The 55,501-nt window shown below is 69.6% G+C and carries 48 protein-coding genes and 3 tRNA genes (2 of these 51 running past the window's edge); 25 read left to right on the forward strand and 26 right to left on the reverse strand.

Annotated features, from left to right (window positions below):
* The 6 genes from ACVTJA_RS02820 to ACVTJA_RS02845 form a co-directional block, all read left to right on the forward strand.
* Positions 1–747: the 3' end of a potassium transporter Kup gene (locus tag ACVTJA_RS02820; RefSeq protein WP_465833573.1), read on the forward strand. It extends 1,176 nt beyond the left edge of the window; 747 of the gene's 1,923 nt are visible here — the last part of the coding sequence; its start codon lies off the left edge, out of view; its stop codon occupies positions 745–747.
* 64 nt (positions 748–811) lie between these two features.
* Positions 812–884: transfer RNA gene (locus ACVTJA_RS02825), tRNA-Ser, on the forward strand.
* A 53-nt stretch (positions 885–937) separates the two neighbouring features.
* Positions 938–1,010 (forward strand) — tRNA-Asp (locus tag ACVTJA_RS02830).
* A 58-nt stretch (positions 1,011–1,068) separates the two neighbouring features.
* Positions 1,069–1,141, forward strand: a tRNA-Gly gene (locus ACVTJA_RS02835).
* A gap of 31 nt (positions 1,142–1,172) precedes the next feature.
* The gene (locus tag ACVTJA_RS02840; RefSeq protein ID WP_465833575.1) at positions 1,173–2,561 is read left to right on the forward strand and encodes an SDR family NAD(P)-dependent oxidoreductase; all 1,389 of its coding nucleotides are present in this window, start codon (positions 1,173–1,175) and stop codon (positions 2,559–2,561) included.
* Positions 2,562–2,940: 379 nt separating this feature from the next.
* Positions 2,941–3,966, forward strand: coding sequence for a hypothetical protein (locus ACVTJA_RS02845; protein WP_465833577.1), 1,026 nt, complete (start codon positions 2,941–2,943; stop codon positions 3,964–3,966).
* 13 nt (positions 3,967–3,979) lie between these two features.
* Here the strand turns inward: ACVTJA_RS02845 and ACVTJA_RS02850 are convergent, their stop codons facing one another.
* Both ACVTJA_RS02850 and ACVTJA_RS02855 read right to left on the reverse strand, forming a co-directional pair.
* Positions 3,980–4,561 carry a TIGR02265 family protein gene (locus tag ACVTJA_RS02850; protein ID WP_465833578.1) on the reverse strand — a complete coding sequence of 194 codons (582 nt, stop codon included), beginning with the start codon at positions 4,559–4,561 and terminating at the stop codon, positions 3,980–3,982.
* Positions 4,562–4,638: 77 nt separating this feature from the next.
* A complete protein-coding gene (locus ACVTJA_RS02855; protein WP_465833579.1) occupies positions 4,639–5,376 on the reverse strand; it encodes a metallophosphoesterase in 738 nt (245 codons plus the stop codon).
* Between the two features lie 441 nt (positions 5,377–5,817).
* Here ACVTJA_RS02855 and ACVTJA_RS02860 point away from each other — a divergent pair, with 441 nt between their 5' ends.
* Positions 5,818–7,443: a golvesin C-terminal-like domain-containing protein gene (locus ACVTJA_RS02860; RefSeq protein ID WP_465833581.1), complete on the forward strand. Its 1,626-nt coding sequence runs from the start codon at positions 5,818–5,820 to the stop codon at positions 7,441–7,443.
* A 7-nt stretch (positions 7,444–7,450) separates the two neighbouring features.
* A complete protein-coding gene (locus tag ACVTJA_RS02865) occupies positions 7,451–8,551 on the forward strand; it encodes a TolB family protein (RefSeq protein WP_465840758.1) in 1,101 nt (366 codons plus the stop codon).
* 63 nt (positions 8,552–8,614) lie between these two features.
* Here ACVTJA_RS02865 and ACVTJA_RS02870 read toward each other — a convergent pair whose 3' ends face one another.
* From ACVTJA_RS02870 to ACVTJA_RS02885, 4 genes are all read right to left on the reverse strand, one after another.
* Positions 8,615–11,011, reverse strand: a complete 2,397-nt coding sequence (locus ACVTJA_RS02870; RefSeq protein WP_465833583.1) for a sensor histidine kinase — start codon at positions 11,009–11,011, stop codon at positions 8,615–8,617.
* 198 nt (positions 11,012–11,209) lie between these two features.
* Positions 11,210–11,659, reverse strand: coding sequence for a hypothetical protein (locus ACVTJA_RS02875; protein WP_465833585.1), 450 nt, complete (start codon positions 11,657–11,659; stop codon positions 11,210–11,212).
* Positions 11,660–11,822: 163 nt separating this feature from the next.
* Positions 11,823–12,683 carry a carboxypeptidase-like regulatory domain-containing protein gene (locus ACVTJA_RS02880; RefSeq protein WP_465833587.1) on the reverse strand — a complete coding sequence of 287 codons (861 nt, stop codon included), beginning with the start codon at positions 12,681–12,683 and terminating at the stop codon, positions 11,823–11,825.
* Positions 12,684–12,902: 219 nt separating this feature from the next.
* The gene (locus ACVTJA_RS02885) at positions 12,903–14,255 is read right to left on the reverse strand and encodes a hypothetical protein (protein WP_465833589.1); all 1,353 of its coding nucleotides are present in this window, start codon (positions 14,253–14,255) and stop codon (positions 12,903–12,905) included.
* A 253-nt stretch (positions 14,256–14,508) separates the two neighbouring features.
* Here ACVTJA_RS02885 and ACVTJA_RS02890 point away from each other — a divergent pair, with 253 nt between their 5' ends.
* Positions 14,509–15,522: a B-box zinc finger protein gene (locus tag ACVTJA_RS02890; RefSeq protein WP_465833591.1), complete on the forward strand. Its 1,014-nt coding sequence runs from the start codon at positions 14,509–14,511 to the stop codon at positions 15,520–15,522.
* An 18-nt stretch (positions 15,523–15,540) separates the two neighbouring features.
* Here ACVTJA_RS02890 and ACVTJA_RS02895 read toward each other — a convergent pair whose 3' ends face one another.
* On the reverse strand, positions 15,541–16,212 hold the full coding sequence (locus tag ACVTJA_RS02895) for a DsbA family oxidoreductase (RefSeq protein WP_465833593.1): 672 nt from the start codon (positions 16,210–16,212) through the stop codon (positions 15,541–15,543).
* Positions 16,213–16,390: 178 nt separating this feature from the next.
* Positions 16,391–17,398 carry an ATP-grasp domain-containing protein gene (locus tag ACVTJA_RS02900; protein WP_465833595.1) on the reverse strand — a complete coding sequence of 336 codons (1,008 nt, stop codon included), beginning with the start codon at positions 17,396–17,398 and terminating at the stop codon, positions 16,391–16,393.
* Between the two features lie 78 nt (positions 17,399–17,476).
* Between ACVTJA_RS02900 and ACVTJA_RS02905 the strand changes: the two genes are divergently transcribed.
* The 5 genes from ACVTJA_RS02905 (at position 17,477) to ACVTJA_RS02925 (ending at position 23,468) form a co-directional block, all read left to right on the forward strand.
* Positions 17,477–18,907, forward strand: a complete 1,431-nt coding sequence (locus tag ACVTJA_RS02905; protein ID WP_465833596.1) for a sigma 54-interacting transcriptional regulator — start codon at positions 17,477–17,479, stop codon at positions 18,905–18,907.
* Between the two features lie 448 nt (positions 18,908–19,355).
* Positions 19,356–20,099 (forward strand): TadE/TadG family type IV pilus assembly protein, encoded by a 744-nt coding sequence (locus tag ACVTJA_RS02910; protein WP_465833598.1) that lies wholly within the window; start codon positions 19,356–19,358, stop codon positions 20,097–20,099.
* Positions 20,096–21,718 (forward strand): pilus assembly protein TadG-related protein, encoded by a 1,623-nt coding sequence (locus ACVTJA_RS02915; protein WP_465833600.1) that lies wholly within the window; start codon positions 20,096–20,098, stop codon positions 21,716–21,718. Before ACVTJA_RS02910 ends, ACVTJA_RS02915 begins: the two co-directional genes overlap by 4 nt.
* A gap of 2 nt (positions 21,719–21,720) precedes the next feature.
* Positions 21,721–22,752, forward strand: coding sequence for a TadE/TadG family type IV pilus assembly protein (locus ACVTJA_RS02920; protein WP_465833602.1), 1,032 nt, complete (start codon positions 21,721–21,723; stop codon positions 22,750–22,752).
* Positions 22,752–23,468 (forward strand): hypothetical protein, encoded by a 717-nt coding sequence (locus ACVTJA_RS02925; RefSeq protein ID WP_465833603.1) that lies wholly within the window; start codon positions 22,752–22,754, stop codon positions 23,466–23,468. Before ACVTJA_RS02920 ends, ACVTJA_RS02925 begins: the two co-directional genes overlap by 1 nt.
* 82 nt (positions 23,469–23,550) lie before the next feature.
* On the opposite strand, the gene ACVTJA_RS02930 is transcribed toward ACVTJA_RS02925, so the two are convergent.
* Entirely contained in the window at positions 23,551–23,877 is a 327-nt protein-coding gene (locus ACVTJA_RS02930; RefSeq protein WP_465833605.1) for a hypothetical protein, read from the reverse strand.
* A 124-nt stretch (positions 23,878–24,001) separates the two neighbouring features.
* Between ACVTJA_RS02930 and ileS the strand changes: the two genes are divergently transcribed.
* Positions 24,002–26,902: an isoleucine--tRNA ligase gene (ileS, locus tag ACVTJA_RS02935; RefSeq protein ID WP_465833606.1), complete on the forward strand. Its 2,901-nt coding sequence runs from the start codon at positions 24,002–24,004 to the stop codon at positions 26,900–26,902.
* A gap of 56 nt (positions 26,903–26,958) precedes the next feature.
* On the opposite strand, the gene ACVTJA_RS02940 is transcribed toward ileS, so the two are convergent.
* The 3 genes from ACVTJA_RS02940 to ACVTJA_RS02950 form a co-directional block, all read right to left on the reverse strand.
* On the reverse strand, positions 26,959–28,293 hold the full coding sequence (locus ACVTJA_RS02940) for a hypothetical protein (protein WP_465833608.1): 1,335 nt from the start codon (positions 28,291–28,293) through the stop codon (positions 26,959–26,961).
* Positions 28,290–30,107, reverse strand: a complete 1,818-nt coding sequence (locus ACVTJA_RS02945) for a hypothetical protein (RefSeq protein WP_465833609.1) — start codon at positions 30,105–30,107, stop codon at positions 28,290–28,292. Before ACVTJA_RS02945 ends, ACVTJA_RS02940 begins: the two co-directional genes overlap by 4 nt.
* Before the next feature lie 331 nt (positions 30,108–30,438).
* A complete protein-coding gene (locus ACVTJA_RS02950; RefSeq protein ID WP_465833611.1) occupies positions 30,439–31,881 on the reverse strand; it encodes a hypothetical protein in 1,443 nt (480 codons plus the stop codon).
* Between the two features lie 154 nt (positions 31,882–32,035).
* Here ACVTJA_RS02950 and ACVTJA_RS02955 point away from each other — a divergent pair, with 154 nt between their 5' ends.
* Positions 32,036–32,836 (forward strand): DUF2381 family protein, encoded by an 801-nt coding sequence (locus ACVTJA_RS02955; protein ID WP_465833613.1) that lies wholly within the window; start codon positions 32,036–32,038, stop codon positions 32,834–32,836.
* An 11-nt stretch (positions 32,837–32,847) separates the two neighbouring features.
* The gene (locus tag ACVTJA_RS02960; RefSeq protein ID WP_465833615.1) at positions 32,848–33,351 is read left to right on the forward strand and encodes a hypothetical protein; all 504 of its coding nucleotides are present in this window, start codon (positions 32,848–32,850) and stop codon (positions 33,349–33,351) included.
* A gap of 3 nt (positions 33,352–33,354) precedes the next feature.
* Here the strand turns inward: ACVTJA_RS02960 and ACVTJA_RS02965 are convergent, their stop codons facing one another.
* The 7 genes from ACVTJA_RS02965 to ACVTJA_RS02995 all read right to left on the reverse strand — a co-directional run bounded on the left by ACVTJA_RS02965 (position 33,355) and on the right by ACVTJA_RS02995 (position 42,086).
* A complete protein-coding gene (locus ACVTJA_RS02965; protein WP_465833616.1) occupies positions 33,355–34,002 on the reverse strand; it encodes a pilus assembly FimT family protein in 648 nt (215 codons plus the stop codon).
* Between the two features lie 2 nt (positions 34,003–34,004).
* Positions 34,005–35,204, reverse strand: a complete 1,200-nt coding sequence (locus tag ACVTJA_RS02970) for a PilW family protein (RefSeq protein WP_465833617.1) — start codon at positions 35,202–35,204, stop codon at positions 34,005–34,007.
* On the reverse strand, positions 35,201–35,731 hold the full coding sequence (locus ACVTJA_RS02975) for a type IV pilus modification PilV family protein (RefSeq protein WP_465833619.1): 531 nt from the start codon (positions 35,729–35,731) through the stop codon (positions 35,201–35,203). The genes ACVTJA_RS02970 and ACVTJA_RS02975 overlap by 4 nt, the downstream gene beginning before the upstream one ends.
* Positions 35,728–39,924, reverse strand: coding sequence for a PilC/PilY family type IV pilus protein (locus ACVTJA_RS02980; RefSeq protein WP_465833621.1), 4,197 nt, complete (start codon positions 39,922–39,924; stop codon positions 35,728–35,730). The genes ACVTJA_RS02975 and ACVTJA_RS02980 overlap by 4 nt, the downstream gene beginning before the upstream one ends.
* Entirely contained in the window at positions 39,921–40,364 is a 444-nt protein-coding gene (locus ACVTJA_RS02985) for a c-type cytochrome (protein ID WP_465833623.1), read from the reverse strand. Before ACVTJA_RS02985 ends, ACVTJA_RS02980 begins: the two co-directional genes overlap by 4 nt.
* 24 nt (positions 40,365–40,388) lie before the next feature.
* Positions 40,389–41,096: a hypothetical protein gene (locus ACVTJA_RS02990; RefSeq protein WP_465833625.1), complete on the reverse strand. Its 708-nt coding sequence runs from the start codon at positions 41,094–41,096 to the stop codon at positions 40,389–40,391.
* A 228-nt stretch (positions 41,097–41,324) separates the two neighbouring features.
* Positions 41,325–42,086 carry a Mut7-C RNAse domain-containing protein gene (locus tag ACVTJA_RS02995; protein ID WP_465833627.1) on the reverse strand — a complete coding sequence of 254 codons (762 nt, stop codon included), beginning with the start codon at positions 42,084–42,086 and terminating at the stop codon, positions 41,325–41,327.
* A 386-nt stretch (positions 42,087–42,472) separates the two neighbouring features.
* On the opposite strand from ACVTJA_RS02995, the gene ACVTJA_RS03000 reads away from it, so the two are divergent.
* On the forward strand, positions 42,473–43,903 hold the full coding sequence (locus ACVTJA_RS03000; RefSeq protein WP_465833628.1) for an endonuclease/exonuclease/phosphatase family protein: 1,431 nt from the start codon (positions 42,473–42,475) through the stop codon (positions 43,901–43,903).
* 51 nt (positions 43,904–43,954) lie between these two features.
* Here the strand turns inward: ACVTJA_RS03000 and ACVTJA_RS03005 are convergent, their stop codons facing one another.
* On the reverse strand, positions 43,955–44,332 hold the full coding sequence (locus ACVTJA_RS03005) for a hypothetical protein (RefSeq protein ID WP_465833629.1): 378 nt from the start codon (positions 44,330–44,332) through the stop codon (positions 43,955–43,957).
* Between the two features lie 121 nt (positions 44,333–44,453).
* Between ACVTJA_RS03005 and lspA (ACVTJA_RS03010) the strand changes: the two genes are divergently transcribed.
* The 6 genes from lspA (ACVTJA_RS03010) to ACVTJA_RS03035 all read left to right on the forward strand — a co-directional run bounded on the left by lspA (ACVTJA_RS03010) (position 44,454) and on the right by ACVTJA_RS03035 (position 49,412).
* A complete protein-coding gene (gene lspA, locus ACVTJA_RS03010; RefSeq protein WP_465833631.1) occupies positions 44,454–45,077 on the forward strand; it encodes a signal peptidase II in 624 nt (207 codons plus the stop codon).
* Positions 45,078–45,110: 33 nt separating this feature from the next.
* Positions 45,111–45,725 carry a signal peptidase II gene (lspA, locus tag ACVTJA_RS03015; protein WP_465833633.1) on the forward strand — a complete coding sequence of 205 codons (615 nt, stop codon included), beginning with the start codon at positions 45,111–45,113 and terminating at the stop codon, positions 45,723–45,725.
* Between the two features lie 119 nt (positions 45,726–45,844).
* On the forward strand, positions 45,845–47,152 hold the full coding sequence (locus ACVTJA_RS03020; RefSeq protein ID WP_465833635.1) for a prolipoprotein diacylglyceryl transferase: 1,308 nt from the start codon (positions 45,845–45,847) through the stop codon (positions 47,150–47,152).
* Positions 47,153–47,194: 42 nt separating this feature from the next.
* Entirely contained in the window at positions 47,195–48,367 is a 1,173-nt protein-coding gene (locus ACVTJA_RS03025) for an MXAN_5187 C-terminal domain-containing protein (protein ID WP_465833637.1), read from the forward strand.
* A 7-nt stretch (positions 48,368–48,374) separates the two neighbouring features.
* Entirely contained in the window at positions 48,375–48,884 is a 510-nt protein-coding gene (locus ACVTJA_RS03030; RefSeq protein WP_465833639.1) for a KdsC family phosphatase, read from the forward strand.
* Positions 48,885–49,022: 138 nt separating this feature from the next.
* The gene (locus ACVTJA_RS03035) at positions 49,023–49,412 is read left to right on the forward strand and encodes a hypothetical protein (protein ID WP_465833641.1); all 390 of its coding nucleotides are present in this window, start codon (positions 49,023–49,025) and stop codon (positions 49,410–49,412) included.
* 18 nt (positions 49,413–49,430) lie between these two features.
* Here the strand turns inward: ACVTJA_RS03035 and ACVTJA_RS03040 are convergent, their stop codons facing one another.
* From ACVTJA_RS03040 to ACVTJA_RS03050, 3 genes are read right to left on the reverse strand one after another with little or no spacing between them, the layout of a single operon-like run.
* On the reverse strand, positions 49,431–50,153 hold the full coding sequence (locus ACVTJA_RS03040; RefSeq protein ID WP_465833642.1) for a LytR/AlgR family response regulator transcription factor: 723 nt from the start codon (positions 50,151–50,153) through the stop codon (positions 49,431–49,433).
* Positions 50,150–51,223, reverse strand: coding sequence for a sensor histidine kinase (locus ACVTJA_RS03045; RefSeq protein WP_465833643.1), 1,074 nt, complete (start codon positions 51,221–51,223; stop codon positions 50,150–50,152). The genes ACVTJA_RS03040 and ACVTJA_RS03045 overlap by 4 nt, the downstream gene beginning before the upstream one ends.
* Before the next feature lie 34 nt (positions 51,224–51,257).
* Positions 51,258–52,199: an alpha/beta fold hydrolase gene (locus tag ACVTJA_RS03050; protein WP_465833645.1), complete on the reverse strand. Its 942-nt coding sequence runs from the start codon at positions 52,197–52,199 to the stop codon at positions 51,258–51,260.
* A 190-nt stretch (positions 52,200–52,389) separates the two neighbouring features.
* Between ACVTJA_RS03050 and ACVTJA_RS03055 the strand changes: the two genes are divergently transcribed.
* The gene (locus tag ACVTJA_RS03055) at positions 52,390–54,075 is read left to right on the forward strand and encodes a rhomboid family intramembrane serine protease (protein ID WP_465833647.1); all 1,686 of its coding nucleotides are present in this window, start codon (positions 52,390–52,392) and stop codon (positions 54,073–54,075) included.
* Between the two features lie 10 nt (positions 54,076–54,085).
* Here ACVTJA_RS03055 and ACVTJA_RS03060 read toward each other — a convergent pair whose 3' ends face one another.
* The 3 genes in view from ACVTJA_RS03060 to ACVTJA_RS03070 are tightly spaced (each overlapping or abutting the next) and all read right to left on the reverse strand, a layout consistent with a single transcriptional unit that may run on beyond the window.
* The gene (locus tag ACVTJA_RS03060; protein WP_465833649.1) at positions 54,086–54,388 is read right to left on the reverse strand and encodes a hypothetical protein; all 303 of its coding nucleotides are present in this window, start codon (positions 54,386–54,388) and stop codon (positions 54,086–54,088) included.
* Positions 54,385–55,218: an SDR family NAD(P)-dependent oxidoreductase gene (locus ACVTJA_RS03065; RefSeq protein ID WP_465833650.1), complete on the reverse strand. Its 834-nt coding sequence runs from the start codon at positions 55,216–55,218 to the stop codon at positions 54,385–54,387. Before ACVTJA_RS03065 ends, ACVTJA_RS03060 begins: the two co-directional genes overlap by 4 nt.
* Positions 55,215–55,501, reverse strand: the 3' portion of a protein-coding gene (locus ACVTJA_RS03070; RefSeq protein ID WP_465833651.1) for an NADAR family protein. The gene runs 163 nt beyond the window's last position; only the last 287 of its 450 coding nucleotides appear in the window; its start codon lies beyond the right edge, outside the window; it ends in the stop codon at positions 55,215–55,217. The genes ACVTJA_RS03065 and ACVTJA_RS03070 overlap by 4 nt, the downstream gene beginning before the upstream one ends.

Consider the following 55,501-nt stretch of genomic DNA (forward strand, 5'->3'; position numbering starts at 1 on the left):
ATGGCGATTACCACCATCCTCGCCTACATCGTGGCGCGCGAGCGGTGGGGCGTGAGCCGGGCGGTGGCCCTGCCGATTGCCGGCGTGTTCTTCCTGGTGGACATGTCCTTCTTCGGCGCCAACGCGGTGAAGATTGCCGACGGCGGCTGGCTCCCGCTGCTGATGGCGGTGGTCATCTTCACGCTGATGACGACGTGGAAGCGCGGGCGCGAAATCCTGGCGGGCAAGCTGCGCGCGGCGAGCATTCCGCTGAAGGAGCTGCTGGACAGCTTCGGGGACCACCCGCCGGTGCGGGTGCCGGGCACGGCCATCTTCATGACGGGCAACGCGGAGGGCACGCCGCCGGCGCTGCTGCACAACTTGAAGCACAACAAGGTGCTGCACGAGCAGGTGGTGCTGCTGACGATTGTCCCGGAAGAGGTGCCGCACGTGCCGGGCGGGGAGCGCGTGGAGGTGGAGCCGCTGGAGCAGGGCTTCGTGCGCGTGGTGGCGCGCTACGGCTTCATGGAGAACCCGAGCATTCCGGACGTGCTGAAGCGCTGCCGGGAGAAGGGGCTCCAGTTCCAGCTCATGGGCACGAGCTTCTTCCTGGGCCGGGAGACGCTGATTCCGACGAAGAAGCCGGGCATGGCGGTGTGGCGCGAGGCGCTGTTCTCATGGATGAGCCGCAACGCGCGCAGCGCCACGGCGTACTTCCGGATTCCTCCCAACCGCGTGGTGGAGCTGGGCAGCCAGGTGGAGCTGTGAGCGTGCGTCGAGTCCCGGCTTGCGCGGCCGGGGCACGCGCGAGAGGCTTCCGCCCGCTCGGGTGGGAGCCGTAGCGCAGCGGTTGTCGCGCCGGTCTGCTAAACCGGAGGACGCCGGTTCGAATCCGGCCGGTTTCCACCCGAGCGCTTGCGCCGCACGGCCGCGCGCGTCACGCTGACCCGGCTCGGGTGGGGCCGTAGCGCAGCGGTTGTCGCGCCGCCCTGTCAAGGCGGAGGACGCCGGTTCGAATCCGGTCGGTCCCATCCGGGCACTGCCTGTTGCGGCCCCCGTTGGAGCACGTCACGCTGGCCTCGCTCGGGCGGGGCCGTAGCGCAGCGGTTGTCGCGCCGCATTGCCAATGCGGAGGACGCTGGTTCGAATCCGGCCGACTTCCGCCCGGGCACCCGTCACGGCGCGGAGGGCGGATGAGGAAGGACGACGCGGTGGAGTCCTCGGACGCGGTGGAGCCCTCGGCGGAGGACGTGGCCCGGTGCCTGGACGTGCTGCGTGCGGTGGCCCGGCTCCCGGATGACCACCCGGTGCGACAGACGGTGGAGCGCGCCGCCACGCAGGTGCAGCGGGGCATGAAGAAGCGCCTGCGCCGGCAGCGCCACCGCGCCGTCAGCGAAGCGGACCGCACCACCGTGCAGGCGCTCCTGGACGCCCGGCGCGAGGAGAACGGCGTCCGCGACTTCTCCACGCCCCGCGAGTCCGAAGCACCCGCCCACGTCTCCCGCGCGCGGCGCTGCTACGTGTGCAAGCAGGGTTTCACCCAGCTCCACCCCGTCTACCTGTCCCTCTGTCCCGCGTGCGCGGAGCTCAGCGAGTCACGGCGGGGGCAGCACGTCTCCCTCGAAGGGCGCCGCGCCCTGGTGACGGGCGGCCGCGTGAAGGTGGGCTTCCACGTGGCGCTGCGGCTGTTGCGCGACGGCGCGCACGTGCACGTCACCTCGCGCTTTCCCCACGACGCCGCGCTGCGTTTCTCGCGCGAGCCCGACTTCGCGCAGTGGCGCGAGCGGCTCGTGCTCCATGAGCTGGATTTGCGCTTCCCGCAGCGCGTGCTCGCCTTCACCGAGCACCTGTGCGCGACGCAGCCGCACCTGGACATCCTCGTCAACAACGCGGCCCAGACGGTGCGCCTCTCTCCGGACCAGAGTGCCGCGCTGCTCGCCCACGAGCACGCGCTGTCCCGTGCGCTGGAGGCCCCGACACTGGCGCTCGTCCACGCATTGCCCGGCCTCGCGGCTCCGGAAGCACTGCCTGGAGCGGGCGCGCTGCTGCCCATCACCAGCCCCACGCCCCAGGCCCTGGACCTCCCGCCCGCCCGCGAGGAGGACAACGCCTGGGTGAAGCGGCTGGACGAGGTGCCACCGGTGGAGGTCCTCGAGGCGCAGCTGGTCAACGCCATCGCCCCGTTCCTGCTCAACGGCCGGCTGAAGCCGCTGCTGCTGCGCTCGCCCTTCCCGGACCGCTACATCGTCAACGTCTCGGCGGTGGAGGGCCAGTTCGAGCGCCGCGGCAAGACGGTCTTCCACCCGCACACCAACATGGCCAAGGCGGCGCTCAACATGATGACGCGCACCTGTGCCGAGGATTACGCCCGGGACGGCATCTACATGAACAGCGTGGACCCCGGCTGGGTCTCCAACGAGAACCCCGACTCCCGGCGCCGCCGCATGGAAGAAGAGGGCTTCTCCCCGCCCCTGGACGGCACCGACGCCGCCGCCCGCGTCTGCGAGCCCATCCTTCGTGGCCTCCAGGGGCAGCCCGTCCACGGCCGCTTCCTCAAGGACTTCCAGGACGCACCCTGGTAGCCGCAAGGCCCGTGCGCCACCGCTCTGCTTCCTGTGTCCTTGAGAGTGCGGACTTCGTGTGCCTCCAACCCGGAGTCACCTAAATCCCTGAATTCATTGGCGGACATTTGCCGGCCAACGGGTGGGCTTCACCCCAGTCCGAGCTTGACTCCCTGCGTCGGGTACGGCTCTTGTGCGCAGTGGAGCGAAATCCACCCAGCCGAGCCATGCTCGAATTTATGTCATCGACATAAATTTACCGGGTGGAAGCAACTCTTCGGACGTTCGGCCGAGAATTTTTCCGGGTAACAGAAAAAGTTCTGTACCACCGGAAGCTCCCTCGGTTACAAGGCGAGCAGGTGTCCCCCGACACCCCGTGTCCGAATAGAGGTCAGTCTCCATGCTCGACGCCGCCCCCATCGCCTCCGCTCCTTCGCTCGCCACCGTCGGCACCTCCACCGGTAACTGGACGCCGGCGCATGAGCCGCTGGGCACGCTGTCGGGCCTGGCTCCGCACACGGTGCTGGCGCACGCGGACCTGTACCCGCGCATCTGCGTCCGCGACCCGTACTACGCGCTGAAGGACGTGACGGTGATGGGCGAGGGCGAAGTCGTGGCGCGCATTCCGGTGCAGCAGGACCCGGACGCGGAGGCCATGCCCATCAGCCTGGCGGAGTCGGGGCGTCACCTGGCCATCCTCGGCTCGTGCGCGTCCGCGCTGATGGCGCCGAAGGACGGCCAGCACTTCTACCTGGCCTGCGGCGCGCGCGGTCAGTGGCTGCGCCCGGAGGCCATGGCCCGCTCCACCGAGCTGCTCTGGGGCCTGGCCCGCGCGCAGTTCACCGGCAAGCGCACCGCCACCGCGCAGACGCTGCTGTCGCTCGAGGACGGCACGCCGCTGTTCCGCCTGGAGGTGGACTACAACGTCCTCTCCGCCGCCGCCTTCACCCGCCTGTTCGGCACCGCGCGCCAGGAGATGCGCCGCGAGCCGCGCCGTGACGACGGCATCCAGCGCACCCCCGAGGAGTGGGCGAAGCTGCGCACCAACCCGTACAGCAAGCCGCTGGACCTGCGCGACTGGCGCGCGGACGGCGAGTCCCTCAACGCCACGCTCGGCCCCGTGACGCCGGACATGTGCAAGGGCCACTTCGCGCTGCACCCGGTGATGCCGGTGGCCATTGTCGCCAGCGGCATGACTCGCGTGGCCACCACGCTGCTGCGCCGCCTGGAGGGTGCGCCCTGGGCGCGCTGCCTCGCGAAGGACGTGCGCCTGTCCGCGGACAGCCTCGCGTTCGCCGGCCAGACGGTGACGTTCGGCGCGCACCGCCGCTCGCACCAGGGCGGCGAGCACACCTTCACCTGCCAGGCCTCGGTGGGTGAGCGCGTCGTCGCCGAGCTCGATGTGACGTACACCCGCGTGGACTGAAAGCGCCTGAGCGCTACTCCCACTGGATGTCGTAGTCCACGCGGTCGACGCCGTGCGCCCGTGCGCGCGCGCTCCCCTTCAAGCCCAGCACCTTCAGCGCGCCGGTGAGGATGCCCTCGTGATACGCGGGTGGCAGCATGTCCCGGCGTACGCGCAGCGTGCCGGACCTGGGCCCCGTGGTGAGGTACTCCCGGCTGCCGTAGGACACGGCGGCGCTGTAGCCCATCTGCGCGCCCGCGAAGAGCTTCTGCGGGTCACCCCGGGAGATGATGCCGAAGATGAGCATGCCCGGGCCGGTGGAGTAGCGCGTCACGCCCGTCTCACCGCACGCGTGGTAGACGGCGTTCTCCGGCCCCAGCGTGTCCTCCAGGACGTCCGCCGCGCGGTAGAGCAGCGTGAGGAAGTCCTGCACGGGGTACGAGCGCACCTCCCAATAGTCCGTCGCCAGCGCGCCCTCGCGCACCGCCTTCACGGCGGGCGGGCCGCCGTGCTGGTCGACGAGGTTGAACACCGTCTTGAAGAACAGCCCCCGCACCGTGTCGCCCTGCCTCGCGGCGGCGATGCGAGCGGCGAGCTCCGCCTTGTTGGACGGCATGCACCCACTCCTGCTCCCCGCCCTCGGCCCCGGAGGGAAGCGGCGGGAATCTAGCCGGACTGCCGGAACCTCACACCTCACACCTCGTCGAGCAACACCGGCGCGAAGCGCGCCGCGTCGCATGACGCCAGCACGTAATTGACCCCGGCCCGCGCTCCCGTGAAGCCCGCGGAGATGCCCTCCGCGTGCAGGTGTCCATAGACGCACACCTTGGGGCCGAAGGCTTCAATCGGCTCGCTGAAGGCGGTGGCCTTCTGGTTCGCGTACACGGGTGGAAAGTGCACCGCCACCACGCGCACCAGCGGGGTAGGGCTGGCCGCCTCCTTCTTCTTCGCGTCCTCGAAAGACGCCGCGAGCCGCCGCGTCTCGCGCTCCACGTAGCCCAGGTCCGCCGGCTCGTCGCCCATCTCCCCGCCGGGCATGGGCGGAGCCTCGGGGGCCGTCCACAGCCGGCTGCCCGCAATCACCCACGGGCCCATGACGACGGCGCTGTTGTGGAGGAAGCCCTCCAGCGTCTTGTACGGCTCCAGCAGCTTGCGCAGCTTGGATGCCGAGTCTCCCCACCAGTAGTCGTGGTTGCCGCGCACCAGCACCTTGCGCCCCGGCCTCGCGTCCAGCCACGCCAGGTCCTCCAGCACCTCGTGCGGCCGCGTGCCCCAGGAGATGTCGCCGGCCACGATGACCACGTCCTCCGGGCGCACCTTCTCGTCCCACGCGCGCTGGAGCGGGAGCGGATGCTCCGTCCACCCGAAGCGGTGCATGTCCTTCTGCCGCGTGGAGGGCAGGTGCGTGTCGCCAATTCCGAAGAGCCGCATGCACCTCCTCATAGCGGAAGCCTCCGTCCATGTCGGCACCGTCAAGCCTCCCGGCCTGGGCTCCGGAGGGGCGGCCCGCGCCTCATTCTTCCGTTCCCACGCCAAAAGGAGAGAAATACGATAAATATGTAATATTTGTTTACGCTGAGCCTGTCTCGGAATGGGGCAGTGCGACACGGAAGGGGCACCCGGAGGCTCTGGTCCGGGGGACGCGAGCGCCATATGGCCGTGATTCCGGTGGGTTGCGAGGCGGATTGGCCCGGGCTGCGGCCGATTTCCTGACTCGCGAGTGGAGCATCCATGCTCCACCTGGAGTCGGAAATTGAGGTTTTCCCAGGGAGAGCGCGGTTGGCACGCATGCTGCTCAAGGCGCGCCCCTGCGCCGCTCCCGGAAAGTGGGGGCGGACCGTGGAGCTGCCGTTCCCCCTCACAGGAGTTCCCATGCACCTGTTGCGCAAGACGCTCGCGGCCACCGCCGCGGCGATGGCCCTGACCGCCTGCGGCCCCCAGCCGGAGACGCCCGCCCCGGAGGCGCCCCCCACCTCCGAGACGCCGTCCACGGCGGCCCAGGACGCCGCCCGCGCGGTGGCGGATGCCGCCCGCCGCACCCCCGCGCAGCTCGACGCGCTGTTCGCCAAGGCCGCCGGTGAGTTCAACGTCCCGGTGAACCTGCTCAAGGCCATCTCCTACGCGGAGACGCGCTGGGAGTTCATCCACGGCGAGCAGGAGTTCGACGGCATCCCCTCCGCGCACGGTCTGCTGGCCCTGCGCGGGCACAACATCGCCGACGGCGCCGCCCTGGCCGGCGTCACGGAGGAGGCGGTGCGCACCGACGCGCTCGCCAACCTGCGCGCGGGCGCCGCGCTGCTGTCGAAGTACGCCACCGAGGCGGGCATCGACCGCGCGGACCTGGGCGCGTGGGCCCCGGCCGTCATCCGCCTGACGGACATCACCAGCCCCGACGCGCAGGCGAACTACATCCACAACGAGGTGTACGCCGCCCTGCGCGAGGGCGCCGGTGCCTTCACCCCCGAGGGCAAGGTCGCCGTCTCGCTGGAGCCCACCGCGGTGGACGCGAAGTTCACCCTGCCGAGCATGCGCGCCCTGGCCTCCGGCCCGGACTACGCGGCCTCCATCTGGCGGCCGTCGCCCAACTACAACTCGCGTCCGTCGGGCACGGACATCTCGATTATCGTCATCCACACCTGTGAGGGCTCGTACTCGAGCTGCTGGAGCTGGCTCACCAACTCCGCCTCGCAGGTCAGCGCGCACTACGTGGTGAACGAGAGCGGCAGCGAGATTTCGCAGCTCGTCAGCGAGGCCAACCGCGCCTGGCACGTGGGCGCCACCTATGACTGCAGCCTCAACGGCAGCGTCATGTGCGGCCTCAACGGCACCTCGGTGAACCACTTCTCCGTGGGCATCGAGCACGGCGGCTACGCCAGCCAGACGTCGTTCCCCACCGGCCAGATTGACGCCTCCGCGAAGCTGTCCTGCGACATCTCCCAGGGCCGCGGCATCGTCCGCGACAGCTACCACATCGTCGCGCACGGCCGCCTGCAGCCGGCCTCGCGCACGGACCCGGGTCCGAACTGGCCGTGGTCCACGTACATCAGCAAGGTGAAGAGCTACTGCGGTGACGGCGGCTCCACGGGCACCATCGTCGTGGACAGCAACAACGCCAACAACAACGCCGCCAACGCGCGCTTCTCCACGGTGGGCACGTGGACGGACGGCTACAGCGCCGGCTACTACGGCAGCGGCTACTACTACGCCGCCACCGAGGCCGTCTCCGAGCCGGCCGTCTTCGAGTTCTACCTGCCGGCGGCCGCCACGAAGACCATCGACGCGTGGTGGGTGCAGGGCACCAACCGCTCTCCGGCCGCGCCCTTCATCATCACCACGTCCTCGGGCAACGTGACGGTGACGGTGAACCAGCAGGCCAACGGCAGCAAGTGGAACACGCTGGGCACGTACAGCTTCCCCGCGGGCTGGAACAAGGTGCAGCTCAGCCGCTGGGCGGCCACGGGCTACGTCGTCATGGCGGACGCCATCCAGGTCCGCTGACATGACGATGCGGGGCCTCGAACGGATGCAGCGTTCCTGGCCGTGGCGGGCGCGGTGGCTCACCGCGCTCGCCGTGCTCGGCGTCGGGTGCTCCGGCCAGTGTGGCGGGGCGTCGTCCGGCGCCGGGCCGCTGTCGAAGGAAGAAGCCCGCGCCATTCCGGGCGTGGTGGCCTTCCTGTCGGAGCGGGCGGGGCAGAAGGACGTGTGGCTGGTGACTCCGGATGGGAAGGAGACGCAGGTAACGAAGGGCGAGGAGGACGAGTACCCCGGCCCGCCGTCACCGGACGGGAAGTCCCTGCTGGTGGTGGCCGTGCGTGAGCAGGGCGGGCTCCAGTTCCAGCAGCTGCGCGTGGTGCCGCTGGATGGAGGCAGGGCGCTGCAGCTGCACGTGCCCCGGGCGCGCGCGCGCAACGCGAGCTGGTCTCCGGACGGCACGTGGCTGGTGGCGGAGTCCGACGCGAAGGGCTTCAGCGACGTGGTGAAGCTCCAGCCGCGCGAGGGCACGGAGGAGGTGCCGCTGACGCAGGTGCCGCAGGGCTGCTTCGAGCCGTCGGTGTCGCCGGACGGGACGGAGGTGGCCTACGTGTGCAGCCGCGAGGGCGACCCGGAAATCTACGTGTCGCGCGCGGACGGGACGCAGGAGCGGCGCATCACCGCCTTCCACAAGGAGGACCGCTCGCCGCAGTGGAGCCCGGATGGGAAGTGGCTCCTGTTCATCAGCGACCGGCAGGGCCAGGACAAGCTCTACCTCGTGCGCTCGGACGGGTCGAACCTGCGGCCCGTGTCCGGAGCGGCGGTGGAGGGCGAGGAGCGCGAGGCGGCGTGGAGCCCGGACGGGCAGAAGCTGGTGTTCGTGAGCCGCCTGCCGGAGGGCCGGAGCCGCATCTGGGGGGTGCCCGCGGCCGGTGGCACGCCGGTGGCGGTGACGGACGGAACGCACCGCGACGACATGCCGGCGTGGAGCCCGGACGGGAAGTACCTGGCCTTCGTGTCCGAGCGCGAGGGCGACACGGACGTGTACCTGATGCGTGCGGACGGCACCGGGCAGACGCGGCTCACCACCGCGAAGGGCGCGGACTGGCTGCCGCGCTGGGTGGTACGGCGCTGACGCCGCACGGGCATCGCGCCGGGGCCGGAAAATCGGCCTCCGCGACGTTGCCGGTGCGGCGGCTCACGCGTCTTTGCCCGGCCTCGGTGAGTCCGGGCGCGAGCCGGAGGCGGGCTCCTCGCGCGGGGGGGCCACCGGCAGGCTGAAGCAGAACGCCGCGCCCTTGCCGGGCTCGCTCTCCACCCAGATGTGGCCGCCGTGCGCCTCGACGATGAGCCGGCTGATGTAGAGCCCCAGGCCCAGGCCCTTCTCGTCGGACGTGCGACCCTGCTTCGTGCGGTAGTACTTGTCGAAGATGTGCGCGGCGTCATCGGGCGCGAGCCCCGGCCCCTGGTCGCTCACGGACACCACCACCCCCCCGTCCTTCTCGCGGGCCCGCACCACCACCGGCAGCGGCGGCGGGCTGTACTTCGCCGCGTTGCCGAGCAGGTTGGCCATCACCCGCTCCAGCCGCGCCGGGTCCACCCACACCGTCGGTACCGTGCCCGCCACCTCCAGCCGGAAACGCTCGCGCAGGTCCGGCGGTACGTCGCGCTCCAACACCTCCTCCAGGAAGCGGACCAGGTCCTTCGGCTCGCGGCGCAGCGGCGCCCGCCTCGACTCCAGCCGCGAGCCCTCCAGCAGGTCCTCAATCATGGAGCTCATCCAGCCCACGCTGTGGAGGATGGCCTCGGTGAGTCCCTCCTCGCGTGACAGGTGTCGCGCGTGCAGGCCGCGTTGAAGGAGGCTCGCGCGCAGGTTGATGACCTGGAGCGGGCCGCGCAGGTCATGCGAGATGAGGCCCACGTACTCCTCGCGCAGCCGGTCCAGCTCGTAGCGCGTCGTCAAATCCTGGAAGCTGACCACCACGCCGCGAGTGCCGCCCGAGGGCCCTGGAATGGGCGCCGCCGTGGACAGCACGGGGACGGTGTGCCCGTCCGGCTGCACGATGAGGAACTCCTCCGGGCCCACCACCCGGCCCGTCACCGCCGCGCGCGTGGAGGGCAGCTCCGCCAGCTCCACGGTCCGCCCGTCCGGGTGGCGCAGGTGGGGCAGGTACTCGCTCTGCTTCACCGCCGGCTTCGCCCGGCCGTACAGCGCTTCCGCCACGCGGTTGCTCACCAGCGTGCCGGTCAGCGGGTCGATGAACATGACGCCCACGGGGGCGTGCTCCAGCACCACCTGCAGGAGGCTGCGCTGCACCTCTGCCTCCTCGTGGGCACGCTGCACGCCGGCGAGGTATCGCTCGCGCTCGGTGACGTCGCGGAGCAGGGCGAGCAGGCTCGTTCCCTCCGGGTCCGAGAGGAGGCTCAGCCGGACCTCCAGCTTCACCTCGGTGCCGTCCTTGCGCAGCCCGTGCAGGGAGCGCTCGTCGGGCGCGGCGGCCAGACGCCGTCCGCCGAAGAGTCCCTCCGGCACCAGCACCTCCACCTCGCGCCCGAGCAACTCCTCGCGACGGTAGCCGAACACGCGCTCCGCCTCCGCGTTGACGAAGCGCAACAGCCCGCGCGCGTCCACCGTCAGCACCGGGGCCGGCGTCGTCTCCAGCAGCCCGCGGTAGCGCGCCTCGGAGGACTCCAGCGCGGCGGTGGTCTGCCGGCGCTTCGCCTCGAGCACGTCCAGCGCCCGCGCCGCCAGCAGCACCAGCCCGGTGCCGCCCGCGCACACCACGGTGGCGAAGAGGGGCAGCTTCGCGTCGTGGTGGATGGCCCCCGCGCCGTACAGCAGCACCAGCGCCACGCCCAGGAGCAGCGGCCCCAGCATCGCCACCGGGACGAGCCTGCGCGCGAGGAACCCGCCCAGCGTGTCGCGGGTGACGCGCGCCACCAGTCCCTGCTCCGGCCGCGCGCACAGCGTCCCCAGACACAACAGCAGCAGCGCGAGCGAGGTGAGCAGCCCCATGCCCCGCTGCGCGAGGAGGAGATTGGGGCCTTCTCCCAGCAGCGGACCGAGCAGCAGGCCGTTGAAGCCGAGCAGCGCCAGCAGCATCGCCAGCACCGTGAGCGTGTCCCGCGTCATCCACTTCCGGCGGTTGCCCAGCAGCGCGAGCGCGAGGCCCAGCAGCAGCAGGCACACCGAAGTGAGCGACGAGGAGCGCCCCACCTGCGCGACGTCTTCTCCGAGCACCCTCGCGAGCAGCGAGTCCATGCCCTTGCGCATCCTCGTGCTGTCCTGGACGAGGCTCGCCGCGCCGATGGCCGTCATCGCCAGCGCGCAGGTGATGGACAGTGCCGAGCGCACGCGGGAGGCGCGGCGCGGCAGCCGCAGGCCCAGTGAGACTCCGCCGAGCATCAGTGCCAGGCTGCTCGGGGGCGGCGTGGCGGGGTAGCCGGCCATCATCGACTTCAGGACCGTCACGTTCCGCATGTGGCCCACCAGCGTCAGGACGCCGATGGCGGGGACTCCCAGCGCCGCGCACCAGGCCAGCGCGCGGACCGTGGCTGCGGTACGACTCTGGGGCCTGGCGGTCCTGCTGCTCATCCCTGGCGACTCCCGCAACGCGGTGCTCTTCCAGCCCTGGGGTCGGGCAGTGGCCCGGGTCCAGGAAGGGCCCGCTGCCGGCATGGGCGCCCCCGAAAAAGGCATGTGTCGCGCGCGGGCGTGCGGCATCGGCCAGCGGGGCAGGGCGTCGGTGGCCCGGCTCGGTGGAGGGTGGCCGCGTCGGACGCGTGTGAGCCTTCAGGCCCGCGAGCGCCGGCGCAGGCCGTGTGCCGCCCGCGACAGCAGGCTCCGCGCGCCCATGCCGAGCAGCAGCCCACCCACCGACAGCAATATCGCCTCCCCGGTGCCCACGCCCGGATACAGGCCGAGGATGGGCAGGCCGAGTGGACCGAGGATGAGCCACAGCCCCGGCACCGCGAGCCCCAGCGCCAGCAGCGACATGCGCAGGGCCCGCCCGATGTCACGAAGCGCGCCGAAGCACATCCAGCCGGCGATGAAGCCGTTCAGGCCCGGCGCGAGGAACAGCGCGAGGAGGGTGCCCACCATGGCCCAGAGGGAGGCCATGGCGTTCTCCCGCTCGAAGCGGTCCGTCGGGAGCCACCGGCCGGGCCGGCGGTGGGAGGGACGCGTGCGCTCGTGCTTGCGCACCGGGAGGTGCGCGTAGCCCCGCATGACGTGTCGCTCCATGGCGCCGCACCTCCGTCGCGAAGGTGGGCGCGGCCCGTATCCGAGGCTTGCGAGCCTGCGGCGTCCGGTCGTGGAGCAGGGGAGCGGGCGTCGGTCCGGCTCCTCGATATCGCGAGGCGTGTCGCTGGCGCCGGGACGACATGGCCGTTCCCGGCACCCACCGTCACGGAGGCGGGTAGTTGCCCGGGTAGACGGTGAGGAACAGTCCCCAGCCGGGCGCGACGCCGACGTTGCGTGGCACATAGCCGTCCGCGCCGTCCACGCTCAGGCGGTACGTCTCCGCGTCCGCGCCGTTGTGGACGTAGAGGAACAGGCCATCCGCGTCGGTGCCGCCCTGGGTGACGGAGCTGAAGTCCGTCGAGGGGTAGTAGATGCGGTCGGCCCGGTCATCGCGGTCGAGCGTCACGCGCGCGCCCGCCACCGGCCGCCCGTCCATGTCCACCACGCGGCCGAGCACGAAGCCCGCGTCGCGCAGCGTGGCGGCCTTGTCGCCCGTGTGCCCGCGCAGGCGCGCCTCGCCCACGGCGGCGGAGAGCGCGTCGTGGAAGGCCTCCGGCAGCGCCCAGGCGCGCACGTCGACGAGGTCCACGCGTGGCCGCGCGCCGGTGAAGGCGGTGTCGTAGACGACGGAGGCCGTGTGCACGAAGCCCGGCGCGGCGATGCCCACCGCCACGCTCTGGTGCACCTCGCGCACCGGAACCTCGTCCACGCTGAACGCGCCGTTCGCGGACAGCGCGCCAGTGCCGAGGCTGGCATTCGCGTCACTGACGGACAGGCGCAGCGGCTCCTCGATGGAGATGGGCACGCCGTCCAGCGAGGGAATCGGCTGTCCCCGGGATTGGAGCAGGCGCGCGGCCTCGGGCAGCACGTCCGCACGGCCGCTGACGCGGATGCGGAGGTTGTCCAGGTCCACCGCCTCGGCATCCTCGGTGCGGACGCCAGGGTCCGGTGACGCACCGCTGGAGCCACAGCCCGACGCGAGCCCCAGCAGGACACAGATGGCAATCAGGATAGGGCGCTTCATCGGCCAGAAACTCTTCACGGCCTCCCACGGCGGCAATCCACCCCGTCCGCCGTCCGTCCCCTGTCCGACGCCGCGTCGAACATGCAACGCATGAAGCGAGACACCGGGCGGTCCTCCTGTCCGGCTCGGACAGGAGGACTCGCCCGGTGTCGGGAATCCATCAACCTGGAGGCGTCACCGCCGCGCCGCGTTCAACTCCGCCGCGCGGCGGCGGGTGATTCAGCGCCAGCCGCCGTTGCCGCCGCTGCTCTTGCCGGAGCGCCCGCGGCCACCCGGCGTCGAGCCGGAGGAGGAGCTGTTGCTGGAGCCCGAGTTGCTGTTGCCCCAACCGCTGTTGCCGCTGGAGCTCCGGCTGCTGCCACCGCTGTCCCAGCCGCTGCCGCTGCTGCTGCCCCGGCTGCCGGAGCTGCCGCGCCCCGACGGCGGGTTGGAGCTGCCGCTCCCGCTGGAGCTGCCACTGGAGCCGCTGGAGTTGCCCCAGCCCCGCCCGGAGTTGCCGCTGCCCGAGCTGCCACCAGAGCTGCCACCGGAGTTGCCGCCGTAGCCGCCACCGCTGTTGCCATTGCCGGAGCTGCCGCCACCGGAGTTGCCCCAGCCACCACCCGAGTTGCCGCCCGAGTTGCCATTGCCCGAGTTGCCATGGCCGGAGTTGCCGTTGCCGGAGTTGCCGCCGTAGCCACCGCCGCTGTTGCCGTTGCCGGAGCTGCCGCCACCGGAGTTGCCGTAGCCGCCGCCGTTGTTGCCATGGCCGGAGTTGCCACGGTCGTCGTCGTCACGGTCGTAGCCACCGCCGTTGCCCCGGCCACCGCCGCGGCCCGGGGGCGGGCCACCGTAGCCACCATTGCCGGAGTTGCCGTTGCCGCTGTTGCCCCAGCCGCCGCCGTTGTTGCCGTTGCCGGAGTTGCCGCCGTAGCCACCGCCGTTGCCGGAGTTGCCGTTGCCCCCGTTGTTGTAGCCGCCGCCGCTGTTGCCACCGTTGTTGTAGCCGCCACCGGAGTGGCTGCCGCCGTTGCCCCACGGGCCGTTGTTGCTGCCGCGCGGAGGCGCGTTGCCGTAGCCGGTGCCGGACGGCGGCGGGTTGCGGCCGTAGGAGGTGCCACCGCTGTTGTAGCTGGACGCACGCGACGGAGCGCGCGAGGCGCCCACGTAGCTGTACACCGGCGAGGCCCGGTGCGTCCGGTCCCACACGTAGCCGCGGTTGCGCTCGTAGCGGTAGCCGCCGCTGGAGCTCGGGTAGTAGTCGTGCGAGTGGCGCCCGTGCAGGCTGCAGTAACCGCTGCCGCCGAAAATCGGGTGGTAGTCCCAGTACCAGACCACCGACGGGCCCCGGTAGTAATACACGTTGTCCGTGTACGTGTAGTACGTCGACACCGGCCGGTAGTCGTGCACGTGCACGTGCACGTCCGAGCACCACCCGCCGCCGTACTCGTCGGGAACCGGATGGTCACCCGAGTAGCTGTAGTCCACCTCGACCGTCCGGTAGGTCCGGTACGGCCCGTCGTGGACGTGGGCAACACAGCCGGTCCCCATCATCAGGGCGAGCGGAACGGTGAGTGCGAGCAGGCGGCGCATGTGAGGAATCTCCTGGGCAAAGTGGAGCGGCAGGCCCTCCACTTTCGCGACCACACGGAAGGAGACGGGGCGAGGCGCCGAAAATTCACACCGGAGAACGCTCCCCGGTTGATCGCCCCCGCCGGGGGCGTTTTCCCCTCCCAGGATACCCTCTGCCGTCCTCTGGTGGACACTGCCCCGGTTGGTATAGGTGGAAATGTGGGTGGCCCCGAGCCGGGTGGACTGGCCGGCTGCCGAGCAAGGAGCGCGGAACATGGCGGAGATGGACTTCGGACGAGGCGCGGGCGCGCTCTGCCCGACTCACCCCGAGCGGGCGGCGTCGCGCACCTGCATGCGCTGCGGCAACTTCATGTGCGAGGTGTGCAGCGAGTCCGGCACCCAGGCCATGTGCCCCACCTGCCGCCAGCGTGCCGGGCTCGACGCGCCGCCCTTCGCGCTGAGCCGTGACAACTGGAGCGTCGGCGCGCTGCTGGAGACGTGCTGGGAGGCCTTCACGCGCGAGTGGGTGATGATTACCGTCGGCGTGCTCATCACCATCGCTGGCAGCTTCGCGGGCGGCCTCGTCTCGCAGGTGCTCAGCTTCATGGGCGGGCTGTCGGACCGCTGGGCCATCAGAATCACGTTCATGGTCGCCGGGTTCGTGCTGTCCTCGGTGGTGCAGGGCCTGGTGGCCCTGGGCTTCCTGCGGATGCTGTTCGACGTGCTCGAGGGCCGGCGCGCGGACCTGGCGCGGATGTTCACCCAGTTCCACAAGGCCGTCCCGTACCTGCTCACCACGCTGCTCACCTACGCGGTGGTGTTTCCTCTCTTCATGCTCATCCTCGGCGGCGCGCTGGGCGCGGCGGCCCTCACGGGCGGGCTCGACCTGCTCCGGAGCGCGGACTGGATGGGGGCGAACGGAGGGAATGACCCCTCGGCGGAGCTGATTCGCGTCCTCGGGTCGCTGGGCCCCAGCATCGTGTCGATGGTGCTCGTGGGCGGCGGGCTCACCATCTTCCCGGGCCTGTGGCTGACGACGCCGCTGGCGCTGGTACAGGCGGAGCTGGCCCGGAGCGAGGACCCGCGGCCCCTCGAGACGCTGCGCCGCTGCTTCACCTACTCACGCGGACAGCGCCTGCCCATCCTGGGCATCCTGCTGCTCGGCGGCTTCATCGCGTTGGCGGGCTTCATCGCGTGCTGCGTGGGCGTGCTCCCCGCCGCGGGCCTCGTCCAGCTCCTGATTGCCGGTCTCTACCTGACGCTCAGCAACGGCGTGGAAGAGGGCTGAGCGCGGGAGGCAGGGACTTCAGTGCACCAGCCGCTCGGGGGAGCCCGAGCGCGGCGCGGCGGACTTCCCCAGGCACGCGAGGATGTGCTCGCGGTACTCGGAGAGCTCGCGCAGGCCGCACAGCATCCAGCGGCCGCCGATGACCAGCGTGGGCACGCCGCGCACGCCGCGGTTGGCCGCGTCGCGGTGCTCGTCGAGGATGAGCCGGCGCGTCTCCTCCGAGCGGAACGCCGCGGAGAACTCGTTCATCGCCAGGCCCACGCGCGACGCGAGCTCGAACACCACGTCCGTGCGCGCCACGTTGATGCCCTGCTCCAGCGCCGCGCGCTGCATGGACTTCGCGAGGAACGCGCGCGCCTGCGGGCCCTGGAGCCGCGCCGCCTCGAGCGCCGCCAGCGCCGGCACGCTGGTGCGCGGAGGATCTCCACCCAGCCACAGGTCAGTGGACAACAGTCGCGCGGCGGGGTCCGCCTCGCGCTGCGCGCGCTGCACCTCTTCCACCAGGCCGCGCTTCTCGCGCTCCGTGGGCAGGGCGTCGTGGAGGCGCAGCGGATACGGCCTGACGCTCCAGCGGATGGCCTCGCCGAACTCCTGGCGCAGCACGTCCAGGCGCGCGTCGGCGAGGTAGCACCAGGCACAGAGCACATCCTGGTAGACGATGATCTGCAGCGGCTTGTGCAGCGTTTTCATGGAGGGGCGCCAGATTAGAAGGCTCTCCACGCCGCTGCCAACTCCCGAGGACAACCCGCCGCGAAGTGCATTCCTGTGTTCCTGAGGAGCATGCAAGGTGCCTTGCCCTGAAGGCTCGCCTGCTGCCAGGCGTGCGGGCAGCCTCGCACGCCCAGGAGACAGCGGGCCTTTTTGTGACTCACCCCTCGCGCGCGCGCAGCCCGCCCGCCTTCTCCTCGGCGTAGACCAGCGCGTGGTCGATGATGGCCCCGGCGATGTCCTGCCCCGTGGCTCCCTCCAGTCCCTCGAAGCCCGGGCTGGAGTTGATTTCCATCAGCCGGGGCCCGGCGCGGCCCTCCAGCATGTCCACGCCCGCCACCTCCAGCCCGAGCACGCGCGCCGCCTGCACCGCCGCCTCCACGTACGCCCTGGGAAGCTCGATTGCCTGCCCCTCGCCGCCGCGGTGGATGTTGGAGCGGAACTCGCCCTTCTTCGCCTTGCGGCGCATGGCGCCCACCACCTGGTTGCCCACCACCAGCGCTCGCACGTCGCGCCCCTCGCTCTCCGCCACGAACTCCTGGAGGACGATTTCCTGCCCGAGGTCCCAGAACGTATCCAGGATGGTCTGCACCTCCGGCAGCGTGTGGGCAATCATCACGCCCACGCCCTGGGTGCCCTTGATGAGCTTGATGATGACGGGCAGCCCGCCCACCTCGTCCACCAGCCGGCGCACGTTGCTGCGGTCATGCGCCATGACGGTGCGGGGGATGTCCAGCCCCGCGCGCGCCAGGAACTGCAGCGCGCGCAGCTTGTCGCGGCTCCGGGCAATCGACGTGGGCGGGTTGAGGACGGGCACGCCCATCATCTCGAAGTGGTTCACCACCGCCAGGCCGTAGGCCGTAATCGACGCGCCGATGCGCGGCACCACCACGTCCACGCCGCGCACCTCCACACCGCGGTACGTCATGCGCGGCTTGCCCTGGGCCAGCAGCAGGCAGCAGCGCAGTGTGTCGAACACGAGCGGCCGGTGGCCCCGCTCCTTCACGGCCTCCACCAGCCGGCGGGTGGAGTAGAGAGACCTCTTGCGGGAGAGAATGGCCACCGTCTTCTTCGCGCGCGGGCGGCGGGGCGCTCGCGCGGGACGCTCGGGCGCCTGGGTCCCAGGCAGGGCCGGGGCCTTCTTCGACTTCGCTTTGCGGGGAGACATGGGCGGGGCGCGGGAGCCTAGCACCGTCCCACCCGACAGGGCGGGCCGAGTGGGTGCCGTTTGCTATCCTTCCGTCAGATGAGTTCCCCCCCTCAGCACCCTGATGACATCCACACCAGTCCCGGCGACATCGGGCAGGAACTGACCGGCTCCCCGCTCCTGGGGGAGACCCTCGTGGTGGACCCCCGCACCACGGTGAAGCTCCACAAGTGTCGCCTCTCCGTCTCTTCCGGCCCCGACACCGGCCGCTCCGTCGTGAGTGACAAGGAGCGCCTGCGCTGCGGCGCCCACCCCGGCAATGACCTCGTCCTCGTGGAGGACCGCACCGCCAGCCGCCACCACTTCGAAATCCAGTTCACCGAGCGCGGCTATCTCCTGGTGGACCTGGGCTCCACCAACGGCACGTTCCTCGACGGGCGGCGAATCGAACGCGCCTACCTGTCACCCGGCTCGCAGATTCGCGCCGGCTCCTCGCTGCTGACCTTCGCGCCGCTGGACGAGGAGGTCACCATCGAGCCGGACCGCGACAGCGAGCTGTGCGGCATGGTGGGGCAGAGCGTGAAGATGCGGCAGATATTCGGCCTCATCAAGAAGATCGCCCCGCTGGACGTGTCCGTCATCATCCAGGGCGAGACGGGCACCGGAAAGGAGCTGGTGGCGCGCGCCATCCACGAGCTGTCCGGCCGCAAGCAGGGCCCCATGGAGGTGCTGGACTGCGGCGCCATTCCGCCCAACCTCATCGAGAGCGAGCTGTTCGGCCACGAGAAGGGCGCCTTCACCGGCGCGGTGGCCGGCCGCCCCGGCGCCTTCGAGCGCGCTCACGGCGGCACCATCTTCCTCGACGAACTGGGCGAGCTGCGCCTCGACCTCCAGCCCAAGCTGCTGCGCGTGCTGGAGAACCGCGAGGTGCGGCGCGTGGGCGGCAACGACGTCATCGAGGTGGACTGCCGCGTCATCGCCGCCACCAACCGGGACCTGGTGAAGGAGATTCAGGCGGGCAACTTCCGCGAGGACCTCTACTTCCGCCTCTCCGTCATCACCGTGCAGCTCCCGCCGCTGCGCCAGCGCCGCGACGACATCCCGCTCATCCTCAAGCGCGCGCTCGCGGACCCGGAAGTCGTCGGCAAGCACGGCAAGAAGCGCTTCTCCGCGGAGGCCCTGGGCCTGCTGATGTCCTACGCGTGGCCGGGCAACGTGCGCGAGCTGATGAATGTGCTGTCGCACGTGCTGACCTTCAGCGAGGGCGAGGAAGTCCTCCCCGCGCACCTGCCGCCGCGCGTGCGTGGCCAGGCCCGTGAAGGTCCGCTGCCCTTCAACGAGCACCTCTCCTTCAAGGACGCGAAGGAGCAGCTCCTGGAGAACTTCGAGCGCGAGTACGTCACCAGCGTCCTGACTCGCTGCGAGGGCAATCTCTCTCGCGCCGCTCGCGAGAGCGGCCTCCACCGCAAGTCCATCGAGCGTCTGGTGAAGAAGTACCAGCTCGATACCAAGGGCATGAAGCCGCGGTAGGGCGCGTCGGCCGCGAAGTCCCAGCGGCCTGAAGCCGCGCCGGGCCCCGAAGCTCCAGGGGCCCGGTTCCGCGTTGTGTCCCGAAGCCCCTGGGGCCTGAATCCGCTCCGGGGCCGAAGCCCCTGCTGGCCAAATGGAGCCTGTGCGCCGCGTCAGGCTTTACGCTCCAGGCTCGAGCGACGCCGGGGCCCGAGCCATCTGTTGGCCACCGGAAACCGGAATGACATATCAGCTCGGCCCGAGCCTGAACGCTGCATCAGGTTTCCTGCTCCCCTGCCGGCTCTTCTGTCCTGCAGCCGACACGCACGTATGACTGGAGGGCGCTCTGAGGCGCGGGCCGCCGTGTCTCGTCAAGTTGACGGATGCCCGATTGGAATTGAATCCTCGGAACATAAGCCTTGTCATGAATTCATTTCGTCGGCGAGGAGGGGGCGAATCCGGACAGGCGATGGTCGAGTCCGCCCTCACGTTGCCGTTGATGGTGTTCCTCATCCTGGGATTGCTTCAACTGTTCCTGATGATGCAGGGGCGCCTGATGGCGGAGTACGCCGCGTTCCGCGCCACGCGCGTGGGCAGCGTCCGCCATGGTGACTGCGAGGCGATGACCCACGCGGCCATCCTCGCGCTGATGCCCAGCTACTACTCGTTCCTGGGCGGACCCGGGGGGACGCCCGCGCAGAAGCTCGCCAACGCCTTCGCCGCCCGCAAAGACAACCGGTACGACGGTGGCCCCGGCCGCTCCAACCGCGTCCTCATGCCGGATGGCAATCACACGGAGTCCATCGTGTGGATCATCCGCGACAGCCCGCTGGCCGCCGGGGTGCCGCGCGAGGACGAGCACTTCGACCAATGGGATGCCGGCGTCGTCCGGCTGGAGACGCGGCTGGTCTACTGGTTCCCGCTGAAGATTCCCTTCGCCAACTGGGTCATCGCCCGGCTGACGCTCGCGCGTTGGGGTTGGCGCGACTACACGGGCCAGAACCCGCTGATGCCGCCGGAGAAGGCGCGGTGGACCCAGGGCCCGGAGACCCTGGGCCTGGAGGGGCTCATCCGCGACGAGACGCTGCGGCGAATCAGTGCCGAGCAGTACGTCATCCCCATCCACGCCTCCGCTTCCCTGCGGATGATGACACCCGTGCAGCGGCGCTTCTTCCTCACGCAGAACTGTCCCCCCGCTCCCGAGGCCCTATGAATCGGCTGCCTCTCCTCCGACGCGGACAGACGCTGGTGCTGTTCGCCCTGACGATGCTGCTGCTCACCCTGCTGGTGACGCTGACGCTGTCACTGGGCATGAAGGTGAAGGAGAAGATGGAGGTCCAGGCGGCCGCGGACGCGGCGGCCTACAGCCAGGCCGCGCAGACGGCTCGCGTCTTCAACGAGATGGCGCTGATGAGCCGGGCGCAGATTGGCCACCTCGTGTCGCAGGCCGCGGTGCAGAGCCTCATCGACTGGAGCAGTTACTACCGCGCACAGGTGGGCGCCACGCGCAACGCGTACACCATCGCGATGATTCCATACATCGTGCTGCTGCCGTGCTGCATCCCCTACTCGGGCTGCACGAGCTTCTGCAGTTGTGCCGTCCGGGCCATCCGCGACATCAGCAAAAGCCAGAACGCCCTGCAGCGGTATGAGCGCACGGAGATTGCCCCGCAGTGGGACCAACTGGAGCGCCCCGCCGCGATGCGCTCGCTGCGGTTGTCTCGCGCCGCGCAGCAGATGTTCATGCTGGGGCACGCCGTGGAGTACGGACGGCTGCTGCTGGAATTGAGGAACCAGTCGGCCGCGGACCGCATCGCGCGGAACGCCGGCGCGGGCAGCCCGTGGGCCAAGGAGTGGCACGTGGACGGCAACGGCACGACGCTGCGCGAGGCCACGCCCTACCTGGGGGCCATCTCCTGGCCCAACCTCACCAATGCCCACGCCGTCTACGCGGCCATGGGCAGCCGCGGCCACAGCTTCGTCGCCAACCGCGGCCTCTTCCCCACCGACGACTGGCTCGTCACCGCGGGCATCCAGCGGCGCCTGACGCCGCCGGACACCGTCTTCATCCAGGGAGACGGCAGCACGTACTGGTCCATGTCGCAGACGCACGGCACGTTCCTGGGCACGCGGGACACCTACTCCATCGCGGATGACCACGGCCTCAGCTTCGTCACCTTCAATCGCGGCCAGGCGCCTTGCCCCACGACGTCCTTCGGCGTCGGTGTCGCGACGTCGGTGCTGCAGTCCACGGATGCCTCGGACACCCGGGACCGGCACTCCTGGTCCCCGCGCCTCGGCGGAGCCGACATGGAGCCCGCGCAGCAGCGCCACACGCTGTCCACGTGCTTCGGCGTGGGCAATGTGAATTGCCCGTCCGTGTGGCCCAGCTTCATCGACTACAACCCCATCCGCGTCAACGACAGCGGCGACGCGTGGGGACAGCCCAAGAACTTCGCCGTCATCCAGCGCGACTACTCGGCGCGCGGCAACCGGGCGGACCCGTGGAACCTGTTCTTCCGCTTCCGCTTCTCCGGCAACTCCAACACCGGCTTCGACAACCGGGGCATCGTGCTGGGGCCCGCTGGTGGCGGGCTCGACATCAGCCGGCAGACGGCCGTCTCCACGGGCATCGCCTACTACCACCGCAGAGACCACTGGCGCGAGCCGCCCAACCTGCTCAACCCCTACTGGCGCGCGACGTTGGTGCCCGCCACCGTGGATGACAGCGGCCGCGACGACCTGGTGGACGAACTGCGCGACGCGGACGCGAGCTGGGCCGCGGACGCCTACGAGGCCCTGGTCGGCCAGGGCTACAAGGGAGGGCCCTGAGCATGGTGGACACTTCCATGCGCGCGCGCGGGCGGGGACAGGCCACGGTGGAGATGGCGCTGGGCCTGCTCGTCTTCGTCACCGTGCTCATCTTCGCCATCCACTTCGCGGAAATCTCCTTCCTCTCCGTGAAGGTGACGGAGGCGGCCCACTCCGCGATGCTGGACGCCACCGGCCGCAAGCTGCACGAGTGGCCCCACGACTCGGGCCCGTCCCGTGACGCGGCGGCCGTCTCGGGCCAGGAGGCCACGGCGCGCTACCGCGACTTCGACAGCCGCACCTCCACCAACGGCTCGGGCGTCATCACCCTGGCGTTCACCCGCACCAACGGCATGACGGTGGAGTGCCGAGATGGCGGCCCCACGTTCAATCCCCATCCCGTCTTCACCACCGTGGCCTATAGCGACGGCGGCGGCATCTCGTGCACGGCGCAGGCGGACCTGACGCCCATCCGGATTCCGCAGCGCTACGTGGAGGACGGCACGGCGGGGAACGACAAGGGCTTCTTCCACGAGGAGCACTACGCCATGCGGCCCATCCGCGTGTGCGCCATGGGCCGCGCGGGGCCCGGCGGCAACTGCCAGGGCCGCCTCACCAGCATGCTGGACGACTGGGGCCTCACCGGCCCCGACGAGTCCGGCATGTGCCCCATCATCCCGGACATTCCCGCGCCGTGCCCCATGAACGTGCCGTACTGGAACATGGCCGCGAGCGTCTACGGCGTCAGCCTCATGGTGAATGCCTTCGGGCCGGACTTCTCCGGCAGCATGCTCGCGCAGCGAATCGTTGGCGGGCTGCCGCTGCCGTTCTTCTTCGGCGCGGAGAACATGTTCTGGATGAGCGCCATGGGCGAGGAGGCCGCCTTCGGCCAGCCGCTCCCCGCGGACTCCATGGGCGGCCTGTCCACCATGGGCTTCAAGGGCTGGCCCACTTCGCCCGGTCTGCTGCCTCCTGGCCTCAACTGGCAGGCCATTCCCTATCCCATGGCGTATGCCCGTCGTGACGGGTGCTTCCTCGGGAACAAGTGTCCTTGATGCCATCCCTGCTGCTGTGGCTGATGCTCGCGGCGACTCCGTCCGTCGCGCCGACTCCTCCTCCCGCCGCCGTCGCGCCGGACGCGGGCACGCCTTCGCGGAAGCCTCCGTTCCGCTGGGACGTGCCGGGGGTGATGGCCTGGGTGGAGTCCCCGGGGATTCAGGTGTCCGACGGCGTGCCCATGCACCTGCAGGTGGCCCGCTCCAGCGAGCCGATGGACAGGCTCATCCAACACTTCGCGGACAGCTTCCGCGCGGCGGGCTTCTTCATCTCCACGTCGCCGCGGGCGCTCACTTCTCCCGTCGCCGAGCCGATGCTCACCGCGCTGGATACGGAGAAGCTCACGGCCTACACCGTCATCTTCCAGCCCAACCCGGACAAGACGGTGACGCTCATCCTCGGCACGTCCGACGTGTCCCGGTACAACCCGGGCAATCTCCCGAAGCTGGACTGGGCGCCGGTGATGGCGGGCGCGGAGCAGGTGACGCGCTCCAACGTGGAGGGCGCGCAGATGGCCCTGTACGCCGTGAAGGCCACGCCCGAGCAGGTGCGGGAGTTCTACCGCTTGGAGCTGGGACGCGCGGGCTTCGTCGAGGACCCGGACGCGCCCGGCACCTACCAGCGCGGCACGGAGTTGCTGCGCATCACCACGAATCCCGACGGCGACACGCTGATGGTGGGGCTCAGCCGCAAGCTGGGCGTGGCGCCGCGCTGAGCCAGTCCGTTGGAGTAGAGCCCGCGGCGCAAGTCTGGCTTTGCGCCGCGCTGAGCCAGTCAGCCGATGCAGAGCCTGCGGGCTACTGCTTCGGCTTGAGGTCGCACTTCTTCATGCAGCGCTCCATCGACTGGGCGCAGCGCGAGGTGCACTTGCGGTCGTCCGGCTTGCACTGCTTCATGCAGCGGGAGATGGGCTCCTGACACTTCGACGCGCACTGCATCGCCTTGGCGTCGTACTGCGGCAGCGCGATTTCGTTCCCGTCCTCGTCCTTCACGGGCGGAGGGTTGCCACGCTTTCCCTGCGCGATGGCCGGCGCGCCCTCGCCCGCCGGGGACGCCTCCGCGGGGGCGGAACCGGACAGCATCAGGACGGCCAGCGGCAGGAGCAGCAGTCGGAGATGCCTCATGGCAGCGCCTCGGAGGAGGTAGGCCAGACGGCGGAGCGAGCCCCGCCAGGGTGGACGACCAAGCATAAACCGGAACCCGAGCGCATTGAAGGCACCGAGGGAGCATGTTACGGCCGCTCTCGACATGAGCGACACGCCCTCGAAAGAGAAGGACTACAAGGACAGCGTCAACCTGCCCCGCACGGAGTTCCCCATGAAGGGGAACCTCGCGCAGCTCGAGCCTCGCATGCTCGGCTGGTGGGCGGAGCGGGGCATCTGGCACAAGATTCTGGAGCGCAACGCCAACGCCGAGCGCTTCGTGCTGCCCGACGGCCCGCCGTACGCCAACGGCCACCTGCACGCCGGCCACGCGCTCAACCGCGTCCTCAAGGACATCGTCGTCAAGTACCGCAACATGTCCGGGCGGCTGTGCGACTTCATCCCCGGCTGGGACACGCACGGCCTGCCGATTGAGCAGGCGGTGGAGAAGCGCCTCAAGGACAAGAAGGTGGACAAGCGCACCCTGTCGCGCGACGCCTTCCTGGAGGCCTGCCGCGCCTACGCGCTGGAGTTCATCGAAATCCAGAAGGGCGAGGCCCAGCGCATGGGCACCTTCGCGTCGTGGGACAAACCCTACAAGACGCTCGACTTCCCCTACGAGGCACAGGAGATCCGCGAGCTCGCCAACTTCGCGCGGCGGGACATGCTCTACCGCCGCAAGAAGCCCGTGTACTGGTGCCTCACCGACCAGACCGCGCTCGCCGAGGCGGAAGTCGAGTACGAGGACCACGAGTCCCCATCCGTCTACGTGGCCTTCAGGGCTGGCCCCGAAGTGGCCGACAAGCTTCCCGCGCTGAAGGGGAAGGACGTCGCGTACGTCATCTGGACCACCACGCCGTGGACGCTGCCGGCCAACCTGGCCATCGCCGTCAACCCGGAGTTCGAGTACGTCCTCTACCAGCTCGGCTCGCGCGTCATCTGCGTGGCCAAGGACCTGCTGCCCAAGGTGCTGGCGGAGGTGAAGGCGGACGAGCTGGCGGTGAAGCACGTGGAGCTGCCCGGCGGTGAAGTCTCGGCGGCGGCGCTGGTGGACCCGTCCCGCATCGTCGGCTACGTGCGTGGCGAGGAATTGGAGCACCTGACGTACCAGCACCCGTTCTACGAGCGGCGCGGGCGGTTGCTCCTCGGCGAGCACGTCACGTTGGAGGCTGGTACGGGCCTCGTGCACACGGCGCCGGGCCACGGCCAGGAGGACTACGAGGTCGGCCTGAAGTACGGGCTCGACATCTACAACCCGGTGCGTCCGGACGGCCGTTACGACGACACGGTGGGCGAGCTGCTCGCGGGGAAGAAGGTCTTCGAGGCCAACCCGCTCGTCATCGGCCTGCTGGTGGAGAAGGGCGTCCTGCTCAATGACAGCAAGGACACGGTGAAGCACAGCTATCCGCACTGCTGGCGCTGCCACAACCCCATCATCCTCAGTGCGACGTACCAGTGGTTCATCCCGCTGGACAAGCCGTTCCGCGGCGAGAAGACGTTCCGCCAGGCGGTGCTGGACGAGGTGGACAAGGTGCAGTGGGTGCCCTCGTGGGGGCACAGCCGCATCCGCGGCATGCTGGAGACGCGGCCGGACTGGACCATCAGCCGCCAGCGCACGTGGGGCGTGCCCATCTGCATCGCCTACTGCGAGGGCTGCGAGGAGGCGGTGGTGTCTCCCGAGCTGATGGACCGGGTGGCGGACCGCGTGGAGACGGAGGGCGTGGGCGTCTGGTACCGCACGCCGGTGAAGGAGTTCCTGCCCGCGGACTTCAAGTGCCCGCGCTGCGGCAAGACGGAGTTCCGCCGCGAGACGGACATCCTCGACGTGTGGTTCGACTCGGCGTGCATGTTCTCCGCGGTGCTGGAGAAGCGGCAGCGCATTCCGGCGGACCTCTTCCTGGAGGGCAGTGACCAGCACCGTGGCTGGTTCCACTCGTCCATCCTGGTGGCGGTGGGCACGCGCGACATGTCGCCCTACAAGGCCTGCCTCACGCACGGCTTCGTAGTGGACGGCAAGGGCGAGAAGATGTCGAAGAGCGTGGGCAACGTCGTCGCGCCGGAGAAAATCATCACGCAGTACGGCGCGGAGGTGCTGCGCCTCTGGGTGGCCGCGAGCGACTACCGCAACGACGTGCGTCTGTCGGACCAGATTCTCAAGGGCCTGTCGGAGAGCTACCGGAAGGTCCGCAACACGGTCCGCTACGCGCTGAGCAACCTCTACGACTTCGACCCGGCGAAGCACGCGGTGCCGGCGGCGGAGCTGCTGCCGCTGGACCAGTGGGCGCGAGGCCGCTTGGCGCAGGTGGTGGAGCGGGTGCGCAAGGCGTACGAGGACTACGAGTTCCACCTCGTCTACGCGACGGTGCTGGACTTCGTCGCGGGTGACTTGTCCGCCGTGTACTTCGACATCCTGAAGGACCGCCTCTACACGTGGCGGACGGATGGGAAGGCGCGGCGCAGCGCGCAGACGGTGCTGCACGAGGTGGCGTCGGTGCTGCTGCGGCTGCTCGCGCCGGTGATGAGCTTCACGGCGGAGGAGGCGTGGCAGTACCTGCCCGGGGCTCCGGCGGAGAGCGTGTTCCTCGCGGGCTTCCCGCAGCCGGCGGCGAAGATGGAGCCGGCGCTGGCGGAGCGGTACGGGAAGCTCTTCGCGGTGCGCGGCGCGGTGCAGGGTGTGCTGGAGGCGGCGCGGCGGGACAAGCTCATCGGCGCGTCGCTGGAGGCGCGGGTGGTGCTGACGGCGGACGCGAAGGCGCGCGACTTCCTCAAGGCGCACCTGGACGAATTGCCGGGCCTCTTCATCACCAGCCAGGTGGAGCTGTCGGACTCGGCGGGTGAGAAGGCGCAGACGCTGGACGTCGCGCAGGCCTTCGGCGAAGGCGTGCGCGTGATGGCCGAGGTACTGCCGGCGAAGGGCGAGAAGTGCCCGCGCTGCTGGACGTACTCGGAGGCCGTGGGGCAGGGCGGTGAGGTGTGCCTCAAGTGCCGCGAGGCGCTGGCGGCGTAGTGTTGCTGACGGGGGACATGCCTCGGAGGCTTCGGGGCATGTCCTCTTCTGCTGAGTCAGGCGCGGTGCCGCTCCGCCTCGCGGAAGAATTGCGTCAGAGAGTAGTCGAGCAGCGATTGGCGGGATTCCATGTACCGGCGGGCGCGGAGGAAGGGCAGCCAGACGCGGTTTCCGACTCGCACCTGGGATTCCTCCAGCTTCTTGCGCGGTATCCACTGGCCGCCAAGGCGCCTCACGAGCACGCCGCCGAGGTAGGCGCCCACGGCTGGTGCCGTATGCTCGTCGATGAGCTTCCGCTCGTACCTCTCGGGGAAGTTCTCGCGCCAGAAGTGGAAGTCGAGGTTGGTCAGTGACTCCGGCGTCGCCTCGAAGAGGGAGTCCACCGAGGTGTGCAGCGCCGCGACCAGGCTCTCCGCGAGTTCGTCGTAGGAGTCGCGGGTGCGCTCCTGGCTCTCTACGTCGGGTGGAAGGGCCGTTGGAAGCCACTCCTCAGGCTCGGGTGGTCGGTACGCGTTGAGCTCAGCAATCTTCCGCTGCCGCTCGCTGATGGCGAACTCGTCCGGCATGCGCGAGAGGAGCGGTGCCACGTCCGGGTGGAAGCGGGGCTCCACTGGAGCGAGCGCGGCGCTGCGCTCACGCAGGGTGCGCAACACAGTGTCGAAGTCGAGGTCCGGCCGAAGATGGACATGCGCGCGAGCCTGGGCGACGCGCGCCTCATCGCTCACGACATCGGCTGCGGTGGGCCTCAGCACCAGCAGGACGGAGCCGTTGGGGAGCTCCTCTACCCGGTAAGCTGGCGTGGACAGCACGCGTTCGCGACCGATGGTTTCCACCAACTTCCGGCCGAAGATATTGAGCCAGAATACCTCGTAGACCCTGTCGAACCCATCTCGTCGCGAGGTTCTTTCATCGCGCCCGAAGTAGGGGGCCCCCGCCAATTGCCGGTCAGCCATGCTGTGCGCCATGGCATAGGTGACTGGATACTGGGCAGCCCAACTCCGCACCAACTCCACGAATTTGTGGCACCGGTCCAGTTCCGTGAAGAAGGAAATGGGCTGAATTCCGAGGCCGCAACTCAACCGAGAAGGCTGCGGAGAGCGCCTGAGGTCAAGTGTCAGTTCCACCGCAGGTGGCATCACGCGATACAATGCGACAGACGTGCTGTTTTCGTCCTGCCGTTCCTCCAGTGCTTTCTTGATGGATGCGTGCGAATACTTCCGTTGCCGCGCTCCCCGAACCACGTCCGGCATCCAGTCTCCAGCGTTGACTTCAAGCGCCTGGATGAATGGAGCGAGCACGCTCTCCCATTCAGTCTGACCGTCAAAGGTCCCTTCAAGCACGAATCGGAGGCGATCTTCTGGGGGCAGGTCGTGAAAACTCAACTCCTTCATTGAAACGACACCTCCACTCCCTTGGCCTTGCTCTCAGCTTTGTTCACAGCTGCCTCGAGCGCATCAAGATCCATTGGCTTGAGGGCGTTCTCGTAGATGAGATGGACTTTTTGGACCCGCGTCGTCTGTTCGTGCCCGGGCCGACGGATGCTCAACGTCTCACCGTAATGCCTCAGTGCGTCGCTCGCGTCCGCAGTCATCTGCGCCGCTTGGGCATCATCATCCAGTAACTTGAAGTCCCGGCTTTTGAAGCTGAACGTCTCCACCCGAGGTGGTTGACCGGCAGGCGGCCGGTCCTCGATGACGAGCGCGTCCGCGAAGCGGAGGTCCGCCTTCGCCACTCCCACATGCGTCAAGACTCGTGGCTGGTTGAAGTCCTTCAGCCATTTGCGCTGGACTCGCGGGAGTGCCGCATCCTTTTCCAGGATGGAGAACATGAGTCGCTCGAAGGCGAGGCCCCGCGCGTACCGCGTCCGCATGACCCGGTAGCCCGCCCACTCCAAGGGGCCCTTGGCCGCCGTGCCCTGCTCGACTTCAGCGGTCCTCTTCTCCAGATACGAGACGTAGTCGGGCCAGAGCGAGTGGGCTTCAGTTCCGGGAGGGGCAGCAGCCTGGAGCGCCTTGCGATGCTTCTTCAGGAACGCCACATCCATCGGCAAGCGCGGCCCGCCAGTCTCGGCCTCCACCTGCAGGAGCTTTGCTTCCGCCACTTCCGGTGCGATTCCGGCCGACTCTGGCGGCAGGGCGGCTGTGCCGCTGCCTCTCTTGCCCGTGCCGCCCCTCGTTGACGTGGCCGTCGGGCGCTCGCGATACGCCTCCGCCAGCAGGGCCTGTGCCTTTGGCACATTGCCTCGGGCTTCATGGATGGCCATCGCGCCATCCAGTCCCTCGGCCGCCACGAGATAGCCGGCTGCACGTTCGCCCCGGATGAGCGCGGAGAGCTCGCGAGCCACGTCGCTCCCGAGCTTTTCCTCCAGGTCCTTAACGACGGCCTTCAGCACTTCCGCATCGAGCGCTGCCAGTCGCGACAGCCCGCTCCCTCTGGACTCCGCGAGGGCCCGAGCCCCCTTGCCTCCGGCGTACAGCGCCACCGCCAACGCGGCCGGCGCCAACTCCCGCGTGGCCTGCTCGTACCTGCCCTGGTACAGCGAGTGCGCCCCGTGCCCTGCGCCAGCTACGAGGTGGTAGAAACCCAGCGGCACGCCGAACGTCAGGTGGTCGAAGGCCCCAAGCGCCGTGCTTCCAGGCGCGTAGTGCCGCTCCATCAGCGTTCTCTCCACCTCGTCGAGGGCGGACTGATAGGGCGGCGGCAACTGCCCTCGCTTCGCGGTGAGGTCCTGGTACCGGGCTCCGTCGCTCACCGAGGAGCTGGAGAGTGCATCGCGGCCCGCGCGCCCCAGTCCTCGGAGCACATCCGCCGCGCGCTCTTCTCGGTCGGGGTACTCGGAGAGCGCCAGCCCACGTCGCCGCAGCTCCTCGCGGACAACGGCCATCTGCCCCAACGTGTCCCCCAGCTGCTTGCCGTCCCTCAGCAGGTGCAGGAGCTGGCGTAGCTCGTCGTCGAAGGAAGCGTGGAGGACGAAGAGAGCAAAGATTTCCGCTCGGGGGAGTCCGTATCTCTCGGTGGCGTTGACGAGGAATGCAGCCCGCTTGTGAGTGAGAGTTTCCGAGGACTTCTCATCCATCGGGCCCAGGGCGCCCAGCCGGACGGCATTCCAGTCGGAGAGGGCCTCCACCAGCCGAGGCATGTCCACCGTGCGCTGCAGGGCCACGAAGGCCGCGGGGCTGGTACACCCGAGGAAGGGGGCCAGCACCGCTTCTTCCGAGTCCAGGTGGGGCCAGCCGGAGGGCACCTCACCGCACACGGCGGCAGTGGCACGAGGCGCCCGTAGCGGCGTCGTCTCCCCCCAGCCCGCGCCCTGCGTCTGGGTGGGGAGGCGGCGGTACAGCGGCCCCTCGTCCTCCATTCCAGAGGATTCCTCCGGGAGGCTGGCGGTGGCGGCACTCAACCCGCGTGCAGGGGATGGGCCCGGGGCGTATGACAGAGTCGCGGCGTGCCCGCTCGAGGACGACGGCAGCGAGGCGCAACCCGTGGCGAAGAGGGCAGCGGCCAACCCCAGGCCCACGCCACGAAGCAGCCGAGTCTCAGCGCGCATTGTCCACTCCCATGCCCACCGAGACGAAGCCACCCGGGCGCAGTGCACCCTCCGGCGTCGGGTACAGCAGGGTGCCGCTCTGCCCCAGCGCGTACAGCCTTCCGCCAAACACGCGCCATCGCACCTCACCTGCAGCCAGGTAGCGCGTGCCCGGCTGGCCCGCGCCCACCGCGACGCCGTGCAGGGACACTTCCAGGGCGCGGTGGAAGAGTTGCAGCCCCAGGCGCCCGTCCACGTCCACCCGGCCCCAGGTGAAGGCCTCCAGGCCCAGGGTGAGGAGCAGGTGCCGCTGCACCACTTCTCCCAACCCCACCGCGTCCCAGCCCAGCAGCAACTCGCCGTAGGCCGAGTACCCTTCCGGGAAGGAGACGTCCGCCAATGGCAGTCCGGAGGTGCCCGCCGCCTGGAAGCGCGCCAACTCGTAGTCCGGGCCGAAGTAACCCTGCCGGAAGCCTCCGTGTTGACGCCGCACTTCCAGCCGTGCGCGCAAGTCCAGCGTCGGTGACAGCGCGTCCACGCCCGCGCCAGCCACCGCTCCCCACGCGCCTCCCTCGCCCGGGCGCCCGCCCCACCCGGCGAATACCTGCGCTTCGAAGCCCCTCTGGCTGTCTCGTCGCGACGCCACGACGACGGTGCCGTCCACGTGCGCCAGCGTCACCGGCTTCGACGCGCCTCCCGCCTGTCCCCAGTCATGCACCGCGGACACCGCCAGCGCATAGCGTCCTGGCCGCCGGGGCCGGCCGAAGAGGACGTGCTGCACGTCCAGCGCGACTTCCGCGCCCAATAGGCGCGCGCCCAGGAGGTCCGAGGTGAAGGCCTCCGTGTACAGCGGGCCCGCGGTGCCCGTCAGTACCACTCCCGCCGGGTGGTAGTCCGGGTTGCTCCGGTTGGAGTAGTGCCTCACCAGGTGCCCGGACAGCAGGCTGTACCTGTCCAGCGCGCCGCCCCACAGGGCCACCCGGGACGACTCATTGCCCAACCGGAAGAAGCGCACCCACTGGCCCCAGTCGGACGGCGTGTCCCAGTCCTCCTTTCGCACCAGGCCCGCTCCCTCAACGCCGCCCCACAACCGCAGCCGCACCGGAGCCCCCAGGTTGAGGCCCAGCTTCGGGCCGCCGTCCACCACGGCTTGCGGCTCCACCTGAAAGAAGCCTTCCTCCTCACCGACGCCGCGCCGTGGCAGCAGCGTCAGTGTCGTCGCCTCCATCCGCAGCAGGTACTTCCACGAGCGGCGCGTGGAAGCGGGTGCGAACGACTCGGGCTCGGCCTGGCCATCTTCGGCCGGCCCGAGCGAGGCATTGCGGTCAGGCTCGAGGATGAGCGTTCCGTCCTCGCCAGACTCCACCGTGGCCGCGGGCTCCTGTGTCCAGCCCGTCCCCGGCGGTAACACCATCAGCAACAGCACAGCGGTCCCAATGCGCTTCAGGCGCATACACGCCCCCTGTTGTTGCCGCGCACCTTCTCACGTAGCACGCCCTGCGGCAGCGCGTCAGTCAGGCGCATGTCACGTGCCCGCACCCGCTCGCCCTTGCCCACGTGCACCCGCAGGAGCTTTGGGGCGTGCTGAGCCTTCAGGCGCGCCGGATGTGACCCATCTCATCTACGTGGTCGGGCAGGTCATCACCAGCATGCGCTTCGAGCAGCCCGTGGACGCCGCGCGGACGCGGATGCTGGGCTGGGAGGGACGGTTCGAGCCGCTGGGCGTGGTGGGGCGCAAGGTCATCCTGGAGCCGCTTCGCGACCTCGCCTCCGATGAAGGCGTGCCTCTGCTGGTGACGCTCAAGGATGGAACGGAGGTTCCATTCCTCCTGCGGCCCTCGGCCGATGACGAGGGGCAGTTGACGGACCAGCAGGTGAACGTGTTCAGGGACTCCGAGAGCTACGACGCCATGGTCTCAACCTTGAGCCGCGTGAAGAAGGAGGCCACGGCGCTGCGCGAGGAGAACGAGCGACTCCGAAAGGAGGAGACCTCGGAGGACCATGCGCTCGCGGCGCTCCTCGCTACGGGGGCCGTGGCGCAGACACCGTTCATCGCGCAGGAGAGCTACTCGGGAAATGACGACGATGCAAAAATCGTCGTGAGCCTCTTCCGTGGAAAGGGGAAGGCGGCTGTCGTCTTCAAGGTCAAGAACCTCCAAGCGAAGACCTCTTGGAGCGTGCAGCGGATTCGTCTGACCACCATCTCCAGCGGCAGTGCGCGGACCGGAGCAGTCAAGTCCACAGCCCCATCGTTCGCACCCGGCACCTCAGGGACGATTGCCATCGTCACTGATGCATCCGCGTTCGCGGACAACGGGCAAGTGACGGACCTCTTCCTGGAGGTCTACCGGCATGACGGACTCCGGACGGCCTTCGTCACGCTGGAGCATCGCCTGATTGGGAAGTAGGACCGGCAGGCATGTCCGCCAGCAGGCTCATGCTCGTGTGTGCCGTCGTCCTCCTCGTGATGTCTTCTGGCTGTGCCTCGACGCCAATTCCCGGAGACGTGCGCTTGCGCTCCGATGGGACGCCGGGTCCCGAGAAGTGCCCGGAAGAGGCGAAGAAGGTGATGAGCTACCTGGGCCTGTTCGTGGGAGACTCCGGCCTCGTGCAACTCGATGCGAACCAGTCCCGGGCTCCGGACGTCTCGCTGTACGAGGGGCCCATCGAGAGCGTGCTCAGCGAGGATATGGGACTCATCGAAGTACCCGGCAGGCTCTACGGACGCGTCTGGACCAGTGGGCCTCAAGTGGTCATCCGGTACTACGAATCCCAGCGCGTGAGGGTCGGTAGCAAGATCCCCATCTGCGCCGTGGCCCGGCTCGGTTTCGGTCAGCTCCGCAAGCGGCCCGACTCCAAGCCGGGCATCGCCATCCTCGACGCCTCCAGCGCGCGCGTGTGCATCGTCGACGAGTTCCGCTGAACCTCAGTTCGTGCACTCCGCCACCGGTTTCGCCTTGGCGGACTGCGAATCACAGTCGAGCACATTCACCAGCCCCGTCAGCGGCTCCACCACCATCAGGCTGCGCGCGCGCGAGGAGGTGAAGGTGACGCGGAGGTTGCCCGGCGCCGCGGTGGCCATGGCCGCCGCGTCGTCGAGCTGGCCGCGCATGCAGCCCAGGTTGCCCGGCCTCACCGCGCGGCCGGAGCCCGGCAGGTAGCAGAGCCCGTGCATCGCCGACGCGTTCATCGAACGCGGCAGCACCAGGTCCTGCCCCACCTCGTCACAGCAGGACGGCGTGGCCCGGCACGTGGTGTTCTGGCACGCCGCCTGCGGGCACGCGTCGTTGTCCCATGCGTTGTCGCACTTCAGCCGCTCCCACCGCGCCACCGTGCGCAGCGTCCCGTTCTGCTGCCTCACGTTCTGCTCCACCACGAAGCGCACCGGCTGGTTCGTGGCCATCGCCCGCTGCCGCGCCCGCAGCGTCTGCGCCGCCAACTCTCGCGTCGCCTCGTTCTCACGCTGGCGGTCCACGCCCGCCTGGATGTTCACCACCGCCAGACTGGCGAGGCCGCCAATCACCGCCACCGCCAGCATCATCTCCAGCAGCGTCAATCCCCGTGTGTGCCGCATGCTCAGGTCTCCGTCGCGTTGCCCGACGAGCCGGACACCAGCCCGCCCGCGGAGAAGTTCCTCGGCGTCACCCGGAAGGTGACGGTCCGCCGCTTGAAGCCATCCACCGGAAAGCCTTCCTCGTCGTACCGCACGGCCGCGCCCGGCCGGACGGCCGACACGTCCGCGCGCCGCGTGCGGATGACCAGCGTCACCTCCACCTCGCGCACGCGCTGCTGGAGCATCTGCCGCAGCTCCGCGTCCGATGACGGGTTGCTCCCCGTGTCCGCCGTGCACGTCGCCCGCGTGCACTTGTCGATGGCGGGCCTTCCGGCCGTCGCGTCCGGAAACCACCGGTACGCCGCCTCGGGCGAGGCCAGGTCCACCACTGCCTGGCGAACCTTCATCCGCTCCACGTCGCGGCTCACCACCGTCCACGTGGCGTCATCCACCCCCCGTGTCTCCAGCGTCGGCGTGCCGCTGGCCCAGTTCACCCGGTAGCCCGCGCCCTCGGTGCCCATGGTTATCCAGCCGCTGTTCGTCCAGATTGAGTCCTTCGCGTCCCCGCAGGGGCCGCCGTTCGTTTCACCGTGGGAGCTGCCGGGGTTCGCGTTGAACTTGCCGTTGGCATCCATCACGCGGGTGATTTGGAGGTGGCACGCCACGTTGCCCGCCGGGTTCACGATGATGGCTGGCGTGCGCTCCCCGGGAGGCGGGTCCAGCGTGGTGGGCGGGTTGTCCACGGTGCAGAACGTGGCTGAGTTCCCCTCGCGGATGTACATGTCGCTGGCGCCGCACGCCTCCATGACAATCATGGAGCGAGTGTTGCCCCAGTAGAGCTGCAGCGCGTCCGAGCGCATCGCCGCGTACGGCGTGCCCGAGGGCGGCAGGGCGAACGTCGCGTCCGCCGTGAAGGTGGGGAGCTGGTTCTGCGACAGGTCCGGCTCCGTCCACACGGTGATGGCGTAGCGCTGGTCGCCGTCCGCGAAGGTGATGGGCGCGTTGCCCATGCCCAGGCCCGCGCGCATGATGTTGGCGGCGATGAGGTCCTTCGCCGCGCGGCCCGTCACCTGGGCCATCATCGTCTGCTCCTCGAAGACGGCGCGCTTCTGGAGCTGTATCGCCCCGCTCATCGCGATGCCGAGCACGATGATGCCGATGACGCTCGAAATCATCACCTCCAGCAGCGTGACGCCGCGGGCCTTCCGGTCCATGCGCTTCATGGCGCCATCCTCGTCTGGAGGACCACCACCTGCCGGGGCGAGGCCGCCGTCTCGCGCCAGCTCACGGAGACGCGCACGTTGGCCACGTTGCCCAGGCTGCCCGCCACGCCATTGACGAGGCCGCGGTTCACCGCGGGCGCGCCCGCCGAGTTGTTCTCGATGGAGCCCGGAATCATGGCGCTGTCCACGTCCACCGCCACCTCGTACGCGCGGGCGGTGACGCTTGCGGGGGGCGCCGTCTCACGCAGCTCTCCGGCGGCCGTCTGCCACACCGTGTAGCGGCGGTTGTCCTGGGCGGCCAGGTTGCCGCAGGGCGGGTTGGCCGAGCAGCCCATGGCGGTGATGTTCTCCAGCGCCTGCTCGGCGATGAGCTGCGCCTGCATGGCGGTGAGGGTGCGGCGGTTGGTGTGCGTCGTCTGGCGCACCACCGTCAGCGCGGCGGTGATGCCCATGAGGAGCACCGTCATGCTGGTCAGCACCTCCAGCAGGGTGATGCCCCGGTGCTTGCGGAAACCCGGGCGCTTCATTTGGGCAGCCTTCCGTCTTCGATGGGGTCGTAGATGAGGATTCGCGAGCGGGCCGCGCCGGAGCCGGCCGTGCCGTTGTTCCAGGTGTCGCCGCCCACCATCTGCATGTCTCCGGTGGCGGTGAGCACGAACAGGTGCTGGTCGTGCACCACCGGCGCGTTGATGCCGTGGCCGCCCAGCGCGGTGCCCTTCAGGGAACTGGACGCCTGGCCCGCCTCGTAGAGCTTGCCGCTCTCCGTGTCGCTCAGGTTGCAGATGTCCGCGGCGCGGCCCACCGCCGTGGTGGCGTAGACGGTGTCCTTCGTCAGCGCCACGCCGCCCCACACCGTCTGCCCCGCGTCCAGCGGCTTCACCCACAGGGGGTCCAGCAGCTTGCAGCCCTTGGCGCCCGCCGGGTCCGCGTCCTCGAAGCCCAGCAGGTGGTACCGGTAGCTGCTCTTGTCCGCCGGCCCGTCGCTGTACTCGTCCGGGTTGTCACCGGTGCCGAAGTAGAACTGCACCTTCGGGCTGCCGCTGTCGCGGAGCACCTTCACGCCGAGGTTGGAATGGATTTGCTGGTAGCTGGCGTCCTGCTTCGGCGTGACGGTGGAGCGCTCGGAGACGGCCACCGGCGCGCTGGCCACCTTGCACGTGCTCACCTTGCGGCCCAGCGGCTTCGTGGTGTCCACCGAGCCCAGGTTGATGCGGTACACGTTGCCCGCGGTGGTGGGGACGTAGATGACGTCGTAGGTGCCGTCCTGGTTCAGGTCCACCAGCGCGCTCTCCGCGCCGATGCCGGAGCCCGCGTCCAGGGCGATGATGCCGGCCAGGGCGCCCGCGGTGCTGGTGCCGTAGTTGAGCGGCTTCCCCGTCTTCATGTCGATGAGGTACAGCGCGCCCGCGCGCGTCGGGCTCGAGGGCACGTAGTCGGTGCCCACGACGGCCGTCCACATGCCCGTGGTGCTCGTGCCCCAGGCCAGCCGGGCCACCGACGGCGCGTGCCGCGAGCCGGAGTTGTCCGGGTACGTCACCGAGGAGTTGGAGTACTTCGCCACGAAGAAGGCCAGGTCGATGGACGGGTCTCTCAGGTTGAATTCCCACAGGGGCAGCGGGTACCAGGAGTTCGCGGGGTTGGTGATGTCGAGCGCGAAGACGGCGGGGCTGTTCTTGCCGGACGCGGACACCAGCACCGTCTTGGCGCCCGTCGTCCTGGACGCGCTGGTGGCGGGCGTCCACGCGGGCTTGCCGCTGATGCCGAAGTCCACGTTGGCCACCGAGGGCGAGGCATCCAGCTGAGGCTTCTCCAGGGTGCCCGAGCCGCGGAACTGCACGTAGAGGTTGCGGTACCGGTCGAGCAGCATGCGCGGCAGGTACGCGAACTTCTCCTTGCCCGTGCCGTAGCCGCGCGCCGCGGTGGGCTTGGTGCACGTGCCCGTCGGCTTGAAGAAGCCGCGCAGCTGCGGGCTGGCCGCGCAGTCGTCGTGCGTGTCGTGGCGGAAGTCGCCCGTGTCGAAGGCGTGGAGCAAGCCGTTCATCGTGCCCACGAAGGCGGTGGTGGGGCGCTCGGCCAGCGGCTCCATGAAGTTCTTCCGGTACTCGTCCCGCTCCGCGGCCGTGGTGTTCTGCGCCCACGAGTCCAGGTACGGCGGCACCGCCATGGCCACGGTGGACAGGTTGATGCCACCCATGGGCCAGGGGCGCTTCGCATTGGCGGTGCCCGTGGCGTAGCGGTTCTCCCAGCCGTACAGCCACTCGCGCAGGAAGGTGCGGTCGTTGGTGCCGTCCGTGATTTTCTTGTCGGGTACGGTGCTGGAGGGCGTGCCGCACCTGCCGTCGTTGTTGAGGTCGTAGAGGTAGCGGTTGTCCTGGAACTGGTCGCAGAGCGAGTCGGGGAAGAGGGGGCTCGTGCTGTCGGTGTCCTCCATCTCCGCGAGGAGGGTGGTGAGCGCGCCCGTGGAGTCCATGGTGTAGAGGTTGCGCTTCAGCGGGTCCACGCCGTCGCCGATGGCCAGCGCCATCACCCGGCCCGAGTCCCACCGGTCCTTGATGTTGGTGGTGGTGGGCAGCTCCGGGTCATAGAGCGAGCGCAGGTAGAGGCGGCCGCGCAGCGAGTAGTCCTTGTTGCCGTCGTAGGCGCGCTTGCCCGGCGAGGGCAGGCCGGACGTGGACCAGCCCTTGCCCCAGCTGCTGCCCGGCGTCTCGTTGACGCCCCAGGAGATGGCGTTGCCCAGCGTGGAGGGCGAGGCGCGTGAATAGGCGCCGGCCTTCACCGCCTGGTAGCCCACGTCGACGTTGTCGATGACGGGCCGGCACCGCTCGTTGGGGCTGGTGACCTCCACCTTCCAGCAGAGCTGCGAGCCGGTGAAACCCTTGGACAGCACGTCCACCTCCACCTGCTGCGTGGGCGGCGTGGTGTTGGGGAACTCCACCGGGAACCAGGTGGGGTTGGGGTTGTCCGTGCACGTGCCGCTGGCGCAGATGCGGCAGTCCACCGCCAGCGAGTAGTTGATGGTGGGGCGCACGCCGTTGATGGCCGTGCACGCGCCGGGTACCTCCTCCGTCCAGCACGGCGCGCCGGCGGCGCAGGTGCGCGGCGCCGGGGCGATGTCGTCCTGGCGCTTGAAGCGCACCTTGGTGATGACGAAGTCCTCCGCGATGCTGGGGGAGATGTCACCGGACACGGTGGCCGAGCGCGTGCTGCCGCCGTTCTGCTTGTTGATGACGAACACCACGTCGTTGAAGTCGCGGTCGCCGCCGCCGCTCAGGTCCTCGAAGCCGAGAATCCAGCGGAAGGGGTCCGTGGTGGGGGCGCCCACGATGACGTGCGGCATGGGGTTGCGCGTGCCGCCGGGGCGCGGCACCGTCACCTTCTCCATGGGCATGTCCAGGTAGCCGTAGGCCGCGTCGTTCTTCAGGCGGTGCAGCGTGGTGCCCACGTCCGTCTTCGGGCCGTCCAGCCAGCCGCACAGCCTGGTGCTGGTGCCGGCCACGGTGCAGGCGTATTCGTTGGGCGCCTCGGGGTAGCAGCGGTTGTCGTACGAGCAGCCGATGTTGCGCTCGGCCACGACGCCGTCGAGGAAGTTCGGGTCCAGGTTCCACGCCGCCTTGGAGAAGAAGACGGAGATGGGGGTGCGCATGAACAGCAGGCACTTGCCGGCGGTGTCCTGCTTCAGGCACGGGTACGTGGTGCCCTCGTTGGGGCCGTGGCGCACGTCCCAGTAGACGATGAGGAAGAAGACGACTTCCTTTCCGCCCCTCACCTCACCCAGGTCCACCGTGCGGTCATAGGTGCTGACGCCGGGGTTGGGGTTGGAGGGGCGGAGCAGGCCGCGCGCGTCGTAGGCGGACACGTCGTAGTCCGGGATGCCGTCGTCGATTTCGTCGATGTCGGTGACGGGCGTGAGCTTGCCGTAGGTGTCCTTCGCGCCGTCGTCGTCGGTGAGCAGGAACACCATCTGCCCGATGCCCTTGTTGCCGTTGGAGGTGGAGGACGGCTCGAGCAGGTTGGGGATGCGGGCGTAGAGGCCGCCGTCGGAGAAGTCGCCGGTGCTCGCGTTGGTGGTGGAGTTGTCGGTGAGGCGCAGGTAGGTGCCGATGAGGTCCGCCTTGATGAGGGTGGACGTCTTGCCCGGGCGCGCGTCCGCCAGGTTCGTCTGCGAGGTGAACACGTTGCCGCAGGTGGACTTCATCCCCAGCTCGGGCTGGCTGTACGTCTCGCCGCCGGAGGTGAACGTGTTCGTGCAGCGGCGGCTCGCGCCGATGTACGGGCGGGCCTTGGTGCCGCTCTGGGGCGCGAGGTTGAAGAGGTCCTCGTGGAAATCGAAGATGCCGTTGTTGTTGTTGTCGAGGAGGTTGCCGGCGGCGTCGATGTAGCCCTTCGCCTTCACGTCATCCAGGTACAGGTACCCGAGCGCGTGCGAGGCGGACGCGGACTCGTACACGTAGCTGATGGAGACGCGCTGGTCGAAGGGGAAGTAGATGCGCTCGGGGTTGAGCGCGGTGAGGTTGGTGTTGAGCTTGAGGCGCGGCGGCGCCTCCTTGGTGACCTCGAGCGTGGAGCCGTCCAAATCCAGGTTGCTGGAGCTGAAGTCGGCCTGGCGGTCCTGCACGAGGTCGTCCTGGCACAGCTTCGCGGGCGTCGTCGTCTGCGCGGGCGACAGCGGCGCGGAGAGCAGGGTGAGCGCCGCGGCGGCGCGGATGAGGGCGCGCTTCATGGCTGCCTCCCGGCCGCGTCGTTCTTCTGGGAGGACTGGCGCTGCTTCTCGGCGCGGCGCGCGGCGAGCTCCTGCTCGAGCTGCTGGCGCAGCAACTCGTCGCGCGGCGGCGGAGGCGGCTGCGAGCGCGTGGCCAGATAGCTCAGCAGCGAGTCTATGTCCTGTGAGTCGAGCATGCGGGTGTCACAGCGCGTCTCCGGGCGGACCTTGTTCGGCGCCTGCACCCAGGCCCGGAGCTGCTCCGGAGTGCGGTTGCCCAGCAGCGCGTCGAGCGCCGGGCCGGGGAGCGCGTGCGCGCCGGTGGACTTCGCGGAGGACTGCGAGGCCGCGCTCGTCGCGTGGCAGCGCGAGCAGGCCCGGTTGAAGGCCAGCGCTCCGTCATCTTCCGCCCGGGCCAGGACGGGGAGCAGCAGCAGTGCCAGGAGGGACTTGCGTGTCATGAGGGGGCTCGATGCGAGGGGGCGCTAGCGGAAGGTGCGGATGAGGGAGAGGTCCGGGGACCGCTGGTCCTGGATGTTGTTGAAGGTGTTGTCGGGGCCGCAGCCGCGGTTGAGGCAGCCGGGGCCGCCGGCGGTCGGCGCGTTCTCGTTGGTGACGAGCACCTGGACGATGGCTCGCGTCGGGCGGCCCTGCGGGTTGACCACTTCCCCCACGCCCATCAGCCACACCTGTCCATTGGTGTCGGTGGTGTCGCTGCCATCGTCGAGATCATCCCGGACGAAGACGCGGTAGCGCACGCCCGCCTGGAGGGGGTAGTTGGCGTACGCCTCGCCGCTCGCGCTGGTCTTCTCGGAGGCGGGCATCGTGGCCGGCGTGAGGGAGAGGTAGTTCCATCCGCCGGTGCCGCTGCCGGGCAGCACCTCGTACCAGGCGGGCGACGCGCCGGAGAGGCCCGCCTCGTTGACGGCGGCACCGAGCGTGGAGAGGACGTTGCCGTAGGTCTGCCGGTCGCCCAGCCGCAGGCGGAGGGCCTCGCGCCCCTCGGCGAGCGCGGCCTCGGCCGCGAAGAAGGCCTCCTTCTGACGCCGGCTGTCGGCCTGGGTGTCCGACTCGCGGCTCACCACGTTGAGGCTGAGCATCACCGTCATCGTCACCAGCGTGACGAGACCCATCGCCACCAGCAGGGTGAAGCCTCGGGACTGACGCTGCCGGACGCGGGGATGAAGCTTCATCTCGTGGCTCCTCGTGCCCTCCCTGAGGGGGGAGGGGGGCACGCGGGAGTCATGAGCAAGGGATGTGCCTGATCTGGAAAATTCTAACGTGCCGGAATCAGGATCAGCCCCTGGGGCAGAACGGAGTCACCCGAGTGACAAATTACGTCTTTTGTCACCGGAAAATTCGCGTGCAGTGGAAATCGCTGGGAAGCTGGGTGAGTCCCGGGCTCCGGGCCCAAGGGGCGCCTACACCCCGTTTTCCAGATCGCGCAGCTTGTCGATGACGGCCTGCATGCGCTGCTGGTGGGTGCCGGCCCAGTAGACGCGCTTGCACTCGGCGCACTGCTGGAAGCGCGAGTGCCGCTCCGCCACGCGCTCGGGGATGCGGCCCTGCACCTCGTGGGGCTCGGCGGCGCTCAGCGGGCCGTTGCAGGCCAGGCACCGCGAGAAGGGCCGCATGCGCGAGGTGAGGCCGAAGCGGCGCACCACCTCCACCAATTGATGCTCCGGCGCGGTGGAGCGGGGGAAGTAGCCGCGCACCACCTCGCCGCGCTTGAGCACGCCGATGTCCCGGGTGAGAAGGATGCGGTCCTCGTCGTGCGACAGGCGCGCGAGCGCGTCGTCCGCGTAGTCGTTGCGCCAGAGCGAGTCGAAGCCGAGCATCCGCAGGAAGCCCACGAGCCGCCCCAGCCCCACGTCGAGGATGAAGCGGGGCTCCTCCTGAGGCGGCGGCCCCACGCGCTTCACCGGTGTCACGTCCAGCGAGTGGAACGGCGGGTACGCCACCACACGCGAGCCCGGCTGCACCCGGTGCGCGAAGTCCACCGACTCGCCGTCCACCAGCACCACGTCCACCTCCGGGTGCGGCGGCCCCAGCGACTCGATGAGGTCCTTCACCGACGGGGCGCCCTGGAGCATGTAGGTGAATTCCTGACCACTGCGCTCCGGGGGCAGGAAGTCGTTCAGCGCCCCGTAGAAGCGCACCGTCACCCCGGGCTTCGGCTGCATGTTCATGGCCTCCGGATCAGCTCTATCTGGAATTGCGGGGGCCTGGACCCGCAAAACATGGGTGTAAACATGTAATCAAGCGGTAAGTCACAAGACTGTCACTCGAGGAGTCCCTATACTCACCAGGTCGTCCGCGCACCGACGCGGCGGCCCATCACCCCCCAACTCGGAAACAAAGCACCGGGCTCGTCCGCATGAAGAAGACCCTGACCCCTCTCCTGTGTGCGGCGATGTCGCTCACACTCCTCACGTTGGCCTCTTGTGGGGAGGATGACCCTGTACCCCCGGTCGTGCCCCAACCGCTGGAAGACGGCGGCGTGCTGTGGGCGGACTGCGATGCCACCCGGGACGGCGGCGGTTGTGCGGCGGGGGAGACCTGCCGCTTCGTGGAAAATTATGGGCGCTCCATCTGCGTCCCGGCGTGTGATCCACAGGCCCTGTGCTCGCCGCAGGCGGCATGCTGCCTGGGCGGTGAGGACGGCGGCGCGAGCTACTGCGTGCCGCGCGACGTGTGCGATGCGGTCGACGCGGGCACGGACGCGGGCGTCACCGAGGACGCGGGCACGGACGCGGGCGTCATCGTGGTCACCGACGCGGGCGACACGAAGGACGCCGGCACGGAGACCGGACCGGACGGCGGAGAGAAGGGCGACGCGGGCCCGGGCGAGACGGACGCCGGCAGCGACGCGGGTACCGTCATTGATGATGCGGGCACGGACGCGGGTACCGTCATCGACGCGGGCACGGACGCCGGCACTGTCGTTGACGCGGGCACTGTCGTTGACGCGGGCACGGACGCCGGCACTGTCGTTGATGCGGGCACGGTCGTTGATGCGGGCACGGACGCCGGCACGGTCGTTGATGCGGGCACGGACGCGGGAACTGTCGTCGATGCAGGTACCGACGCCGGCACCGTTATCGACGCGGGCACGGACGCCGGCACTGTCGTTGACGCGGGCACGGACGCCGGCACCGTCACGGACGCTGGCACCGACGCGGGCACGGGCACTGGCTACACGGACATCCGCATCATGGCGGCCAACCTCACCAGCGGGAACGGCCAGGACTACGACCCGGGCCACGGCATCCGGCTGATGCAGGGCGTGAAGCCGGACGTCGTGCTCATCCAGGAGTTCAACTACAAGACCGACTCGGCCACGGACATCCGCTCGCTGGCGGAGCAGGTCGTCGGAGCGGGCGCCTATTACTTCCGCGAGTCCGGCGCGCAGATTCCCAACGGCATCATCAGCCGCTATCCCATCATCGCATCCGGCGAGTGGACCGACCCGCGAGTGTCGAACCGCGACTTCGCCTGGGCTCGCATTGACCTCCCCGGCCCGAGGGACCTCTGGGCCATCAGCGTGCACCTGCTCACGGCCAGCTCCGGCGAGCGCAACCTGGAGGCAACGAGCCTCGTCAACTACATCAAGGCCGCCAACATCCCCGCGGGCGACTACCTGGTCATCGGCGGCGACTTCAACACGGACTCGCGCAGCGAGGCCTGCTTCACCACCTTCAAGCAGGTGGTGGAGGTCGCGGGCCCCTACCCGGCGGACAAGAACGGGGAGGACGGCACCAACGCCAGCCGCTCCAAGCCGTATGACCACGTGATTGTGGACCCGGACCTGCGCCCGTACCAGCAGGCCACCGTCATCAAGGGCGCCACGAGCTCCAGCACCTTCGCCAACGGCCTGGTGCTCGACAGCCGCGTCTACACGCCCATCTCGGAGATTTATCCGGCGCTCTCCAGCGACAGCGGCGCCTCCAGCATGCAGCACATGGGCGTGGTGAAGGACTTCCGCGTCCCCAACTTCTGAGTCGTGATTCACCTCTCGCGGCGGCCCGGAGCACCGGTGCCGCCGCGGGCGTCAGAAGCTCCACTTGTGTTTGTTGCGCTCGATGAACCGCGCCACCGGCGGAATCCTGGCGACGAGCGGCGTGAGCACGAACACGGCGGCCAGCCGCAGCGGCTTCACCACCTGCGACGCGGCATAGGCCGCCGCCCAGCTTCCCGCCTTCGCGCCCGTGCTCTCCGCCTGGAACCCGAGCTGGATGGCCGCGTAGAAGCCGACGATGACCAGGCCGAAGATGACGTAGTTCATCAGCAGCGCCAGCGGCCCGTACTCCAGCATCAGGTTCTTGAAGCGGGCCATCAGCGAGGGCTTCGCCGGCTTCACGGCGGCCTCGGCTGCGGGTGGGGGCGTGTCGGACACGGGGTTGTTCACGTCGGGCTCAACAGGCGGCATGTGGACACCATGCCCGAAATGGGCGCTGGCCGGGAGACAGAGCGGCCGGGCCTCCTACCGCCGGGCGGGCTCTCCGGGTTGTCAGGAATCCGTGGGGCGGGTTAGAGGAATGGGACGCATCATGAAAGCCCCGCTCCGCCTCCTCATCCTCGTGGCGGTCACCGTGCTCGCAGCAGACCAGGTGACCAAGTATCTGGCCGTGTCCCGGCTGACCAACGCATTGGATGGACGGGAGGGGCTGGCACGCGTGACGGGCTTCGTGTCCGAGCGGAACCTGGACAACAGCCCCCCCGGTGAGGGCCCTCGCCGGGTGTCGCGGCCGTACCGCTTCATCGAGGACTACTGGCACTTCCGCTACGTGGAGAACCCGGGCGCGGCGTGGGGCCTGTTCGCCAACCTCCCCGAGACGGTGCGGCGCGCCTTCTTCCACGTGGTGAGCCTGGCGGCGCTGGCGTTCATCTTCCTGATGTACCGGCGCACGGCGGTGGACCAGCGGCTGGTGCGCGTGGCGCTGGCGCTGATTACGGGCGGCGCGCTGGGCAACTTCGTGGACCGGCTGCTTCGCGGCTACGTCATCGACTTCATCGACTGGCACTGGCGCAACCAGCCCGGCATGCGGTGGCCCACCTTCAACGTGGCGGACGCGGCCATCTGCGTGGGCGTGGCCTTCATGCTTCTGGACTCGCTGCGCGTGCGCCGTCCGGACCCCGTCGCCGCGCCGCTGACGGAGAGCCCCAATCCGTGACGGGTGGGGGGCTCGTGGTGTAAGCCCCTCCCCGTGCCGCGCAAATACGTCATCCTCCTCGCCGTCACCCTCGGCGTCATCGTCCTGGACCAGTGGACGAAGTATCTCGTCGTCCGCGAGCTCACCACCCAGATGGATGGGAAGGAGAGCCTGGGCGAGCGCCTCGGGGCGATGTACTCGGCCCCTCCGCCGCAGGGCTTCGACGGGCTGCACTACCGTCCCAAGCGCCACATCGAGGTGTCGGAGAGCTTCTTCCGCATCCGCTACGCGGAGAACCCGGGCGCGGCGTGGGGCCTGTTCCGCAGCCTGCCGCCCGAGACGCGCGGGCCTCTCTTCCACGTGGTGAGCCTGGGCGCGGTGCTGCTCATCACCTACTACTTCCGGAAGCTGTCCGGCACGGCCCCCGAGGAGCGCTGGGCGCTGTGGGGCCTGCCGCTGGTGCTGGGCGGCGCGCTGGGCAACTACATCGACCGGCTCGCGCGCGCGTTCGTCATCGACTTCCTCGAGGCGCACTGGTTCGACAAGGCGGCGTGGCCGTCGTTCAACATCGCGGACTCGGCCATCTGCGTCGGCGTGGGCATGCTGCTGGTGGATGCCTTCGTCCGGAAGGAGAAGCCGGCGCCCGCCGCCTCCAACGCGAAGCCGTAGCGCCCGCCCGGACGTGGAGCAGCCGGGCAGGCTCCGGCGCGCTTCCGTGCATTGCCCCGCCGTCGGAGGAGGGTAGCCTTCGCGCGGCGTAAACTCCTCGCCTCTCCGGCAGGTCCTCCATGCTCCCCGTCCTCTTCCGCTTCACCTTCGCCGCCCTCTGGTCGCAGCTGTTGCTGTACGCGGTGGCCCTGGGCACGGTGGCGTACATCGCCTTCAACGGGTGGCGTGGCGCGGTGGGCCCGCTGGACGCGAAGACGGGCACGCGCGCGCCGGCCACCTCCACGGACCGGCTGCTGCGCGCGGCGGCGTTCGGCGTCATCGGCGCGGCGCTCGCGTGGTACGGCCTGAAGTACGCGCTGCCGGCGGGCGCCTTCCCGGGCGCGAAGGGCGAGGGCATTCCGCTGCACACCTACGGCGTGCTGCTGGCCGGAGGCTTCATCGCCGCGGTGTCGGTGGCGGGGCGGCTCGCGCAGGACGAGTGGCGCAAGGTGCAGCTCGTCGACGGCTCGTGGGTGGACGTGGAGGGCCCGAAGCGCCGCGAGCAGGTGATGGACATGGCCTTCTGGGCGCTGGTGGGCGGCATCGGCGGCAGCCGGCTGCTCTTCGTGCTCGTCAACTGGCAGGACTACGCGAAGGACTGGACGCAGGTCCTCTCGCTGGGCGGCGGGCTCGTCTTCTACGGCGGCCTCATCGGCGCGGCGGTGGCGTGCTGGTTCTTCGCGCGCGCCAACGGCATGGACTTCCTCCGGCTGGCGGACGTGTGCATCCCCACCGTGTCGCTGGGCCAGTGCCTGGGCCGGCTGGGCTGCTTCAGCGCCGGCTGCTGCTGGGGCGACGTGGCGCCCGCCGACGCGCTCACCGCGGTGCACTTCCCCGGCTCGGGCGTGGCGCAGGACCTCTTCGGTCAGGTGGGCGGGGCGTCCAGCCTCGCGTACTCCTCGCAGGCGGAGGACGTGCGCTACGTGGTGGAGGCCACCGGCCAAATCCTCCACGAGGCGGCCCCTGGCGCGGTGCGCATGGCGGACTGGGTGGCGCAGCACGGCCACACCCTGGGCGTCTATCCCACCCAGATTTTCGAGTCCGTGGGGCAGCTCGTCCTCTTCGTGGGCCTCATGTACGCGCGGCGCTTCCGCCGCTTCCATGGGCACATCCTGTCCCTGTGGCTGATGGCGTACGCCGTGCTGCGCAGTACGGTTGAATTGTTCCGTGGAGATGTGGAGCGCGGCACGCTGCACGGCCTGCTGGAGTCGCTGGGCGCGCACGGGCTGGCGGACGCGGTGCCGCTGGAGGCCTGGTACAACATCTCCACCAGCCAGTTCATCTCGCTGTGCATGTTCGCCTTCGGCGCGGTGCTGCTGGCCCGTCATGGGCGCAACCGGGCGGGCGAGGCAGCGGGCGGCCTGGGGCCGACACCTTCGGCGGCGTGAGGTTGATCCCCACGCGCCACTTGGGGACACTCTGGAGAAGTCATGCCGCCTCCCGATACCCGACAGTCCACCGCCCGGAACTCCGCCCTCCAGAAGACGCCGGTGGATTCCAGGAAGAGCTCGGCGGACGCCAGCTCCAGTGAGAACGTCCTCCAGGAGTGCGAGGATCTGGAGGCGGAGGTCGCCGCCCTGCGCAACCTCTACGAGCAGTACTTCCTGGGCAACGAGCGCCACCCGCCCACGCAAGCGCACTCGGAGCTGAAGAAGCGCTTCATCAAGCTGAAGGGCACCTTCATCCGCAGCACCGCCGCGAAGTTCCGCGTGGCCACCATCCACAACAAGTACCTCACGTACGAGCGGCTGTGGATGCGGACGCTGCAGGAAATCGAGAACGGCACCTACAAGCGGGACCTCTTCAAGGCCCGCCGCCGCGCGGAGGTGCGCGGCTCCTCCGCCACCGGCAAGGACGCCCAGAAGGGCGTGGTGGAGCTGCCGGAGGACATCTCCGACATGGACTTCGAGGAGGTGGAGGAAATCCTCCACCCCCGTCCCGCCAACGAGCCGCCGCTGGCCGCCTCCGCGACGCCGCCTCCGGGCAGTACGTCCACCCAGGGCACTCCAGCGGTGGCCCCAGGCGTCGCTCCCGTCACGTCGCCTGCGCGCGGTACGCCGGCGGTGGCGCCGCTGTCCGCCGTGCCTCCCATTGCTCCGGCCACGGGGGGCACGCCCCTGCGCGGCGTTCCGGCCGTGGCTCCGGCGGTGGCGCCGGTGGCGGGCTCGCCTCCGCGTGGGCTGCCCACGGTGTCGGCGCCCCTCGGCGGGACTCCCGCGCGCGGCACGCCGGTGGTGCCTCCGGGCATGGCGGCGAAGGCGCCCGGTGCGGCGCCTTCGGTGCCGCCCGTGCGTCCTCCTTCTGCGGCGCCCGGCGCGGCGGCGGCGCGCACGCCGGTGCCTCCCACGGCGGCCGCGCCCCGTCCTCCCGCGGCGAGCGGCTCGGGCGGCATGTCCGACGACAAGCTGCGCGCGGTGTACGACGCGTACGTCACCGCCAAGCGCCGCTGCCAGGAGGACACCTCGAAGCTCTCCTACGAGTCGGTGGCGGCCACGCTGCGCAAGCAGGTGCCGGAGCTGCTCAAGCAGCACAACGCCAAGGCCGTGGAGTTCAAGGTCGTCATCAAGGACGGCAAGGCGTCTCTCAAGGCCGTTCCGAAGTAGGCCCGGAATGAATCAGAACCTTGAAGCGCTCAAGGAGCGGGTGAGCCGCCTGTCGGTGATGATTTTCGACATCGACGGGACGCTCACCGACGGCCGCATCTTCTGGGTGCCCAACTCCGGCTGGACGCAGATGTACAGCGTGCGCGACGGCATGGGCATCAAGCGCCTGCAGGAGGCCGGCATCGAGGTGGCCGTCATCTCCGGCGGCGACAGCCTCTCCGCGCAGATGCGCATGCAGTCCCTGGGGCTGAAGCACGTGCACTTCGGCAGCCAGGACAAGGTGGCCCACTTCGAGAAGCTGCTGACGCTGCTGAACGTCTCGGCGGACCGGTGTGGCTACATGGGCGATGAGGTGGTGGACCTGCCGCTCTTGAAGGCCGTGGGGTTCTCCGCCGTGCCACCCGAGGCCCCCGACGAGGTGCGCGCCCAGGTGCACTACGTGGCCCAGAAGCCCGCCGGCTTCGGCGCGGCCCGCGAGGTGTGCGAGTTCATCCTCCGCCACCGTCAGGCCCCCTGAGACTCGGCGGCCGGGAAGCGTCGGCTGCTGAAAAGAGGGCTGCCCGGGGTGCTTGTCCGGGTTGTCGCTCCGGGGGGGCCTCCCTAGTTTGGGTCTCGCGCATGGGCCGTGAACGGCGCGAGACACCAGGGAGGCGACGTGGGGATTCGGCGGAAGTGGCTCGGGCTGGCCGTGACGTCTGTAGGACTCTCGCTGGCGACGGGCTGCATGTCGCCGCCTCCGGAGGCCGAGGCGCGTCTCGCGGCGCTGCAGGCGGAAGAAGAGGAAATGGACACCGTGCTCGACAGCGTCGAGGAGCGGCTTCTGGGCAACCAGGCCATGCTCCAGACGTGGGAGGAGCTGGGCCGCCGGCACCAGCAGGTGTCCGAGCTGCACTGCGCGACGGCGAACGAGCACCTCGCGGGGCTGATGAAGCACTACGAGAAGATGGAGGAGAAGGGCCGCATGCTGAAGCGCCGCCGGGGCTCGGTGGCCGCGGTGGACGCGGTGCTCACCTCCGGCAAGGCGCCGCGCATCAGCAACAACTGACGTTGCATTCAGTTTTCGTCAGAGCGTCATCCGCTCGCGGAAGCGCTGGGACTGGCGCCGCGACATCTCGACTTCGCGGCCTCCGCGCAGGCGCACCACCAGGGTGCCGCCGGGGCCGGGCTCCAGCGACTCGACGAAGTCCAGGTTGATGAGGTGCTGACGGCTCGCGCGGAAGAAGCGCGCCGGGTCCAGCCTCTCTTCCAGGTAGCTCAGCGAGCGCAGCAGCAGCGGTTGATGCCCTTCGAGCACGAGGCGCGCGTAGTTGCCCTCGGAGGCGATGAGCGGCACCTGCGAGAGCTGCACCAACCAGCAGCGCTCTCCATCTCGCACGAAGACACGCTCCAGCGGTGTGCCCGGTGCGTGCGTTGAAGGTGGAGGTGCGTGGGACGTGCGGCCACGCTGGCGCACGCGCTCCAGGGCCTCGGCGAGGCGCGGGGATTCAATGGGCTTGAGGAGGTAGTCGAGCGCGTTCACGTGGAAGGCGCGCACGGCGTGCTCGTCGAACGCGGTGGTGAAGACGACATCCGGCGGCTCTTCCAGTCGCGCGAGCACGTCGAAGCCCGTTCCACCGGGCATCTGGATGTCGAGCAGCAGCAGGTCCGGAGACAGGGCCTCCACCTGCTTGCACGTCTCGTCCACGTGGGAGGCCTCGCCCACCACCTCCACGTCGGGGAAGGCGGCCAGGAGGCGGCGCAGCTCCAGGCGGGCCAGGCGCTCGTCGTCGGCGATGAGGACTCTCATGCGGAAAGGGGAATGCGGACGCGCGCGGTGGTGAGCGCCGCCTGCGTCTGGTCGAGGTGGAGGGACGCGCCCGCGCCGCACAGCAGGCGCAGCCGCTCGCTGGCGTTGCGCAGACCCACGCCGTTGCTCTCGGGAGAGGCGGCTGCCACGACGTTGCGCGAGCCGACGGCCGTACTCGCGGCACGCGTGGTGGCGGCGGTGTTGGCGACTTCGAGCAGGAGCTCGCCGTCGCGCACGCGGGCGGAGACGGCCACCTCGCCGCCTTCCGTTGTCAGTCCCACGCCGTGCTTGATGGCGTTCTCCACCAGCGTTTGCACCAGCATGGCCGGTACGGGTACGCCGAGCGCGGAGGGCTCCACGTCCTCGCGCACGCGCAGGCGCGACTCCAGCCGCACGCCCTCGAGGTCCAGGTAGTCGCGCACCACCTGGAGCTCGCGCTCCAGCGGCACCGTCTCCGGCCCGCGCACAGCGAGCGCATAGCGCAACAGTGAGGACAGGCGCGTCACCACCTCCTGCGCGCGGGCGGGGTCCTCCGAGATGAGGGCGCGCACGCTGTTGAGGCAGTTGAAGAGGAAGTGCGGCTGGAGCTGCGCCTTGAGGAAGCGCAACTCCGCGGCCTGTGCGGCGGCCTCCAGCTTCCAGCGCTCAACCTCCACCTTCCGAGCGTGCTCCACGGCGTGGATGGCGAAGTAGAACACCAGCCACATCAGCATCAGCGCCATCCAGTAGCTGGCGTTGATGATGAAGCCGAGCACCGAGGCCTCCTCCAGCGTGTACAGGCGCAGCACGAACAGGCCGTCCACGAAGGCCACCAGGCTCTGCGCCATCCCGAGCCCCAGCGCCGTGGCCAGCACGCGAATGCTCAGGGCCGGAAGGGCCAGCGAAGCCCACTCACGCAGGTGCAGCCGCGAACGGGCCGCGTGGGTGAGCAGCATGGCGGACAAGCAGATGATGACCCATCCCACCGGAGAGCCCTGCGCATGCCTGTAAATCAGGGCGCCGATGAGCACGTACAACCCCCAACCACCGACCTGGCAGGCCACATAGGCCTTGGTGCGCGAGGACGTCATCGAGAGGCTCCGGTTGGAAGGGAGTCCATCACACTCAGTGGTGGGGCTGCACCTGGGCGACGGACGCGTGGGTGCCGAGGAAGCCGTCGAGCTCCTGGAAGAAGCCCTCCGGGTCGTCCCACATGATGAAGTGCCGGGCCTTGTCGTTCAGGACGACACGGGCGGTGGACAGCTTCGCGTACTGGCTCCGGAACACGGCCTCCACCGCCTCGCGCGGGACGCCGCGTTCCTTCAGCCCCACCCACGAGCCCAGCACCAACGTAGGCGCGGTGATGCGAGGCAGCTCGGGGCGCAGGTCGGTGGTGCTCAGCTCGTAGATGGCATTGGCCACGGTCTCGTGGTCGGAATCGGCGCCCCAGCGCGCGGCGACATCCACCTTCTTCTCGTCGGTGATGAAGTTCCGCAGCACCATGCGCGACTGCTGGCTGCGCTGCTCCACTGTCTGCATGCGCATCATCGTGCGCATCTCCTCGGCGCGCGGGCGCATGCTCTCGGCCGTGGCGTTCGGGTCCATGGAGGCGGGGAGGAACGGCAGGCTGTCGACGATGACGACGCCGCCCACGAGCTCCGGAACGTCCACGGCCACTGCCATCGCGAGCACGCCGCCGAGGCTGTGCCCGACGAGGATGGGCTTCTCCAGCCCCTGCGAGCGCAGGTAGTCCGCGAGCGCGCGGCGCTCGGTGGCGAAGAAGGGCGCGGGCATGGCGGGCTGGCCCGCGAAGCCGGCGAGCGTGAGGACGTGGCAGTCGTACTTCCCCTGCAGGTGCGCCACCGTCTCGTTCCACACCTCACCGGACGAAGAGAGGCCGGGGATGAAGACGAGCGGACGTCCCTGTCCGGAGCGCTCCACGTGGAAGGGCTGTGGAGCGGTGGCCGCCGTGGCCGAAGAGGCCTCGCCGGTGGAGGTGGTGGCGCAGCCGGTGAGCAGGATGACGGCAATCATCACGGCGAGTGGGGGAACACGGCAAAGGCACATGGGCGACTCCCGGAATGGGTATGGGGCGATAGGTACGGGACGAACGGTACGCACCCGGGGCGTGGCGAACCCGGATACTCCACGAGCGGTCGGCGCGCGGGATGAGCGGCGCGGGGGCGGGGTGGCTGGCGGGGGGCTTCGGGTTTCGGGCAGGCTCGCGGGCGTCACCTGTCGCGAAGGGATGTCCTCCGTGTCCACGCCGCAGCCGTCCGAGTCCTCCGTGCCGCAGTCCACGCAGGAGGGCGCCGTCGCACCGGTGACGCCGGTGGAGGAGGAATCCTTCGCCCGGTACCTCGCTCGCAGGCTGGTGGTGGACCACGGCTTCCACGAGGGCACCGTGCCGGAAGCGGAGGAGCTGGCGGCGGCGTCGGACGGGGTGCTGACGTACTCAGATGGGATGTCCGCGGTGATGGTCTGCATCGTGGACTGCGAGCGCGAGCCCTCGCGCCGCTTCGGCCTGGACGTCGCGGCGATGGAGCGCATCGGCAAGGAGTGCCTCAAGTACACGGGCACGATGAGCGGCACGAAGCTGCCCGTCGGGCTGCAAATCATCGAGGTGGGCGGCGCGCCGCTGACGGATGAGGACCGCAAGCGCCTGGAGCAGTACCGCCTGGGCCTGTTCCACAAGGTGCACCTGCACGCGATGCACGTGGACATCTCGGCGCCGGGCACGGTGTGGACCAGCACGTGGCGCCGCGCGAAGGTGTCCGCGGGCTACCTGCGCAAGCTGCTGAAGGAGCCGCGCAAGGTGGAGGCGGAGGAAGCGCTGGCGCCGCCGCCCGAGCGGACGACGGTGCTCACGCCCACGCTGCTGGCGCTGCTGGTGCTGGGCTTCGCGGTGGAGCAGTTCTTCGGCGTGGGCGAGAAGGGTGACGGGCTGCTCGCGCCCGGCGTGCGGACGCTGGTGGCGATGGGCGGGGTGAACTCGGGACTGGTGCTGGAGGCGGGACAGTGGTGGCGCCTGCTGATGGCGCCGCTGCTGCATGGAGACGTCTTCCACCTCGCGCTCAATGGCGTCTGTCTGTGGTTCGTGGCGGCCATGGTGGAAGGCCTGGTGGGCCGCGCGTGGATGGGCTTGCTGCTGCTCGCGGGGGCGCTCGGGGGTGGAGCGCTGTCCATGCTCATCAACCCCGACACGGTGGTGTCGGTGGGGGCGTCGGGCGTGCTGATGGGCTTGCTGGCGGCGCTGCTGGCGCTGAGCCGTCGCGTCCCGGTGGGGCCGGAGCGGGCGCAGCTCCAGGTGCTGTCATTGCAGTTGCTGATTCCGTCGCTGATTCCCCTCGGCGTGTCGCGCACGGGCGGGACGATTGACTTCGCGGCACACCTGGGCGGAGCGCTGGCCGGCGGCGCGGTGGGGTGGGTGCTGGTGAAGGTGTGGGCCCGGAAGGAGCCGGCGCCGCCCGCGACCCTTCCGGTGGGCGTGGTGGGAGTGCTGACGATGGTGGCGCTCGTGGTGAGCTTGGGCTTCGCTCACCAATACTGGAAGGACTCCGTGCTGGAGCTGGAGTTGATTCCCGCGGAGGCGCTGCCGAAGACGGGCGCGGAGGGAATGGCGCAGGCGAAGGCGCTGCTGGAGCGCTACCCGAGGGACCCGCGCTCGCACCTGTTCCAGGCGATGGTGCTGATGGATGCGAATGATTGGCCCGGCGCCGAGCGGGAGCTGCGCACGGCGCTCTCCGAGCAGCACATCCTGGAGCACTTCTTCGAGGGCACCGCGCTGCCGCTCATGCTCCACGAGGAGCTGGGGCACGTGCTCGTGGCGCAGGGCCGCAAGGACGAGGCGCGGGAGCTGGTGAAGCCGTTCTGCGTGCCGGGCACGGACGGCAAGCCGCCGGAGACGCTCGTCGAGCTGGAGCTGTGCGCGACGGCGCCGTGAAGGGCACGGCCTAGAAGCGCATGCGGCTGAACCCAGTCACGAACGAGCTCAAGATTCCGAGCACGCACGAACACCGCGAGCCCCAGCGCGCCCGTGCGAAGGCGCTGGTCGTAGGACTGACGCCGGAGCAGCCACGCCCCAGGATGATTCCGAGCAGTGCGCCCAGGAGCCAACCCAGGAACAGCCCGAAGAGGTCCCTGGCTGCCTCGCCCACCATCACTCCGAGCGCTCCGCCACCCATGAAGAGGCCCAGGAAGAGGAACAGCCCACTGGTGAAGGCGCGTCCGCGGTTGTCGTTGGCGCGTGTGTTCATGGCGTGCCCTTCCGCAACAGCCGCTTGCGCATGTACCCATCGACGGCGATGACGGCGCGATGGAACAGGCCGGGAGACAGGCGCCGCAAGCGCCAGCCCCACCGTGCATCCGCCATGGGGAGCACGTAGAGCGCACCCCGGTCCACGGCCTTCAAGAGCTTCTGTGCAACCACGTCCGGCCCCACGCGGGCCTTCTCCACCATCCGCGTCCCCATCGTGCGCAGTGCGCTGTCGGAGTAACGCCCCGCGCTGGCGATGTTGGTGCGGAAGAACGTGGGGCACGCGACGGTGACGCCGATACCTGAAGCGCGCAATTCGGCGGACAGCGTCTCGGAGAGCGCTACCACCGCGGCCTTGGACGCGTTGTAGGGCGCGAGGTCCGGCGCGTACAGCAGCCCCGCCGCCGAGGCGATGTTGAGGACATGCCCCGCGCCCTGCTTGCGAAGCCGAGGCACGAAGACGTGGCAGCCGTGGATGACGCCCCAGAGGTTGACGTCCAGCACGTGCTTCCAGTCCGCGAGCGGCAGCTCTCCCACGCGTCCCGCGCTCAGCACGCCCGCGTTGTTCACGAGCAGGTCCACGCCGCCGAAGGCGCTCTCGGCGGCCACGGCCAGGGACTCCACCTGCTCAGGGCGGGAGACATCACAGACGTGGACGCGGGCCTCGCCACCGGCGGCGGTGACGCGGCGGGCGGTCTCCTCGGCGGAGGCCGCGTCGATGTCCGAGACGAGCACGCGGGCCTGGCGCCGAGCCAGTTCCTCACAGAGCGCGCGGCCCAGGCCACTGCCTGCACCGGTGACGACGGCTCGGGGACGCGGGGGAAGGCTCATGCGTGTCGTTTCCGCAGTTCCTCGCGGACCTCCATCAGGATGCGGCCGAGCATGTTCCGTCCGCTGCCGTCTCCGCCATCACCCCAGTAGTCGTCATTGTCCGTGTGCTCGACGAGCTTCGCGTCCCCGGTGTCGAGCAGCAGACGGCCGAGGTCCTCGTGCTGGGTGAACTTCGCGCGCACGGCCTCGCGCATGACGGAGACCTTGGTGGACTCCCAGTCGCGGCGCAGCTTGCGCTTGCGGTCCCTCCCCATGCGCGCGGCGAGCATCGGCGTGCGGGCCT

The sequence above is a fragment of the Pyxidicoccus sp. M6 genome (assembly GCF_055568925.1).

What these genes read in the sequence shown, in the direction of transcription:
- ACVTJA_RS02840 (WP_465833575.1), top strand. Translation starts at nt 1,173, where the DNA reads ATGAGGAAGGACGACGCGGTGGAGTCCTCGGACGCGGTGGAGCCCTCG.
- ACVTJA_RS02845 (WP_465833577.1), top strand. Translation starts at nt 2,941, where the DNA reads ATGCTCGACGCCGCCCCCATCGCCTCCGCTCCTTCGCTCGCCACCGTC.
- ACVTJA_RS02850 (WP_465833578.1), bottom strand. Translation starts at nt 4,561, where the DNA reads ATGCCGTCCAACAAGGCGGAGCTCGCCGCTCGCATCGCCGCCGCGAGG.
- ACVTJA_RS02855 (WP_465833579.1), bottom strand. Translation starts at nt 5,376, where the DNA reads ATGCGGCTCTTCGGAATTGGCGACACGCACCTGCCCTCCACGCGGCAG.
- ACVTJA_RS02860 (WP_465833581.1), top strand. Translation starts at nt 5,818, where the DNA reads ATGCACCTGTTGCGCAAGACGCTCGCGGCCACCGCCGCGGCGATGGCC.
- ACVTJA_RS02865 (WP_465840758.1), top strand. Translation starts at nt 7,451, where the DNA reads ATGCGGGGCCTCGAACGGATGCAGCGTTCCTGGCCGTGGCGGGCGCGG.
- ACVTJA_RS02870 (WP_465833583.1), bottom strand. Translation starts at nt 11,011, where the DNA reads ATGAGCAGCAGGACCGCCAGGCCCCAGAGTCGTACCGCAGCCACGGTC.
- ACVTJA_RS02875 (WP_465833585.1), bottom strand. Translation starts at nt 11,659, where the DNA reads ATGGAGCGACACGTCATGCGGGGCTACGCGCACCTCCCGGTGCGCAAG.
- ACVTJA_RS02880 (WP_465833587.1), bottom strand. Translation starts at nt 12,683, where the DNA reads ATGAAGCGCCCTATCCTGATTGCCATCTGTGTCCTGCTGGGGCTCGCG.
- ACVTJA_RS02885 (WP_465833589.1), bottom strand. Translation starts at nt 14,255, where the DNA reads ATGCGCCGCCTGCTCGCACTCACCGTTCCGCTCGCCCTGATGATGGGG.
- ACVTJA_RS02890 (WP_465833591.1), top strand. Translation starts at nt 14,509, where the DNA reads ATGGCGGAGATGGACTTCGGACGAGGCGCGGGCGCGCTCTGCCCGACT.
- ACVTJA_RS02895 (WP_465833593.1), bottom strand. Translation starts at nt 16,212, where the DNA reads ATGAAAACGCTGCACAAGCCGCTGCAGATCATCGTCTACCAGGATGTG.
- ACVTJA_RS02900 (WP_465833595.1), bottom strand. Translation starts at nt 17,398, where the DNA reads ATGTCTCCCCGCAAAGCGAAGTCGAAGAAGGCCCCGGCCCTGCCTGGG.
- ACVTJA_RS02905 (WP_465833596.1), top strand. Translation starts at nt 17,477, where the DNA reads ATGAGTTCCCCCCCTCAGCACCCTGATGACATCCACACCAGTCCCGGC.
- ACVTJA_RS02910 (WP_465833598.1), top strand. Translation starts at nt 19,356, where the DNA reads ATGGTCGAGTCCGCCCTCACGTTGCCGTTGATGGTGTTCCTCATCCTG.
- ACVTJA_RS02915 (WP_465833600.1), top strand. Translation starts at nt 20,096, where the DNA reads ATGAATCGGCTGCCTCTCCTCCGACGCGGACAGACGCTGGTGCTGTTC.
- ACVTJA_RS02920 (WP_465833602.1), top strand. Translation starts at nt 21,721, where the DNA reads ATGGTGGACACTTCCATGCGCGCGCGCGGGCGGGGACAGGCCACGGTG.
- ACVTJA_RS02925 (WP_465833603.1), top strand. Translation starts at nt 22,752, where the DNA reads ATGCCATCCCTGCTGCTGTGGCTGATGCTCGCGGCGACTCCGTCCGTC.
- ACVTJA_RS02930 (WP_465833605.1), bottom strand. Translation starts at nt 23,877, where the DNA reads ATGAGGCATCTCCGACTGCTGCTCCTGCCGCTGGCCGTCCTGATGCTG.
- ileS (WP_465833606.1), top strand. Translation starts at nt 24,002, where the DNA reads ATGAGCGACACGCCCTCGAAAGAGAAGGACTACAAGGACAGCGTCAAC.
- ACVTJA_RS02940 (WP_465833608.1), bottom strand. Translation starts at nt 28,293, where the DNA reads ATGAAGGAGTTGAGTTTTCACGACCTGCCCCCAGAAGATCGCCTCCGA.
- ACVTJA_RS02950 (WP_465833611.1), bottom strand. Translation starts at nt 31,881, where the DNA reads ATGCGCCTGAAGCGCATTGGGACCGCTGTGCTGTTGCTGATGGTGTTA.
- ACVTJA_RS02960 (WP_465833615.1), top strand. Translation starts at nt 32,848, where the DNA reads ATGTCCGCCAGCAGGCTCATGCTCGTGTGTGCCGTCGTCCTCCTCGTG.
- ACVTJA_RS02965 (WP_465833616.1), bottom strand. Translation starts at nt 34,002, where the DNA reads ATGCGGCACACACGGGGATTGACGCTGCTGGAGATGATGCTGGCGGTG.
- ACVTJA_RS02970 (WP_465833617.1), bottom strand. Translation starts at nt 35,204, where the DNA reads ATGAAGCGCATGGACCGGAAGGCCCGCGGCGTCACGCTGCTGGAGGTG.
- ACVTJA_RS02975 (WP_465833619.1), bottom strand. Translation starts at nt 35,731, where the DNA reads ATGAAGCGCCCGGGTTTCCGCAAGCACCGGGGCATCACCCTGCTGGAG.
- ACVTJA_RS02980 (WP_465833621.1), bottom strand. Translation starts at nt 39,924, where the DNA reads ATGAAGCGCGCCCTCATCCGCGCCGCCGCGGCGCTCACCCTGCTCTCC.
- ACVTJA_RS02985 (WP_465833623.1), bottom strand. Translation starts at nt 40,364, where the DNA reads ATGACACGCAAGTCCCTCCTGGCACTGCTGCTGCTCCCCGTCCTGGCC.
- ACVTJA_RS02990 (WP_465833625.1), bottom strand. Translation starts at nt 41,096, where the DNA reads ATGAAGCTTCATCCCCGCGTCCGGCAGCGTCAGTCCCGAGGCTTCACC.
- ACVTJA_RS02995 (WP_465833627.1), bottom strand. Translation starts at nt 42,086, where the DNA reads ATGCAGCCGAAGCCCGGGGTGACGGTGCGCTTCTACGGGGCGCTGAAC.
- ACVTJA_RS03005 (WP_465833629.1), bottom strand. Translation starts at nt 44,332, where the DNA reads ATGCCGCCTGTTGAGCCCGACGTGAACAACCCCGTGTCCGACACGCCC.
- lspA (WP_465833631.1), top strand. Translation starts at nt 44,454, where the DNA reads ATGAAAGCCCCGCTCCGCCTCCTCATCCTCGTGGCGGTCACCGTGCTC.
- ACVTJA_RS03020 (WP_465833635.1), top strand. Translation starts at nt 45,845, where the DNA reads ATGCTCCCCGTCCTCTTCCGCTTCACCTTCGCCGCCCTCTGGTCGCAG.
- ACVTJA_RS03025 (WP_465833637.1), top strand. Translation starts at nt 47,195, where the DNA reads ATGCCGCCTCCCGATACCCGACAGTCCACCGCCCGGAACTCCGCCCTC.
- ACVTJA_RS03030 (WP_465833639.1), top strand. Translation starts at nt 48,375, where the DNA reads ATGAATCAGAACCTTGAAGCGCTCAAGGAGCGGGTGAGCCGCCTGTCG.
- ACVTJA_RS03040 (WP_465833642.1), bottom strand. Translation starts at nt 50,153, where the DNA reads ATGAGAGTCCTCATCGCCGACGACGAGCGCCTGGCCCGCCTGGAGCTG.
- ACVTJA_RS03045 (WP_465833643.1), bottom strand. Translation starts at nt 51,223, where the DNA reads ATGACGTCCTCGCGCACCAAGGCCTATGTGGCCTGCCAGGTCGGTGGT.
- ACVTJA_RS03050 (WP_465833645.1), bottom strand. Translation starts at nt 52,199, where the DNA reads ATGTGCCTTTGCCGTGTTCCCCCACTCGCCGTGATGATTGCCGTCATC.
- ACVTJA_RS03060 (WP_465833649.1), bottom strand. Translation starts at nt 54,388, where the DNA reads ATGAACACACGCGCCAACGACAACCGCGGACGCGCCTTCACCAGTGGG.
- ACVTJA_RS03065 (WP_465833650.1), bottom strand. Translation starts at nt 55,218, where the DNA reads ATGAGCCTTCCCCCGCGTCCCCGAGCCGTCGTCACCGGTGCAGGCAGT.